At 53.7% G+C, this 56,387-nt stretch carries 61 protein-coding genes (2 of these 61 only partly in view); 27 read left to right on the top strand and 34 right to left on the bottom strand.

Going from position 1 to position 56,387, the window contains the following annotated elements; genetic code table 11:
- The 4 genes from LG200_RS03585 to LG200_RS03570 all read right to left on the bottom strand — a co-directional run.
- Window positions 1-627 carry the 5' portion of an alkene reductase gene (locus LG200_RS03585; protein ID WP_226756225.1) on the bottom strand. The gene continues 453 nt to the left of window position 1, outside the view, so only the first 627 of its 1,080 coding nucleotides appear in the window; its start codon is at window positions 625-627; its stop codon lies off the left edge, out of view.
- Window positions 628-715: 88 nt separating this feature from the next.
- On the bottom strand, window positions 716-1,300 hold the full coding sequence (locus LG200_RS03580; protein ID WP_226756224.1) for a YceI family protein: 585 nt from the start codon (window positions 1,298-1,300) through the stop codon (window positions 716-718).
- Window positions 1,301-1,383: 83 nt separating this feature from the next.
- On the bottom strand, window positions 1,384-1,950 hold the full coding sequence (locus LG200_RS03575) for a flavodoxin family protein (RefSeq protein ID WP_226756223.1): 567 nt from the start codon (window positions 1,948-1,950) through the stop codon (window positions 1,384-1,386).
- A 10-nt stretch (window positions 1,951-1,960) separates the two neighbouring features.
- Window positions 1,961-2,677: a pirin family protein gene (locus tag LG200_RS03570; protein WP_226756222.1), complete on the bottom strand. Its 717-nt coding sequence runs from the start codon at window positions 2,675-2,677 to the stop codon at window positions 1,961-1,963.
- A 186-nt stretch (window positions 2,678-2,863) separates the two neighbouring features.
- Here LG200_RS03570 and cysZ point away from each other — a divergent pair, with 186 nt between their 5' ends.
- From cysZ to LG200_RS03530, 8 genes are all read left to right on the top strand, one after another.
- Window positions 2,864-3,610, top strand: a complete 747-nt coding sequence (gene cysZ / locus LG200_RS03565; protein WP_226756221.1) for a sulfate transporter CysZ — start codon at window positions 2,864-2,866, stop codon at window positions 3,608-3,610.
- Window positions 3,607-4,509 (top strand): LysR family transcriptional regulator, encoded by a 903-nt coding sequence (locus LG200_RS03560; protein WP_226756220.1) that lies wholly within the window; start codon window positions 3,607-3,609, stop codon window positions 4,507-4,509. Before cysZ ends, LG200_RS03560 begins: the two co-directional genes overlap by 4 nt.
- Window positions 4,510-4,621: 112 nt before the next feature.
- Complete coding sequence (locus LG200_RS03555; RefSeq protein WP_226756219.1) at window positions 4,622-5,077, top strand: phosphate-starvation-inducible PsiE family protein; 456 nt, start codon at window positions 4,622-4,624, stop codon at window positions 5,075-5,077.
- Between the two features lie 9 nt (window positions 5,078-5,086).
- Window positions 5,087-5,995: an AAA family ATPase gene (locus tag LG200_RS03550; protein ID WP_226756218.1), complete on the top strand. Its 909-nt coding sequence runs from the start codon at window positions 5,087-5,089 to the stop codon at window positions 5,993-5,995.
- Entirely contained in the window at window positions 5,976-6,950 is a 975-nt protein-coding gene (locus LG200_RS03545) for a DUF58 domain-containing protein (RefSeq protein ID WP_226756217.1), read from the top strand. Before LG200_RS03550 ends, LG200_RS03545 begins: the two co-directional genes overlap by 20 nt.
- On the top strand, window positions 6,947-8,902 hold the full coding sequence (locus LG200_RS03540) for a transglutaminase TgpA family protein (RefSeq protein WP_226756216.1): 1,956 nt from the start codon (window positions 6,947-6,949) through the stop codon (window positions 8,900-8,902). Before LG200_RS03545 ends, LG200_RS03540 begins: the two co-directional genes overlap by 4 nt.
- 38 nt (window positions 8,903-8,940) lie before the next feature.
- On the top strand, window positions 8,941-9,423 hold the full coding sequence (gene tadA, locus LG200_RS03535; RefSeq protein WP_404809795.1) for a tRNA adenosine(34) deaminase TadA: 483 nt from the start codon (window positions 8,941-8,943) through the stop codon (window positions 9,421-9,423).
- A 48-nt stretch (window positions 9,424-9,471) separates the two neighbouring features.
- The gene (locus tag LG200_RS03530; protein ID WP_226756214.1) at window positions 9,472-9,687 is read left to right on the top strand and encodes a hypothetical protein; all 216 of its coding nucleotides are present in this window, start codon (window positions 9,472-9,474) and stop codon (window positions 9,685-9,687) included.
- Here LG200_RS03530 and LG200_RS03525 read toward each other — a convergent pair.
- From LG200_RS03525 to LG200_RS03455, 15 genes are all read right to left on the bottom strand, one after another.
- The gene (locus LG200_RS03525) at window positions 9,674-10,753 is read right to left on the bottom strand and encodes a rhomboid family intramembrane serine protease (RefSeq protein ID WP_226756213.1); all 1,080 of its coding nucleotides are present in this window, start codon (window positions 10,751-10,753) and stop codon (window positions 9,674-9,676) included. The genes LG200_RS03530 and LG200_RS03525 overlap by 14 nt on opposite strands.
- A 97-nt stretch (window positions 10,754-10,850) precedes the next feature.
- Window positions 10,851-11,537, bottom strand: coding sequence for a Bax inhibitor-1/YccA family protein (locus tag LG200_RS03520; protein ID WP_226756212.1), 687 nt, complete (start codon window positions 11,535-11,537; stop codon window positions 10,851-10,853).
- Window positions 11,538-11,636: 99 nt separating this feature from the next.
- A complete protein-coding gene (gene nagZ / locus LG200_RS03515; RefSeq protein WP_226756211.1) occupies window positions 11,637-12,686 on the bottom strand; it encodes a beta-N-acetylhexosaminidase in 1,050 nt (349 codons plus the stop codon).
- Between the two features lie 31 nt (window positions 12,687-12,717).
- On the bottom strand, window positions 12,718-13,437 hold the full coding sequence (locus LG200_RS03510) for a queuosine precursor transporter (RefSeq protein WP_226756210.1): 720 nt from the start codon (window positions 13,435-13,437) through the stop codon (window positions 12,718-12,720).
- A gap of 21 nt (window positions 13,438-13,458) precedes the next feature.
- On the bottom strand, window positions 13,459-14,250 hold the full coding sequence (locus LG200_RS03505) for an ABC transporter permease (RefSeq protein WP_226756209.1): 792 nt from the start codon (window positions 14,248-14,250) through the stop codon (window positions 13,459-13,461).
- Window positions 14,247-15,158 carry a nickel ABC transporter permease gene (gene nikB, locus LG200_RS03500; protein WP_226756208.1) on the bottom strand — a complete coding sequence of 304 codons (912 nt, stop codon included), beginning with the start codon at window positions 15,156-15,158 and terminating at the stop codon, window positions 14,247-14,249. Before nikB ends, LG200_RS03505 begins: the two co-directional genes overlap by 4 nt.
- A 357-nt stretch (window positions 15,159-15,515) precedes the next feature.
- Complete coding sequence (locus tag LG200_RS03495) at window positions 15,516-15,995, bottom strand: L,D-transpeptidase (protein WP_226757291.1); 480 nt, start codon at window positions 15,993-15,995, stop codon at window positions 15,516-15,518.
- Window positions 15,996-16,004: 9 nt separating this feature from the next.
- Window positions 16,005-17,498, bottom strand: coding sequence for an ABC transporter substrate-binding protein (locus tag LG200_RS03490; protein ID WP_226756207.1), 1,494 nt, complete (start codon window positions 17,496-17,498; stop codon window positions 16,005-16,007).
- Window positions 17,498-18,832 carry a 23S rRNA (uracil(1939)-C(5))-methyltransferase RlmD gene (gene rlmD, locus LG200_RS03485; protein WP_226756206.1) on the bottom strand — a complete coding sequence of 445 codons (1,335 nt, stop codon included), beginning with the start codon at window positions 18,830-18,832 and terminating at the stop codon, window positions 17,498-17,500. The genes LG200_RS03490 and rlmD overlap by 1 nt, the downstream gene beginning before the upstream one ends.
- Before the next feature lie 61 nt (window positions 18,833-18,893).
- Complete coding sequence (locus LG200_RS03480; RefSeq protein ID WP_226756205.1) at window positions 18,894-19,670, bottom strand: 3'-5' exonuclease; 777 nt, start codon at window positions 19,668-19,670, stop codon at window positions 18,894-18,896.
- Window positions 19,671-19,702: 32 nt separating this feature from the next.
- Complete coding sequence (locus tag LG200_RS03475; RefSeq protein WP_226756204.1) at window positions 19,703-20,119, bottom strand: YdbL family protein; 417 nt, start codon at window positions 20,117-20,119, stop codon at window positions 19,703-19,705.
- Window positions 20,120-20,314, bottom strand: a complete 195-nt coding sequence (locus LG200_RS03470; RefSeq protein WP_226756203.1) for a hypothetical protein — start codon at window positions 20,312-20,314, stop codon at window positions 20,120-20,122. It lies immediately after the preceding gene.
- A 141-nt stretch (window positions 20,315-20,455) separates the two neighbouring features.
- Entirely contained in the window at window positions 20,456-22,381 is a 1,926-nt protein-coding gene (locus LG200_RS03465) for a translocation/assembly module TamB domain-containing protein (protein ID WP_226756202.1), read from the bottom strand.
- Window positions 22,320-23,207 carry a cysteine synthase CysM gene (cysM, locus tag LG200_RS03460; RefSeq protein WP_226756201.1) on the bottom strand — a complete coding sequence of 296 codons (888 nt, stop codon included), beginning with the start codon at window positions 23,205-23,207 and terminating at the stop codon, window positions 22,320-22,322. The genes LG200_RS03465 and cysM overlap by 62 nt, the downstream gene beginning before the upstream one ends.
- Window positions 23,208-23,268: 61 nt before the next feature.
- Window positions 23,269-23,772 carry a disulfide bond formation protein B gene (locus LG200_RS03455; protein WP_226756200.1) on the bottom strand — a complete coding sequence of 168 codons (504 nt, stop codon included), beginning with the start codon at window positions 23,770-23,772 and terminating at the stop codon, window positions 23,269-23,271.
- Window positions 23,773-23,880: 108 nt separating this feature from the next.
- On the opposite strand from LG200_RS03455, the gene xseA reads away from it, so the two are divergent.
- The 10 genes from xseA (at window position 23,881) to LG200_RS03405 (ending at window position 35,062) form a co-directional block, all read left to right on the top strand.
- Complete coding sequence (gene xseA, locus LG200_RS03450) at window positions 23,881-25,077, top strand: exodeoxyribonuclease VII large subunit (protein WP_226756199.1); 1,197 nt, start codon at window positions 23,881-23,883, stop codon at window positions 25,075-25,077.
- A 41-nt stretch (window positions 25,078-25,118) separates the two neighbouring features.
- Complete coding sequence (locus tag LG200_RS03445) at window positions 25,119-25,451, top strand: TfoX/Sxy family protein (protein ID WP_226756198.1); 333 nt, start codon at window positions 25,119-25,121, stop codon at window positions 25,449-25,451.
- A gap of 72 nt (window positions 25,452-25,523) precedes the next feature.
- Complete coding sequence (locus LG200_RS03440; RefSeq protein WP_226756197.1) at window positions 25,524-27,407, top strand: potassium transporter Kup; 1,884 nt, start codon at window positions 25,524-25,526, stop codon at window positions 27,405-27,407.
- Between the two features lie 49 nt (window positions 27,408-27,456).
- Window positions 27,457-28,287 carry a M48 family metallopeptidase gene (locus LG200_RS03435; RefSeq protein WP_226757290.1) on the top strand — a complete coding sequence of 277 codons (831 nt, stop codon included), beginning with the start codon at window positions 27,457-27,459 and terminating at the stop codon, window positions 28,285-28,287.
- 575 nt (window positions 28,288-28,862) lie between these two features.
- Window positions 28,863-29,687 carry a 2,3,4,5-tetrahydropyridine-2,6-dicarboxylate N-succinyltransferase gene (dapD, locus tag LG200_RS03430; RefSeq protein ID WP_226756196.1) on the top strand — a complete coding sequence of 275 codons (825 nt, stop codon included), beginning with the start codon at window positions 28,863-28,865 and terminating at the stop codon, window positions 29,685-29,687.
- Window positions 29,688-30,135: 448 nt separating this feature from the next.
- Complete coding sequence (locus tag LG200_RS03425) at window positions 30,136-32,259, top strand: putative bifunctional diguanylate cyclase/phosphodiesterase (RefSeq protein ID WP_226756195.1); 2,124 nt, start codon at window positions 30,136-30,138, stop codon at window positions 32,257-32,259.
- Between the two features lie 51 nt (window positions 32,260-32,310).
- Window positions 32,311-32,661, top strand: a complete 351-nt coding sequence (locus LG200_RS03420) for an ArsC family reductase (RefSeq protein WP_226756194.1) — start codon at window positions 32,311-32,313, stop codon at window positions 32,659-32,661.
- Window positions 32,658-33,785, top strand: a complete 1,128-nt coding sequence (dapE, locus tag LG200_RS03415; protein ID WP_226756193.1) for a succinyl-diaminopimelate desuccinylase — start codon at window positions 32,658-32,660, stop codon at window positions 33,783-33,785. Before LG200_RS03420 ends, dapE begins: the two co-directional genes overlap by 4 nt.
- Entirely contained in the window at window positions 33,782-34,681 is a 900-nt protein-coding gene (gene prmB, locus LG200_RS03410; protein WP_226756192.1) for a 50S ribosomal protein L3 N(5)-glutamine methyltransferase, read from the top strand. The genes dapE and prmB overlap by 4 nt, the downstream gene beginning before the upstream one ends.
- A gap of 18 nt (window positions 34,682-34,699) precedes the next feature.
- Window positions 34,700-35,062 (top strand): YidH family protein, encoded by a 363-nt coding sequence (locus LG200_RS03405; RefSeq protein WP_226756191.1) that lies wholly within the window; start codon window positions 34,700-34,702, stop codon window positions 35,060-35,062.
- A gap of 93 nt (window positions 35,063-35,155) precedes the next feature.
- Here LG200_RS03405 and rluB read toward each other — a convergent pair whose 3' ends face one another.
- The 7 genes from rluB to LG200_RS03370 all read right to left on the bottom strand — a co-directional run bounded on the left by rluB (window position 35,156) and on the right by LG200_RS03370 (window position 40,327).
- Window positions 35,156-36,385, bottom strand: coding sequence for a 23S rRNA pseudouridine(2605) synthase RluB (rluB, locus tag LG200_RS03400; protein WP_226756190.1), 1,230 nt, complete (start codon window positions 36,383-36,385; stop codon window positions 35,156-35,158).
- Between the two features lie 92 nt (window positions 36,386-36,477).
- A complete protein-coding gene (gene scpB, locus LG200_RS03395) occupies window positions 36,478-37,041 on the bottom strand; it encodes an SMC-Scp complex subunit ScpB (protein WP_226756189.1) in 564 nt (187 codons plus the stop codon).
- Complete coding sequence (locus LG200_RS03390; protein WP_226756188.1) at window positions 37,034-37,834, bottom strand: segregation and condensation protein A; 801 nt, start codon at window positions 37,832-37,834, stop codon at window positions 37,034-37,036. The genes scpB and LG200_RS03390 overlap by 8 nt, the downstream gene beginning before the upstream one ends.
- 7 nt (window positions 37,835-37,841) lie before the next feature.
- Complete coding sequence (locus LG200_RS03385) at window positions 37,842-38,174, bottom strand: DMT family transporter (RefSeq protein ID WP_226756187.1); 333 nt, start codon at window positions 38,172-38,174, stop codon at window positions 37,842-37,844.
- A 17-nt stretch (window positions 38,175-38,191) separates the two neighbouring features.
- On the bottom strand, window positions 38,192-38,833 hold the full coding sequence (locus tag LG200_RS03380; protein ID WP_226756186.1) for a site-2 protease family protein: 642 nt from the start codon (window positions 38,831-38,833) through the stop codon (window positions 38,192-38,194).
- Window positions 38,833-39,462, bottom strand: coding sequence for an L-threonylcarbamoyladenylate synthase (locus LG200_RS03375; protein WP_226756185.1), 630 nt, complete (start codon window positions 39,460-39,462; stop codon window positions 38,833-38,835). Before LG200_RS03375 ends, LG200_RS03380 begins: the two co-directional genes overlap by 1 nt.
- Before the next feature lies 1 nt (window position 39,463).
- Complete coding sequence (locus LG200_RS03370) at window positions 39,464-40,327, bottom strand: 3',5'-nucleoside bisphosphate phosphatase (RefSeq protein WP_226756184.1); 864 nt, start codon at window positions 40,325-40,327, stop codon at window positions 39,464-39,466.
- 118 nt (window positions 40,328-40,445) lie between these two features.
- On the opposite strand from LG200_RS03370, the gene LG200_RS03365 reads away from it, so the two are divergent.
- From LG200_RS03365 to LG200_RS03340, 6 genes are all read left to right on the top strand, one after another.
- The gene (locus LG200_RS03365) at window positions 40,446-40,985 is read left to right on the top strand and encodes a septation protein A (protein WP_226756183.1); all 540 of its coding nucleotides are present in this window, start codon (window positions 40,446-40,448) and stop codon (window positions 40,983-40,985) included.
- On the top strand, window positions 40,985-41,287 hold the full coding sequence (locus LG200_RS03360) for a YciI family protein (RefSeq protein ID WP_226756182.1): 303 nt from the start codon (window positions 40,985-40,987) through the stop codon (window positions 41,285-41,287). Before LG200_RS03365 ends, LG200_RS03360 begins: the two co-directional genes overlap by 1 nt.
- 13 nt (window positions 41,288-41,300) lie before the next feature.
- Window positions 41,301-41,579, top strand: coding sequence for a BolA family protein (locus tag LG200_RS03355; protein ID WP_226756181.1), 279 nt, complete (start codon window positions 41,301-41,303; stop codon window positions 41,577-41,579).
- Between the two features lie 53 nt (window positions 41,580-41,632).
- Window positions 41,633-42,460, top strand: a complete 828-nt coding sequence (locus LG200_RS03350) for a peptidylprolyl isomerase (protein WP_226756180.1) — start codon at window positions 41,633-41,635, stop codon at window positions 42,458-42,460.
- A gap of 104 nt (window positions 42,461-42,564) precedes the next feature.
- On the top strand, window positions 42,565-44,322 hold the full coding sequence (locus LG200_RS03345; RefSeq protein WP_226756179.1) for a M61 family metallopeptidase: 1,758 nt from the start codon (window positions 42,565-42,567) through the stop codon (window positions 44,320-44,322).
- A gap of 45 nt (window positions 44,323-44,367) precedes the next feature.
- Window positions 44,368-46,320, top strand: a complete 1,953-nt coding sequence (locus tag LG200_RS03340; RefSeq protein WP_226756178.1) for a cytochrome c/FTR1 family iron permease — start codon at window positions 44,368-44,370, stop codon at window positions 46,318-46,320.
- 89 nt (window positions 46,321-46,409) lie between these two features.
- On the opposite strand, the gene LG200_RS03335 is transcribed toward LG200_RS03340, so the two are convergent.
- The 7 genes from LG200_RS03335 to sucC form a co-directional block, all read right to left on the bottom strand.
- Entirely contained in the window at window positions 46,410-46,784 is a 375-nt protein-coding gene (locus LG200_RS03335; protein ID WP_226756177.1) for a VOC family protein, read from the bottom strand.
- A gap of 35 nt (window positions 46,785-46,819) precedes the next feature.
- Window positions 46,820-47,164 carry a DMT family protein gene (locus tag LG200_RS03330; protein WP_226756176.1) on the bottom strand — a complete coding sequence of 115 codons (345 nt, stop codon included), beginning with the start codon at window positions 47,162-47,164 and terminating at the stop codon, window positions 46,820-46,822.
- Between the two features lie 23 nt (window positions 47,165-47,187).
- Window positions 47,188-47,526 (bottom strand): P-II family nitrogen regulator, encoded by a 339-nt coding sequence (locus LG200_RS03325; RefSeq protein ID WP_226756175.1) that lies wholly within the window; start codon window positions 47,524-47,526, stop codon window positions 47,188-47,190.
- 41 nt (window positions 47,527-47,567) lie between these two features.
- Window positions 47,568-49,175 carry an NAD+ synthase gene (locus LG200_RS03320; RefSeq protein WP_226756174.1) on the bottom strand — a complete coding sequence of 536 codons (1,608 nt, stop codon included), beginning with the start codon at window positions 49,173-49,175 and terminating at the stop codon, window positions 47,568-47,570.
- A complete protein-coding gene (locus tag LG200_RS03315; RefSeq protein WP_226756173.1) occupies window positions 49,176-50,129 on the bottom strand; it encodes an ankyrin repeat domain-containing protein in 954 nt (317 codons plus the stop codon).
- A 73-nt stretch (window positions 50,130-50,202) separates the two neighbouring features.
- On the bottom strand, window positions 50,203-51,081 hold the full coding sequence (sucD, locus tag LG200_RS03310; protein ID WP_226756172.1) for a succinate--CoA ligase subunit alpha: 879 nt from the start codon (window positions 51,079-51,081) through the stop codon (window positions 50,203-50,205).
- Between the two features lie 5 nt (window positions 51,082-51,086).
- Window positions 51,087-52,250 carry an ADP-forming succinate--CoA ligase subunit beta gene (gene sucC / locus LG200_RS03305; RefSeq protein WP_226756171.1) on the bottom strand — a complete coding sequence of 388 codons (1,164 nt, stop codon included), beginning with the start codon at window positions 52,248-52,250 and terminating at the stop codon, window positions 51,087-51,089.
- A 160-nt stretch (window positions 52,251-52,410) separates the two neighbouring features.
- On the opposite strand from sucC, the gene serB reads away from it, so the two are divergent.
- Entirely contained in the window at window positions 52,411-53,286 is an 876-nt protein-coding gene (gene serB / locus LG200_RS03300) for a phosphoserine phosphatase SerB (protein ID WP_226756170.1), read from the top strand.
- A gap of 10 nt (window positions 53,287-53,296) precedes the next feature.
- Entirely contained in the window at window positions 53,297-53,857 is a 561-nt protein-coding gene (locus tag LG200_RS03295; protein WP_264193801.1) for a peptidylprolyl isomerase, read from the top strand.
- A gap of 124 nt (window positions 53,858-53,981) precedes the next feature.
- Here the strand turns inward: LG200_RS03295 and LG200_RS03290 are convergent, their stop codons facing one another.
- On the bottom strand, window positions 53,982-55,853 hold the full coding sequence (locus tag LG200_RS03290; RefSeq protein ID WP_226756169.1) for a methanol/ethanol family PQQ-dependent dehydrogenase: 1,872 nt from the start codon (window positions 55,851-55,853) through the stop codon (window positions 53,982-53,984).
- A gap of 278 nt (window positions 55,854-56,131) precedes the next feature.
- On the opposite strand from LG200_RS03290, the gene LG200_RS03285 reads away from it, so the two are divergent.
- Window positions 56,132-56,387, top strand: the beginning of a protein-coding gene (locus LG200_RS03285; protein WP_226756168.1) for a sigma-54-dependent Fis family transcriptional regulator. 1,640 nt of this gene lie beyond the right edge of the window; the window shows 256 of its 1,896 coding nt (coding positions 1-256); the start codon lies at window positions 56,132-56,134; its stop codon lies off the right edge, out of view.

The following is a 56,387-nucleotide window of genomic DNA, read 5'->3' as shown; positions in this document are numbered from 1 at the left end:
CAGCAGCAGGCGTGTACGGTTTTCCTTGCTGCCGCCGTACTGGTCAGTACGCTTATTGGTGCCGTCCCGCAGGAACTGGTCAATCAGGTAGCCGTTTGCAGCATGGATTTCCACGCCATCAAAACCGGCTTCCAGGGCATTCTTGGTGGCATTGACATAATCAGTCACGATACCAGGCAGCTCTTCTATCGCCAGCGCTCGTGGCGTGACAAAATCCTGCAAGCCCTCATAAGTGAATGCCTGGCCTGCCGGCTTGATGGCAGATGGGGCAACCGGCAAAGCATTGCCTGGTTGCAAGGATGGATGGGAAATACGCCCGACATGCCATAGCTGCAGCGCAATCTTGCCACCTTTAGCATGCACGGCGGCAGTTACCTGCTTCCAGCCTTCCACCTGCGCCTTGTCATGGATGCCAGGAGTTGCAGGGTAACCATGTGCTGTGGCAGAAATAGGTGTTGCCTCGGTAATGATCAGGCCGGCGGATGCACGCTGGCCATAATATTCTGCATTGATGGGCTGGGGGACATTGCCCTGCCCGGCGCGATTGCGCGTTAATGGTGCCATGACGATACGATTTTGCAGCTCTATGCTTCCCAGCTTGGCAGGACTGAACAAATCCACTGACATTTGACGCTCCTCATTTGAGAAAATATTAAACGCTCCACCTTGCCCTTAGGGCCGGTGAAGCGTCCTTTAGAAAACTATGGAAGGCTGGTTACTTCTTTACGCCCTCAATCAGCAGCGTGACTTCAATATCATCGCCGACTGGCGCACCGGCCTTTGCTGCCCAGGCATATCCAAAATCAGAGGCCCTGATGATGGTTTTGGCTTCAATCCCTGTACGCAATCCGCCCCATGGGTCCTTGCCGAAACCAAGCACTGCAAAAGGGAAAGTTACTTCCTTGGTCACGCCATTAATGGTGAGCTTGCCGGTAACATTGCCCTGGCTGGCGGTGGTAGCTGCGATTTTGGTGCTGACAAAGTGAATCTCGCCAAATTTCCCGGCATTCAGATACTCTTCCTTCTTGATATGCTCATCGCGCTTCTCATTGCTAGTGTTAACGCTTAGCACGTTGATCTTGGCATCAACACTGGAATTGGCCAAGTTGTCCTTGTCGATCACCAGCTTGCCGGTGATATCGCTGAACGTGCCGGAAGTCTTGGCTACCACATGCCGAATCGCAAAGTTGGCAAAACTGTGCTTATTGTCGATGTCATAGCTTTCCGCGGCTGCAAAAGCCATGCTGCTTACTGCAAACAGGCTGGCAATCGTTGTAAGTTTGGCAATTGATTTATTCATTGCATATCCTCTCTGAAACTAAAATTGTTCTGATGAACAGCGGTCAACCTGGCAACAGCGACATCGCCAGGTTGGGATTCCCGTTAAGCCTTCACCTTCCTGGTAATCGTCGCAACCCGCTCACCCAGGTGCTCTGCGGTAAGCAGGTCACTATTGATTGGCGCAACATCGGCACCCTGATCGCTGTTGGCCTGCGCCAAAGCACCAAGAAAGCCGCCAAGACGGTTCAAGTCATTGACTGAACCTGTGCTGCTATTGTTCCCCGGCAACAGGTCATTTCCTACCCAGATCATGCCGTGCTGGGCGGCAAATATGGTCAACTGAACGATGGTATTCAGTTTATCCCCGCTCTGGCTGGCAGAAGTAGTAAAGCCTGCCGCCACTTTATCCTTCCAGCCGCGGTTGTACCAGATGGATGAACTCGCATCCATAAATGCCTTGAACTGCGCTGAAGCCGAACCCATGTAGGTCGGGCTGCCGAAAATGATCGCATCGGCAGTATTGAGCACATCCCAGTCTTTCTGGGCATCATCGGAGTTCAGCAACACCACTTCCGTACCCGGCACTTTTTCGGCACCCCGCGCAACGGCCTTGGCCTGTGCTTCAGTATGTCCATAGCCACCATGATAAACAACTGCTACCTTGGTCATGATACTTTCCTTAATGTGATGAATGAATGATTGGCAGATCGAACAAGAGCAGCTCTGCCTCTTCTCCTGCCTGGATATCAATTTGCTGAAGGCTGTTAATCTTGACGGCATCGCCCGCTTCCAGTGCTTCGCCATTCAACACCACATTGCCGCGAACCACCTGAATATAAAGACCGCGTCCTTCTGCTATGTTGTATGCGATCTGCTGGCCCTGAGTCAGCACTGTTGCATATAAAGCAATATCCTGATGCACCAGCAACGATCCATCACGGCCGTCCCTTGAAGCAATCAGACACCAACGATTCAGCTTCTCGGCTGCTGCAAACTGCTTTTCCTCATATCCTGGCGTGATTCCATCGCGCTCAGGCAGCAACCATATCTGCAAAAGGTGTGCCGCCTCAGTGCTGGATGCATTGAATTCGCTATGTACAATCCCGGTGCCGGCTGTCATGCGCTGGACGTCCCCGGCCTTGATCACTGAACCGTTACCAAGACTATCCCGATGCTGCAATTGACCTTTCAGCATATAAGTGATGATTTCCATATCACGGTGCGGGTGCATGCCAAACCCCATATCCGGCGCAATAATGTCCTCATTGATGACACGCAGCACGGAATAACCCATATGATCGGGGTCATAGTAGCCAGAGAATGAAAATGAATGATAACTATCCAGCCAGCCATGATTGGCATGGCCACGCTCTTGCGATTTCCTCAATGTCAGCATCACAATCTCCTTTCAGATTGAACATTTCAATATTCTTGAATAATTAAAACCATGGTAGATAATAAGCAGCAGTATTAATAGCAAATAATTTTGTATATATTGTTCAAAAAATATGAACATGACGCATACCATGATTACCATCAATGCCATATCGAATATGTTGGCTCTTATAGAGTGCGACAAACCATGTCCAATCTGACGCCACCTATGCTCTCCGGCCCGCAATACTTGGCCGAAGGCCTGAAACTGTTATTCCAGCCAGGGATGCGCCGCTTTTTATTGTTGCCGCTCACGGCCAACCTGCTGTTGTTCATTGGCATGATCAGCCTTGCCGTGCAGCAGTTCAGCCAGTGGGTACATGCCTTCATGCCCGCGTTGCCGAGCTGGCTGGGCTTTCTGAGTTACATTCTGTGGCCGCTATTCGTCTTGTTGGTATTGATCATGATACTTTTCACCTTCACAATGCTGGCCAATATCATCGCTGCCCCATTCAACGGCCTGCTGGCAGAAAAAGTGGAAATCATGGTACGCGGGCAGGATACCTTCCCTCCCTTTAGCTGGGCGGAGCTGATCGCCATGGTGCCCCGAACCCTAGGCCGGGAATTGCGCAAACTGGCCTATTTTCTGCCACGTGCGGCCGGGCTGTTCATACTTTCGCTGATCCCGGTAGTAAATCTGGCGGCAGCGCCATTGTGGATATTGTTCGGCATATGGATGATGTGCGTGCAGTATCTGGATTACCCTGCCGACAACCATAAGCTCGGCTGGAATGACATGCTGGCATGGCTGCGGACAAAACGCTGGCAAAGCCTTGGCTTTGGCGGCACGGTCTACCTGGCGCTCATGATTCCCGTGCTCAATATCGTCATGATGCCTGCCGCTGTTGCCGGCGCCGCCTTGTTCTGGGTGCGTGAAAGGGATAACGAGTCATGAGCATCAAACTCTCCATCGAGGCGCTGGAAGTCCTGGATGCCATTGACCGAGACGGCAGCTTTTCGGCAGCCGCAGAAAGCCTGCATCGCGTGCCTTCTGCCATTACATATACCATACGCACCCTGGAAGATGACCTGGACATCAAACTGTTTGACCGCAGCGGGCACAAAGCCAGGCTGACGGAAGCCGGCAACGAGCTTTTACGTGAAGGCAGGCATCTGCTCAAGGCCGCTGGCGAGCTGGAATGCCGTGTGCGCAGGGTTGCCACCGGGGTGGAAACCGATATCAGCATTGCTGTCAGCGATATCCTGAGCATGGATCCTATCTACACGATGCTTGAAGAGTTTTATGCGCAGCAATTTGGCACCCGCGTGCGCCTGCTACGCGAGGTTTACGGTGGCAGCTGGGATGCCCTGATCAGCAATCGTGCGGATATCTCCATAGGAGCACCCGGCGATGGACCTCCTGGAGGCGGCTATACCACCAGACTGTTAGGCACATTGGATTTCGTGTTTGCAGTCGCCCCGCATCATCCCCTTGCCAAGGTGCCAGAGCCATTGAAAAATTCTGACATTCAACAGTATCGCTCCATTTCCGCAGCCGACAGCTCTCGCAGCCTGCCGCCAAGAACATCGGGGATACTGGATGGTCAGGATGTACTCTCGGTGCCCGACATTCAGAGCAAGGCATTGGCGCAAATCAAGGGACTGGGCGTTGGATACCTGCCAAAAAAGGTTGCTGAACAATATGCTGCCGATGGTAAGCTTTTGATACGCCAGGTCGCCGAGCCCAAGACGAATGTCGTAGGCTATATAGCCTGGCGCAGCAACGGTGGGAAAGCCCAACAGTGGATACTAAAGAAACTGGAAAAACTGTCGCTAGAGGAACTGCTGGTATGACATAAATTTTAGGTACACTGTCACCAGCAATGACAACGCTGTGCCCTCAGCAAAAGAACCAGGCCCAACCCATAACAACAATGCAGCAAAAGACACAAGGAATGTCTCACTTATGGCACAAAACCACTTTCCCCGTGAATTTAATGTCATCAACCGTTACACCATACGCTCAATGCTCTGGCTCAATGGCTTTGCCCACATCACTATCGGCCTTGCACTTGCAGTGTCAGTCATGATGTTCACCTGGCTGTTTTTTCTTGACGTCCGCACTGCCTTCACCGCTAACAACTTGGTTCATGGCTTCCTCAACGCCTTGGGCACCCTGATGCTCCTATGGTCGATTTCAGCATTGATCTCTGCTGAAATCCGCTACCTCATGGGTGCCTCGCTGGAAGTGGAAACCTTTATTGAGGTTGCCATGGTCATGGTCTTGCGCAAACTCATTATCATGCCGGTGCAGGAAATCGTCCCTGACCCCAAGGAAGTCTTGCTATGGGTAGGCGCCAGCCTGCTGCTGGGCCTCACCTTCATGCTTGTACGCTGGGGCCAGAAACAGCGTCTGGATTAAGAAGCCGATATGCACAGCACCATAGACCAGATTATCAGCAACACCAGTCGCATCATTCTGGGCAAAGAACCTCAGATCAGGCTGGCGCTGGCCTGCATACTGGCACGAGGCCACCTGCTGATAGAAGACCTGCCAGGCATGGGCAAGACCACACTCTCATATACGCTGGCCCAGGTACTGGGCCTGGAATTCAACCGGGTACAGTTCACCAGCGACCTATTGCCTGGTGACATTCTCGGTGTGTCGGTATATGACCGCAATGAAGCCTGTTTCAAGTTCCATGCCGGCCCGGTGTTCACCAATGTCCTACTGGCAGATGAGGTCAACCGGGCCACACCCAAGACACAAAGCGCCTTGCTGGAAGTAATGGAAGAAGGCCAGGTAACCCTGGAAGGCAATACCCGTGCCCTGCCCTTGCCATTTTTTGTGATCGCTACGCAGAATCCCGGCCATCACATCGGCACATTCCCGCTGCCGGAATCACAACTGGATCGTTTCCTCATGTGTATCAACCTGGGTTATCCGGACGCCCGTGCGGAGCGCGCATTGTTACAGAACAACGGCGGCCGCCATGGCATTCATGTCCCGGAAGCCTGTATAGACAGCCAAGGCCTGCTGGCATTGCAGCAAGCAGTCGGTGACATCCACATTTCCGATGCACTGCTTGATTACCTGCAGGCATTGCTTACCTACAGCCGCCAATCCAGCCACTTCGTAGCCGGGCTATCTCCCCGGGCCGGGCTCGCCCTCAGGCAATGCGCCCAGGCTTGGGCACTGATGCAGGGTCGCGACTTTGCCATCCCCGAGGATATACAGGCGGTATTGCCAGGAGTCGCTGGCCACCGCCTTCAAACCATATCAGGTAGCAGCATAGAAGATGCTGCCAGCCATTTGCTGAATGCAGTCGCCATTCCCTGATTCCATCGCTGCAAACCAAGCCGGCTGGAAAGGGAAGCTAAGGCTGGGGCGCCCTTTCCATATCCCATTGCTGCTGACCAGGCGCCAGCTTTACATCCTGCCCAGCCGGGCTGGCTGGGGGTTTGCCATCGTGTTGCTTGCCATGCTCACCGGTTCCATCAATTACACACTAAGCCTGGGATTTGTCCTGACCTTCCTGCTTGCAGGCATGGGGCTGGTTGCCATGCTGCACACCTGGCGCAACCTGGCATGGCTGCAGATTGAAATATACAATCCTCCCGCCACCTTTGCCGGACATGATGCCATATTCCCATTGAGCATCACGGATACCCACCAGCGTGAACGACATGCCATTGCCGCCAGACTGCAAGACTCAGAAACCCTGTATGGGGACATTCCGGCCAATGGCACACTGACACTTGCACTCAAGCTGCCTGCAAAAAAGCGCGGCTGGCTGGTTCCTGGTGCAATTAAACTGCACACCGGCTTTCCTCTCGGCCTGTTCCAGGTCTGGAGCCCGCTTGCAACTTCCAGCCGTTGCCTGGTTTATCCCAAACCAACTGATACCGACTTGCCCATTCCCCTCGACAGCAATCCAGGCAATGGCGGTAAAACAGACCAACGCAGTGGCGATGAAGACTTTGCCGGACTACGCATTTATCAACAGGGTGACTCACCCAGGCGCATAGACTGGAAAGCATCATCCCGCGAGCAGGGCATGTTCACCAAGCAATTCCAGGCAGAGTCTCAACAACTGTTATGGCTGGATTTACGCACTACCCCTGGGACAGACCTTGAACACCGCCTGAGCCAACTGACGCGATGGATCATGACCGCCCATGCCCAGCATCAGCGTTATGGTTTGCGCCTGCCCGGACAGGTATTTCCCCCGGACAATAGTGAAGCCCACTACCACCAATGCCTACAGGCGCTTGCCTTGATGGAGCCAAATTGAGCCTCGCTATCAAACCGGGCATGACAGATTTGCACTGGCTCTTGATATCCATGGGCCTGGCCATGGCTTTGCATATCAGCCATTTCCCGGCTTGGGTGAGCGCGTTGATTTTCCTCTTCATGGGCTGGCGTTACCTGTTGGAGAAAAACAGCCGGGCCATGCCCAGGCTGTGGATACTGGTGCCCATCACGCTATTTGGCATCATGGGGATTCTAATCACTTATCGCAGCCTGTTTGGCCGTGATGCCAGCGTGGCCCTGCTCGCCCTGATGCTGGCACTCAAACTAATGGAATCGACTACCCGCCGGGATTACGTCATCCTTGGCTTTGCCGGCTATTTCCTCACCATTACCGCGTTTCTCTTCAATCAATCATTGCTGGCAGGCGCTTTCCTGCTATTGCCCGTTGCCGGCATTACTGCCACCCTGGTAGGCATCAGTTATCCGCACGGCAGCATGTCCCAGCGGTTGCGCAGTCGTATCGCCGGAAACCTTTTGCTGCAGGGCATTCCCATCATGCTCATCCTGTTCATCCTGTTCCCGCGCATTCCAGGCCCGCTGTGGGGAGTGCCACAGGATGCCTACAGCAGCATGAGCGGCCTCTCGGACAATATGGAACCGGGCAATATCAGCGACCTCAGCCTGTCTGCCGCCATTGCATTCCGGGTACAGTTCAAAGGCGATATCCCAGCCACCCAACAGCTCTATTGGCGCGGCCCGGTGTTATGGCATTTTGATGGCCGCGGCTGGCACATGGACAACAACCGCACGCGCTTTGCCCCTGAAAACCTGCTCGTCACAGGCAACGCAGTTGACTATACCGTCACGCTGGAACCACACAATCGGCAGTGGCTCCTCATGCTGGATATTCCTCAAGCCTTGCCGGCCGGTGCTTATCCCAGCCGTGAATGGCAAATACTGGCGCGCAACCCTGTACGCACCCGCATGCGCTATGCAGGCAGCTCCCATCCCAATTACACGCTCGGCCTGGATCTGGATGACCGGGCCAGGCAACTGGCCCTGTCCATCCCTTCCACTGGCAACCCGCGTAGCCGCGAGCTAGCCAGGCAATGGCAGGACCAACTGAAAGATCCCGAACAGATCGTCAATGCCGCGCTACAGCTGTTCAGGCAGCAGGCTTTTATCTATACCCTCGCTCCCCCGCGCCTGGGCAATGATTCTATCGATGACTTTATCTTCAACACCAAACGCGGTTTCTGTGAGCACTATGCCAGCAGTTTCGCCTACCTCATGCGTGCTGCAGGCGTGCCTGCACGCATAGTAACCGGCTATCAAGGAGGCGAAGTCAACCCGGTCGGGCAATACCTCATCGTGCGCCAGTCCGATGCGCACGCCTGGGCCGAGGTATGGCTGCCCGAGCGCGGCTGGGTCAGGGTAGACCCCACCGCCGCGGTTTCTCCAAGCCGGGTAGAAAGCGGCATCAGCTCTGCCTTGCCAGATAGCACGTTGTTACCCATCATGGCCAGGCCGGATTATCCCTGGCTACGCAAACTCTACCTGAACTGGGATGCAGTCAATAACGGATGGAACCAGTGGGTGCTGGGCTATAACCAACAGCGCCAGCTGGAACTGCTATCCAGGCTATCCGGCACCCGGGTGAATTGGCAGGATTTAGTCCTGTGGCTGATGGGTAGCCTCGCCGCTTTCATCTTGCTGCTATGCTTGTTCCTGTTCCGCCGCGGTAAACAAACACTGGATCCCATACAAACAATATATCGCCGTTACCTGCGCAAGTTGGCGCGGCATGGCATCAAGGCCATGCCGCATGAAGGAGCCCAGGATGTCCAACGTCGTGCCAGCCAGCAGTTTCCGCAACATGCTGCTGCCTTTGCCAGGATTGCCTATCTTTATCAGTCTTTACGCTACGGGGCTGATGCTGATGGCAAAACCATGGCAGAATTGCGGATATCCATTCAAAAACTCAAACTGTAATGCCAGCTTCAATTGCCTCTACCATTGATTCGCCACAAATGACAGACCAGGCCTTCATGCAAGCCGCGCTAGTGCTTGCAGCAGAAGCAGCGCGTGCCGGAGAAGTGCCGGTAGGCGCTGTAGTGGTCAAGGATGGCATCATCATAGGTCGTGGCAGCAATGCGCCGATTGCCCATCATGACCCCAGCGCCCATGCAGAAATCCGCGCCTTGCGCGATGCTGCACAGGCAATAGGCAACTACCGCCTGGTGGGCTGTACCCTCTATGTCACGCTGGAACCTTGTGCCATGTGCGCAGGCGCCATTCAGCATGCGCGCATAGAGCGGCTGGTGTTTGGTGCGCGCGACTATAAAACCGGCGCCTGTGGCAGCGTCATCAATTTGATGGCGGAAGATAAGCTCAATCACCACACCGCGGTGGAAAGCGGCTTGATGGAAGAAGAATGTGGCGCCACCCTGACGCAATTTTTCTCAGAGCGCCGCCAATTGCTCAAACAAGCCAAACAGGAAAAACAACAATAATCCAGACACTGGTCAATGTGGCTGGCTCATTAACCTAGGGAGATAAGCATGATTCCTGCTGAATACATTGTGATTTACTTCGTATCGCTCGGGCTATGCCTGCTTTCCACCATCTATAAAACGGCCTGTTTCAAATCCATGCTGTGCAGGCAGATCCTGGGCAGCGTGTTCTGGAGCCTGATTCCGGTAATGAACACCTTCAAGGCCTTGCTGTGGCTGCTTTCATTGCTGGTCACGGGCATGGACAAACTCAAGGCACGCTAGACGGCTTGGCTCTATCTGGCAGCGGCTTTCCCTGCTTTAACTGGTCAGCCAGCACCTTGGAGGCATCACGCCGCTGCTTGGTATATTGCAGGATGTTTTCCAGCTTGGCTGCAGAAGGTAATGCCGGATCGTAAGGCAGTTGTGACAACTGTTCGTAACGCTCCTCATAACGATCAGTAATGGCGTTTTCAACCTGCTGCCCCAGCTCATAATAAGTCACATTGCCTTGCTTGCTTTCATGCATGATATTGAGCCAGGAGCGGTTGATGGCCTGGTCTTCGCGGATAAAGTCATCAATTTCCTTGCGCAGTATCAACTCGTCCCCCCAACGATAGGTAGGTGCAGGAATGCGGGCAACCATTACCGCAACCGCAGTCACCAACAGGAGGCCGCCTAGCATCCTGCCAATCCGTGATACCTGCTCACCTACCCGTAAGCCCCGCATCAGCAGCATGCCGGACAGGATGCCGGCGACAAAGCCGCCTATGTGGGCTGCATTGTCTATGGCCGGGATCATGAAGCCCAATACAATGGTGGCCACCGCAAATACGCAGGCACCGCCAAACAGCCAGCGGAATTCGTGATTATCCAGTTGTTCACGCTCCTGCCAGAGGAAAACAATCAAGGCGCCGTAAATACCGAATATAGCTCCCGAGGCACCGCCGGACACGGCATGATTGCCCTGCCAGACCAGCGACAGCAGGTTCCCGGTCAGGCCGCTGATGAGGTAAATTGCCAGGTACCTGGCATGCCCGTACATGCGTTCAACCAGTTGACCGCCATCCCAGAACGCCACCATGTTCAAGGTCAGGTGTATTGCGCCAAAATGCAGGAACAAGGCTGTTGCCAGCCGCCACCACTCGCCATTCTGGGTCGCCGGTCCAAAGTTCGCTCCCCAGGCAAGTTGTACATCATTGGGCGAATGCCAGAAACCAGCCCCATTGAACAGCATCAAGACGAACACCAGCAGGTTGGCAGCAATCAGCAGCTTGGTCACAGGCACGCTGGGTGTGCGCTGCTTGATTGCAGCGCCAAGGGAAGGCCAGTTGGAAGCGACGTCAGTCATGGGCACCTGAAGGATTTAGCTCAATAAGTGAAGTTGAAATCATGCGCTGCAACAAAAAACCCGTCACAAGGACGGGTTTTGCAACACCATTTAGTGTTTAATCACGTTCACCCATTAATGCCATCAGCAATTGCAGCAAGTTGACAAACAGGTTGTAGATATTGATGTAAAGCGCCAGGGTAGCCATCACGTAATTGGTCTCGCCGCCGCGCACGATGCGGTTCACATCAAACAGGATAAAACCGGAGAACAGCAACACGGCCACTGCAGAGATTGCCAGCGATGCAGCAGGCACCTGGAAGAACATATTGGCAATGGATGCCACAATCAGCAGAATCAGGCCCACGAGCAGGAAATTGCCCATGAAGCTGAAATCCTTCTTGGTGGTAGCGCCAATAGTGGCCAGCGTCATGAAAATCAGGCCGGTACCGCCCGCAGCCAGGCCAACCAATTGGCCGCCGTTGCGCAGGTTAAGCGCCACTTGCAGGATAGGGCCCAGCATCACGCCCATAAAGAAAGTCAGGCCCAGCAACAGCACGACGCCGAAGGCGTTGTTGCGGTTGGCAGAAATTGCGAAGAACAGCCCGAACATCACTGCCAGCATGATGACAGTGGACAGGATGGGGCTGGATGCCATCCAGGCAAAATTCATGGACATGCCGACCAGTGCGCCAATGACCGTTGGGATCATGGTGAGTCCCAACATCATGTAGGTATTACGCAATACCTTGTGCGCGCCGGCAGGCAACGTTTGTGTATTTGCGACTTGATAGTTCGTTTGCATGTGTTACATCCCCTATGAAAAAACTCGAATCAACCCTAAGACTAGCCAATTGGCAACAAAGTTTCAACCATGCTGACCTAATTGAAGCAAATAAATAATTTAGACAAAAGGCAAGTCACCATCCGCCTTACCCACTTCACCAACTTGGTGTACGGCCTGCATGAAGTCAGGGTCCTCATGCAAGGCCACCATGTCTGCCGGATGACGGCGGCCATGCATGCGCGCCAAGCGTGCTAGGCTCTGTGCTGAGATGTCCCACTTCAGGTTGGCAAGCAACTCATCCGCCTTTTCCGGCTGGTTACACAACAGCACCATGTCGCAGCCAGCATTGAGGGCCGCCAGCGCACGCTGGGTGACATCGCCCGCTACCCCTGCTCCTTCCATCGATAGGTCATCGCTGAAAATCACGCCGTTGAACTCCAGGCGCTGGCGCAGGACTTTCTGCAGCCAGCGCTCGGAGAAACCAGCTGGCTTGTCATCCACCTTGGGATAAATCACGTGTGCCGGCATGATAGCCTGTATGCCGTCATCAATGAGCTGTCTGAACGTCTGCATGTCGGACTGGGCAATCTGGTCGAACTCGCGATCATCCACCGGGATGGCCACATGGGAGTCTGCCACCACATAGCCGTGACCGGGAAAATGCTTGCCTACCGCCGCCATGCCGCCGCGCTTGAGGCCCTGCAGCAATGAAAATGCCAGTTCATTGATTGCCTGCACATTGCCATGGAAAGCGCGGTCGCCTATTACCTGGCTTTCGCCGTAATCCATGTCCAGTACCGGCGTGAAGCTGAAATCCACGCCATGCGCGCGCAATTCAGCAGCAATGATCCAACCGGCTTCTTCTGCCAGTTGCCTGGCCTTGCGGGGATGCTGGTCCCATATCTTGCCGAATTCGCGCATGGGCGGGATTTTGGTAAAGCCGTCGCGGAAACGCTGCACCCTGCCCCCTTCGTGATCAACCGCAATCAGCAAGGGCGGCTGCCGCACGGCATGAATACTATCAGTTAACGCTTTCAGCTGTGCCGGGGATTGGAAGTTGCGCGCAAACAGGATCACCCCGCCCACCAGCGGATGCTGGATGCGGCGGATATCATCCTCAGAAAGCTCAGTGCCAACCACATCGAGCATGACGGGTCCCAGGGACATAGGCAAAATCCTTTCGTGTTATTGGTAAACCCTAATGGGTTTTCAGGGAAAACGGGGTGAAGTTGGTATCGCGGTCGTAGTAGTCTTCGTTCTCGGCTTTCTTGAGCAGGGCCACGACCTTGTAAGTCACCGGCGTCAATACTACCTCAACGCCCACCTTGGCGAGAAACTGTGCACCCATGACCAGCAATAGCTTGTCATCCGGAATGATCCCGCTGCCATAAAAAGCCAACGGATAAAATATCAGCGAATCAATACCTTCGCCGAAAATGGTGGAGCCTATGGTGCGCGTCCATAGCCAGCGCCCGCTGGTCCAGACTTTCATCTTGGCAAGCACCACCGAATTGACAAACTCGCCGCAGGCAAATGCAATCAATCCAGCCAAGGAGATACGCCAGGCCGAACCGAAAGCAATCTCATACACCCGCTGGTTCTCCCAGAACGGTGCCGGTGGCAAGGCGACAATCACCCAAGCCATCAAGGAAGCAAAAGCCAGCGCCGCAAACCCGGTCCAGATCACGCGGCGCGAACGCGCGTAACCATACACCTCGGTGAGCACATCGCCGAACACATAGGAAATCGGGAAAAACAGCACCCCGGCCCCAAACGTCAAGGTCCCGATCAGGGGCAAATCAATCTGCGAAATCTTGGCCGGACCGATAAGGTTGGAACACACCAGCACAGTCACGAAAGCCACCATGACAAAGTCATAATACTTATAGCTGCGCGGCGCCTGGCCCTGGATGCTCATGACGATCTCCCTTTGCAATGACTATTCTGCACGTGCGATATCCCAGGCATCGCGCAGCTGATCACCCAATACATTGATCGCCAATACCAGGGACATCAGGCTGAATCCCACTGCCAGCACATAATGCGGTGCCACCAGCAGGTAACGCACGCCATCCTTCAGCATGGACCCCCAGGATGCATGCGGTGCCTGGATACCCAAACCAAGAAACGACAGGCTGGCCTCCGCAATCACCAGTCCGGCAATGCTATAAGTCGCTTCTACCACCAGAGGCGCAGCCAGCAAGGGCAGAATGTGCTTGCGCATGATACGTCCCACCGGAGCGCCAAGAGACTCTGCTGCCAGCACATGCTGGCGATGGCGCAAACTCAATGCCTGCGCACGCGTCAGGCGCGCATATCCTACCCATGAAGTCATGCACAATGCCAGCAAGAGGTTATCCAGTCCCGGCCCCAGGACAGCGGCAAACGCAATCGCAAGCAGGATGCCAGGAAAGGCGAGAAAAACGTCGGTCACCTGCATCAGCACACGGTCTATCCAGCCACCAAAATAACCGGCAACCAACCCGATTAAGGTTCCAACGGTCAGGCTGACAGAAGTCACCAGCAGTGCCACAAACATGGAAACCCCGGCACCCGCCAACAATCTCGCTACTATGTTGCGCCCCAGGTCATCATTTCCCAACCATGCGTCAGCACGCGGCAGGGCCAGCACATTTTCCAGGTTGATATGGTCAGGCTGCAGGTCCATGGCATAGGACAGCATCACAGCCGCCAGCCAGAAGATCAATATAAAATAAGGCCAGCGCTTCATCCGGCAAACCTGATACGTGGGTCCAGCCTGGCATACAGCAAATCGGTCAGCAGGTTGACCATCACATAGGTCAATGCAATCACCAGCACACAAGCCTGGGTGACGGGATAATCCCGCTTTTCTATGGACTCGACCAGTAACCTGCCTACCCCTTCCCATCCAAACACGGTTTCCGTGATTACCGCGCCAGCAAGCAAGCCGCCCAATTGCAAGCCCAGCACAGTGACTATCGGCAGCAAGGCTGCACGCAAGGCATGACGGAGGATAACCTGTTGTTCATTCATGCCCTTGGCACGCGCAGTACGGACAAAGTCCTCATGCAATACTTCCAGCAGGCTGGTTCGCGTCATGCGGGTGAGAATGGCTGCCAGGCCAAAGCCCAGTGTCATGGCTGGGAGCAAAATGGAAAGGTTGTCGCTCATACCGCTCACTGGAAGCACGCCCAGCCACAAGCCAAATAACAGCATCAATAACGGCCCCAGCCAGAAATGTGGCATCGCGGATAAAGAAAGACTGAGTATGGTAGCGAAGTTGTCAGGCCATTTGCCTGCTCGTAATGCCGCTGCGATACCTAGTGGCAAGCCAATTATCACAGCAATCAGCAAGGACAGCAGCGCCAGCGCAGCCGTGGCGGGAATACGCTCCTTCAGGGACTCGGCAATCGGTTTACGGGTATGGATGGAACGGCCAAAATCGCCTTGCGCCAGATTTTGCAGATAATGCCCAAACTGGGCAACCAGGGGCTGGTCAAGGCCAAGCTCGGCACGCAGCTTGGCACGGTCCGCCATGGGTGCAGACTCGCCCAGCATGACTTCCACCGGGTCACCCGGCACCAGGTGCACCAGCAGGAAGGTCAGCAGCAAGACGCCAAAGACCACAGGCACCACACCTAATAACCGCTTAATCACTGATCACGCAATCCATAAAATTAGCCTCGAAGGCAGCGGGCATGTCTGCTCGAATTGCCCCCCGGCAAGCTCATCAGGCAATCACCATGCAGGCCAATCGCCCGGCAATAGCACCTCTGTGCGAATGACATTCTGGAATGGAAACTGGTCAATGCTCTGGATTCGCTGAGAATGATTTTAGGTATCCCTTGAGCATTTCAAGCTCATAGGTAAGCTCCAAACGTTGGATCAGACCATCGCTGATTTGATATCGGCCGCCTCTTTTGAATAACACTTCACCCTCCCTTTGATTCAAGCTACACCACCGCATTGCATATGACCAAGACACATTGGATCCCGTCAACTGCCAGTCCACGATTAACCTGTAATATCCACCTGAATGCCAACTTCAACCATGTCAAACAACTCTGCCACATCCCGGTTACGCATACGTATGCAGCCATGGGATTGGGGTTCACCCATGGGCTCGGTATCCGGTGTGCCGTGGATATAGATATAGCGCTGCATGCTGTCTACATTGCCCAGCCGGTTGTAACCTGGTTCGCACCCAGAAAGCCAGAGTATGCGGGTCAGTATCCAGTCGCGTCCGGGATGTTGCTCAGCGAGCGTCCTGGTCCAGATTTCACCTGTAGGCCTGCGTGCCCGGAAAACCATACCCAGGGGCATACCGGCCCCGATCTTGGCACGAACAAGGTGAAGGCCACGCGGGGTGCAATAGCTGTTCTTCTGCTCCCCTGCTCCATTGAGGGCGGTAGATACCGCAAACTCACGCAGCAATTCGTCCTGCTGGTTCAGCAATCGCAAACGCTGTTGAGGGATAGATATCTCAATATGCAGAGTCATGATTTACAGCGTGTTCTTACCCGGAAAGACTGACTTCATCCTGCTGCGCTTGACTTGGGTCAGGCCATCCCAGCCTCCATCAGGCCGGAGATCATAGCCGACAATATTTTTTCGCACAGCGGCAAACTGGCCCTCATACCAGAGCGGGATATAGGGCAGTTGTTCATGTACCCGGCTCGCAACGTTAGCCCAGTCGCTGACAGCAATCATTTCGTCCACCTTGCGGTCCGCAAAATGACCGCGGTTTGCCCCCTTGGGAGGTATTGAGCTGGAGTGAAATGCCAGGTGGTAAATTTCGGGCGTCTTGATGCCGACCCACATCAAACCATAAAGCTGGAAATTACCGCGCTTGATATCCTCAAAAAACGTGCCCCAATCCAGGCTGCGAATTTCAAGGTCAATCCCGGCTAATTTCATCTGTGCCTGCATCATGGTGGCTAAACGCACACGCTGAGCGTCAGTTGAGGTCTTGTATACCAATTTCAAGGGAAGCTTGATACCAGCCTGCGCCAGCAGGTCACGTGCCAAAAGCGGATCGTAGGCATAGGCTTCCAGGTCGGGATTGCCAGCCCAGTGCTCAGGCGGCAGGATAGTTTCAGCCAGGCGGCTACCGCCGACCAGGGCGTGCCGGATAATGGTTTCGCGGTCGATGGCATGAGCAAGCGCTTGTCGCACCAGCGGATTCTGCAATTGCGGATCGGTAAAATTGACCCCCAAGTAGGAAAAATTGGAGCCGCGGGACTCAGTCACCTTAATAGCTGGCTGTTTTTTCAGGTAGCCGACAAGCTCCGGCGGCAAGTCTCCCTGCAGCATGTCGGTTTCACCGCGTACCAGCTTGAGTACCCGCACAGTAGGATCCCGGATTTCCTCAAAAGAAAAGCGCTGCCGGTCGCTCAGGCGCTCCAGCTTGAGATCGCGCCGCCAGGAAACAAACTTCAAGGGGCCGCTGCCAACAGGCTCACGGGAAAAATCATGTTCGCGGGCAATCAGTTCAGCCGGCATGATGCCGATCACCAGGCGCGAAGGGAAATTGCTATCGGCATCTTGCAGAAAGAAATCCAGGGTGCTTTCATCACGCACCTCGATCTTGTTGATATTGGCAAACTCAGCCGCATGGGGAGAGTCGGCAAGTTCTTTTACTGATTGATAGGTTGCTGCCACATCCTCGGCAGTGAGGTGGCGGCCGTCATGGAAATTGCGGCCTTCCTGCCTCAGGGTAAACCGGAACAGGCGTGGTGATAATACCCGCCAGGTGGCAAGGTCGGGCTTGGGCCTGTAATGTCCATCAAAATCAACCAGTGATCGATACAACAAGCGGTTGACCCGCGCAGAGGATGCATCCGTCGCATATCGTGGATCGAGCGTCTGCGGTAACTGGCTGACTGCACTGCGGATATCATCATGACTGCCTGTACGGCTGCATGCATCAAGCATGAGCAGCAAAACCACTGCAAGAGCGGTCAATGCCAGCAGGCGAGCCACCAGGCCGATTTTCATTATGCGGTTTTCTCAAAAATCGCAATAGACTCTACATGCGACGTATGCGGGAACATATTGATGACACCACCCGCCAGCATACGGTATCCCTTTGCATGCACCAGCATGCCAGCATCCCGCGCCAGGGTGGCAGGATTGCAGGATACATAGACAATGCGTTGCGGCGCATGAGCAGTTTCAGCGGCAGGATCATCCACATCCGGCAGGGATTTCACCAGCTCCAGGGCGCCATCGCGCGGCGGGTCTATCAGCCATTTGTCGAAATGCCCCAGCGATTGCAGGGCCTCCGGCGTCATTTTGAACAAGTCTGCCTCCTGGAAATCCACCTGCTCCTGCAAGCCATTCAGGGCGGCACTCTCATGGGCGCGTGCCACCAGCGCAGCCGAGCCTTCCATGCCAAACACCGAAGCGCCGCTACGCGCAATCGGCAAGGTGAAGTTGCCTAGGCCACAGAAGAAATCGGCGATCCGCTCTCCAGCCTGTGGTGCCAGCAGTTGCATGGCACGCCGCAGCATGACGCGGTTGATATGCGGGTTCACCTGGGTGAACTCGGTGGGCTTGAACGGATAGACCAGGTCAAACTCGGGCAATGAATAACTCAGGCCAGGGCCATCCGGGGGATAGAACGGCTGCACGGTATCCGGTCCCTTGCTCTGGGTCCATATCTGGACTTCATACTTGTCGGCAAATGCCCTGATGACAGGCGTGTCCTGAGGTTGCAACGGCTCAAGTATGCGCAGCACCAACACCGTTGCCTGCTCGCCCACCGCCACCTCGATCTGTGGAATACGCTCGCGGATACTGAGCTGTCCTACCAAGTGCTGCAAGGGCACAATCAGGTCGGAAATTTTCTGTGGCAGCACCTTGCAGCTGTCCATATCTGCGACAAAGCTGCTGTTTTTCTCGTTGAACCCGACCAGTACCCCGCCCTTTTTGGCGACATAACGCACGCGCAGCCTGGCCTTGTGCCGATATCCCCAGGCAGGACCATAAATGGCGGGCAACATACGTTCCGCATTAGTCTTGCCTATATGCCAGAGATTATCCTCAAGCATGCGTTGCTTGGCCGCCACCTGTCCGGACAATTCAAGATGCTGGATGGCACATCCGCCACAGACGCCAAAATGCGAACAAGCCGGTGTAAGCCGCAAATGGGAGGCCTGCAGGATATCGACCGCATCTGCCACTTCATAGCTGGATTTACGTCGATGGGACTTGAAGGTGACACGTTCCCCCGGCAGGGCGCCGTCAATGAAGATAGTCTTGCCGTCCACATGGGCGACACCGCGACCCTCCTGGTCCAGGGATTCAATAAGAGCAATAGGATTGTTCATGCGTTGATTCGAGAAAACTTTAAGATATCAATACAGCAGGTACATCACGTACGCTGCTGGTTCAGTGGTTCCAGTGTTGTAAGAATTCCTGCCAATGGCGGCCTGGGTAGCCTGCCAGGGTATCGCGCACTAGCTGGATTTCACTGGCATAAGCGGCCTGATCCAATGCGCCGCGCATTAACTGGAAGCGCAGAAACACCAGATAGGTGTTTGCCACATCAGTTTCGCAATAGTCACGGATTGCGTTAATTTCACCATTCACATAAGCATCCCAGACCTTGCTGCCATCCATGCCCAACTTGCCGGGGAAACCGCATAGCTGCGCCAGGTCATCCAGGGGCGCGTTCGCACGGCCATTGAACATTGCCAACAAGTCCATCAGGTCCAGATGGCGTGTATGGTAGCGGCTGATGTAATTATTCCATTTGAATTCACGGTCATCGTCGCCCATATCCCAGTAGCGTGGTGCCGCAATGCCATGCACCAGGCCACGGTAATGCAATACCGGCAGGTCAAATCCACTGCCATTCCAGGACACCAGGTTCGGTGTGTACTTCTCTATGCCGTCATAAAAACGCTGGATGATCTCATGTTCGGGAGCATCTGCAGCTCCCAATGTCCATACGCGAAAACTATCGCCCTCCCGCAATGCACAGGAAATGGCCACCACCCGATGCTGGTGCAGGGGCAGAAACTCGCTGCCATTCTGCTGGCGGCGCTTGTGAAATGCCACGCGCGCCACATCCTCATCCGTGGTCTCTGGCGGCAGGCTGTATAGCTTGCGCAAGCCATCGGTATCAGGGATGGTTTCAATATCGAATATAAGCGTAGGCGTCATGTCGTTGCGTCGTTTAACTAAGTCTTAAATTGTTACTTCTTCACCCAACCGCCACCATCCTGATAATACCAACCGCCTTGGGCTTTCTGGATCCAGCGCTGGGCGAAAGTACTGCGCACCTCTGACTCCCATTCGGGATGGCCGTTGCCGCTGGCAATTTCCTTGTACAGCGCATTGCGGTCATTGTTTTCCGCAGCGACCAGCGAATTGAGGCTCTGGCGCTGTGCCAACGGTACTGCATTGGCATCACGGACTGCCACTAGGCCATCTCGCGTGAAACCAACCGCTCCGCTGGCATAAAACCCGGCCAGCTGCCCATGCCGCGCCTGCATACTGTTCTTGATGGTGGAAATAGCCGGGGTGTTTATCTCAAGATCAGCCGCCGCATTTACCAGGGGCGCAATCATCAGGCCGGCCATCAACATGCTGAATACAATTAATTTTTTCATTTACCTTACCTCTTGTTGGCTGTCGGAGGGTGCAGCCTTGCCATCCGTTTTTTCCTTGAGCTGCCAGACATCGTCAATAATCCGGTCGGCAGCTTTTTCCGCAGCGGCAGCGGGAAAATAGATATTGATGGTGACACAGGCCGATAGTGTTAACAGCAGCGCCAGCGGTGCTGCCCAGAACCATGTTCTCAGCATTCAATTGCCCTTTAATATTTAGCGTGATTGTGGCCCGCAAACAGTTTTTCCATATGAGGAAGTGATTGTAACTCAGGATGGGGCAGGCAGGCAGGCTACAAAACAGCCTGGCAATTATGCTGCAAGGCGCTGGCTGGATCATTATTGAATAACAGGTGTACTGTTGCCCTCGGTCACGCGCTTGAGACGTGCAAGCAGGTCACTCCAGCCCACATTGTGGTTATAGCCCATGACCGTAATCGCCGGAATACCGCTTCCCTTCACGATCACATAACCTTGTGGCGTGTATTCCACCCCGCTCATCTGGCAGACATCGTTGCGTAATTGGCAATTCCAGCCGATTTCCTTGTAATTAAACTCACTGAAAAAACGCAACACGCTACGCTGTATGGCAGCGGCAGCCCCTGCTCCGCCCAGCGCCGTAATATTCTCCACCGCGCGTTGCGAGATTTTCTTGCGATAACTGCCGGGACTGCTGCGCAAGCTGGCATCAAACTTTACCGGTTGCCAATTGGATAGCTCCAGGTTTCTTACATCGCCATCCAGCTTGCCTTCGATCGCGCCAAAAGAGAAAGTTCGGGTAATGTCCCCCAGGTCAAGATGGCGCATGGCCACGTGGGCATTGAGCCTGGGAGCCAGCCCCAGAGGGGTTTGCATGTTCAGCCCGCTCACAGAAATGTCGCCGTTGAACAGCTGGAACAGCAGATCACCATCCGCGACCAGGTTGCCTCCACTATAAGTCACCATAGGGATGGCAGCTGCCACCTTCCCCTCCATGCGCGGCCAGCCAAGTGCCTGGCTCAGTTCAGGCATGGAGATAGGCACCAGGTTGGCACGCAAATGCCAGTGCCAACTGCCACCAACACGGGCTGCGGACACATCAGTCAGGCTGAGTGCTCCATCCAAGATGGGCAGATAGAGCTGGGAAGTAGTCACTGAATAACGGTTGATATCCGCCATGATACTGGCCTGTCCCAGCGGAATTTTCAGCAAATGGCCGCTTTCATATGAAAACTGCATCACCTGTGGGTCCTCATAAGACCACGGAATACGGGTATTGATTTGATACAAGGCAAAGCGGCCATCCTGGTCCTCGATATCAGCATTCTTCAAATCCAGCAGAAAAGAACGCACTTCCCCATGCTCCACCTTGAGTTTCAGTCTGGCACGCCCTTCGAGCTCCAGCTTATCCAATGACGTACCCTGCAGCATTGGCTGCAACAACAATGGATAGAGCGTCGCAATATCCAGGTCCGCAGCATCCAGATGCAAGCCATCCAGACTGCCATTGACCCATTGCCCGCCTATACTGGCCTGGCCGACTTTGTCCAAGAGCAAATCAGCCTGGCTGACGGTCAGCGTGCCATTACCCCAACTCCCACTGGCCACCAGCCGGTGCCCCCCTTCGGCAAAATACAACGGCTGCCAAAAGAGCTCCCCGCTTTTCCAATCCAGCCTGGCCTGCCACTGCCATCCCCGATGATTCTGTACCGCCTCCAGCGCCAGAGTGGCTGTAAGCTTTTCTCCGGCACGCAGTCCTGCAGCGTCACTGAAGGATGCTTCCTTCAGATCCAGTTGCACAGCATAGCGCTGACCGCTGCCTGTATTGGTTTGTGTCAGATCAAGCGAAAACGGCAGTTGCATGTTATGACCAACAAGCTTTCCCTCCTGGCAGCGCCAGTGCCCACGTTGAGGATTGATCAGCCGGGCACATTCCAGGCTTGTATCACTCCACTGGAGATCATCCCTGGCCTTGAGCTGGCCTTGCACACTGACTTTCCCATCAAGATCGAACTGGGCTTTAAGCTGCCGCATACTGCCTACCTCCGACTCTATGCTATCGGCTTCGATACTGATGGAGCTGATGGCATGAGCCGAGGTAGCCTGCAATGCTGATACCCAGCAAACAATGATCAGGACCAAGAGGTGGAAGAAGGGGTTCTTGCTGCGGCAGGCTGGAAAGGCCTGGTGAAACACCAGACCGGATATATCATGAATGACTGGACTACCCAGGGAAAACCCCGGTGGAAAGATAGCGGTCGCCACGATCGCACACAATGGAAACAATCACGGCATTCTCCAGCTTCTTGGATAACTGCAGGGCGGCATATAACGCGCCCCCAGAAGAAATACCGGCAAAAATGCCTTCCTGCTGGGCCAGCTTGCGTGTGGTTTTCTCGGCGTCCTGCTGACTGACATAGATCAATTCATCCACACGGCTTGCATCATAAATGGTAGGCAAATATTCCTCTGGCCATTTACGGATGCCAGGAATTTGTGCACCTTCTTCAGGCTGTACCCCTACGATACGGATATCAGGATTTTGCTCCTTGAGATAGCGCGACGTGCCCATGATGGTACCGGTCGTACCCATGCTTGAAACAAAATGAGTGACCTTGCCTGCTGTATCCCTCCAGATTTCGGGGCCGGTACCCTCATAGTGCGCCAATGGATTATCCTGGTTGCCGAACTGGTCCAGCACTATGCCCTCCCCTTCGGCCTGCAGCTTGAGGGCAACATCACGCGCCAGCTCCATGCTGCCATCCCGTGGTGTCAGCACCAGCTCGGCGCCAAAAGCTTTCATGGCCTGGCGTCGCTCAACACTCTGGTTGTCAGGCATGACCAGCACCATTTTGTACCCACGCATGGCGGCGGCCATGGCCAGGGCAATACCGGTATTGCCCGAAGTCGCCTCAATCAGGGTGTCGCCAGGCTGGATATCGCCCCGCTCTTCTGCACGCCTGATCATGGAAAGCGCAGGCCTGTCCTTGACCGATCCAGCCGGATTATTGCCTTCCAGTTTGAGCAGTATGGTATTGCTGCTAGTGCCGCCCATGCGCTGCAGTTTGACCAGGGGGGTGTTGCCTACAAAATCATCCAGTGTCTTATACATTCAATTCTCATTCATGTTCTATAGGGCGATCGCATCAAAGAAACCATGCGAGGCCAATCATTCAAGCCTTGCTTTTAAGGAAGGCCAAGAGGATGGCAAACAAAGCGAGGCCAGCAAATGCAATCAGCGAAAGCTGGGGAATGGTTAAACCAAACAGTGTCCAGTCTATGGCAGAACACTCGCCAGTCCCCTTGAAAATCAGGTCCAGCGCCTTTTTCAGTGGGAAAGTCTCCATGATGTAGTCAAAGCCAGCCCCGCATTCAGCCATCACTTTGTCTGGGTTGGCCTGGATCCAGGCATGGCGCGCTGCAATACCGATGCCTGTGACAGCTGCAAGCACATGTAACAGGCCATAGACCTTACGCCCGGTTGCGCCAGGATTATGCAAGGCGGCAATCAGGAACAAGATGCCCAGCCCCATAAAGGCTATACGCTGGGAAATGCACAGGGGACATGGCTCAAGGTTGTGCTTCTGTTGAATAAAAAGAGCAAAGCCGACCAGGCCGAAGCTGATGAGGAAGCCCAGCAAATAGCCGCTTCTGCCGGCAAACAGTTTATTGAACATGGTAATAGTCCCAGCGCTTATAATTAAACACTCGCAATTGTAACGGATAGCGCCTGATCACACTATTTTGCAGACCTTAATAATCAGTGAGCAGGCAAAAATACAGGCATGACAGACCCCCAACGCGTATTGAGCGTCAGCGAACTGAACCGCATGGCGCGAGAATTACTGGAACGCAGCTTCCCCTTGTTCTGGATCAGTGGAGAAATATCCAACCTGACCCGCGCCGCCTCTGGCCACTGGTACTTCTCCCTGAAAGACCAGGGAGCACAAGTGCGTTGCGTCATGTTTCGGGGTCGCAATAGCTATCTGGACTGGATACCTAAAGAAGGAGACAAGGTAGAAGCACGCGCCGTCGTCACCTTGTATGAAGCCCGCGGTGATTTTCAGCTCACGATAGAGTTTCTTCAACGTGCCGGACTAGGCTCCCTGTATGAAGCCTATGAAAAACTCAAGGCCAAGTTGGAGGCGGAAGGGCTGTTTGCCGCCCAGTTTAAACAGCCTATCCCGCTGCACCCACGCCAAATCGGTATAGTGACTTCGGCAGATGCCGCCGCCTTGCGCGATGTGCTCACGACGCTCAAGCGCCGCATGCCTGTGGTCAATGTGGTGATCTACCCCACCCCGGTGCAAGGCAAAGGGGCGGCGGAACTGATTGCCAATGCCATCCGCACTGCCAATGCCAGGGCCGAATGCGATGTGCTGATTGTCTGCCGCGGCGGCGGTAGCATAGAAGACCTGTGGCAATTCAATGAAGAAGTGGTTGCACGTGCCATCCATGCTTGCCGCCTGCCTGTGATCAGTGCCGTTGGCCATGAAACCGATTTCACGATTGCCGACTTTGTGGCTGACCATAGGGCGGCCACGCCCACTGCCGCCGCTGAACTCACCACGCCAGACCGCATATCACTCCTGCAAGGCGTAGGGCAACTATCACAAAGGTTGGAACGCACGCTACGCAACCTACTGAATCAGCGTGCCCAGCACCTGGACTATTTAAGCCGGCGGCTCCTGTCCCCCATGCAGCAGGTGGAACATCGCCGTCACCATCTGCAGCAACTTCATCTGCGCCTGCAACACGGGATAGAACGCCAATTGCAGAGACAGCATCAACAATGGCTACGCTTGCAGCAAAACCTCTCCCATCTCAATCCCAATGCAGTACTGCAGCGTGGTTATGCCTTGGTGGAAAAAGCCAGCGGCGAACTTGTCTATGACAGCAAGCAACTGTCATCAGGAGACAGTGTCAGGCTCAAGCTGGGCTCTGGCAGCGCAGATGCTGAAATCAAAGCCGTCAAATCCTGAACGGTAGCTGTCCGGTACCAGGCTTATGGAAGAGAGCACCCATGAATGAATTTATAGAGTATCTAGGAGAAATGCTGCGGGATTTCGGCAGCATTCAGGCCAAGCGCATGTTCGGCGGCTATGGGCTCTATCATGACGGCCTCATGTTCGGCCTGGTGGCTGAGGATACGCTATACCTGAAGGCAGACGATGAAAGTCGTCCCCATTTCGAAGCTTTGGATCTGCCCTGCTTTGAATATCTCAAGCAGGGACGCAAGATTAAAATGTCTTACTATCAGGCGCCTGCAGACATGCTGGAAGACCGTGAGCAGGCATCCATCTGGGCAAAACGCGCATATGCAGCCGCCCTGCGTGCCAAGGCACATCCACATTAATACTATCCCGTACGCTATCGCTTCTACCCTAACACTTGTAAAATGACGTCAACTTTCCCCTGAGCCCATTTAATGGATTCAACCCGCATCGGCAAAACCCGCACTCCCATTCTGGCATTAGCCGCCCTCGGTGTAGTTTTTGGCGATATAGGCACCAGCCCGCTCTACACCATGAAAGAAGTGTTCGCCGTGAGCCCTCATCCGGTGCCGCTCACACATGACAATGTATTCGGCATACTGGCGCTCATCCTCTGGTCTTTGGTCATGGTGGTATCAGTTAAATACGCGGCCTTCGTCATGCGTGCAGACAACAACGGCGAGGGAGGCATAATGGCCCTGCTCGCACTGGCGGGACGCAATCTTGCTGGCAACCCTTCCCGGCAACGCATGGTCATGTATGCAGGCATCATAGGCGCCTGCATGTTCTATGCCGACGGCATGATCACCCCGGCAATCTCAGTACTGTCAGCAATAGAAGGCCTGCAAGTGGCGGCCCCTGCACTGGATGACCTCATAGTGCCTGTCACCCTGTTCGTGCTGGTGATCCTGTTCTGGATGCAAAGCAAGGGCACTGCGGTTGCCGGGACCCTGTTCGGCCCAATCATGCTGCTCTGGTTCTTTACGCTGGGCGCGCTGGGTGTGGTCAACATCCTGCATGAGCCACTTGTCCTGAATGCCATCAACCCCGTTTATGCCGTCCAGTTCTTCCTGCACTCGCCCTGGATTGCTTTTGTGGCATTGGGTTCGGTCGTGCTTGCAGTCACCGGTGTGGAGGCCCTGTATGCAGATATGGGACACTTTGGCCGCAAGCCAATACGCTATGCTTGGTTCTTTTTTGTGTTGCCTGCACTGGTGCTTAACTACTTTGGCCAGGGTGCACTGGTGCTGCATGATGCAGAATCCATCAAGAATCCCTTTTATCTCATGGCGCCCGGGTGGATGCTGTACCCCTTGATAGGCCTCGCAACACTCGCCACTGTGATTGCCTCCCAGGCCGTGATCTCAGGTGCCTTTTCAATTTCCGCCCAGGCATTGCAGTTAGGCTATCTTCCGCGTATGCGCGTGCTGCACACCTCAGACCAGCAAAAAGGCCAGATTTACATGCCTTACATCAACTGGAGCCTGATGCTTGCAGTCATGGCATTGGTGATCGGCTTCGGCTCATCTGGCGACTTGGCCGCAGCCTATGGCATTGCGGTCACAGGCAACATGCTCTTCACAACATTGCTAGCCGGCATTGTGTTCCATGGTATCTGGCGCTGGAGCTGGACGCGTACAGTGTTACTAGTCAGCCTGTTCCTCATTATTGATATTGCATTCTTCAGTGCCAATATCCTGAAAATCCCTGATGGCGGCTGGGTACCGATCTTGATCGGCATTGTTATTTTCACGCTCATGGCCACCTGGAAACGGGGGCGCAGCCTGCTGCTTGAACGCCTCAAAAATGAGTCCATGCTCCTTGAACCATTCATCGATGCCATCGGAAGCCATCCGCCAACCCGTGTGGCAGGCACAGGCATATTCATGACACCCAATCCCCATGGCGTACCTCATGCCATGTTGCATAACCTCAAGCACAACAAGATACTCCATGAACGCATTGTGCTGCTGACAGTGAATATTGCCGACGTACCCTATATTGCGGAACGCAGCAGGCTGGGACTGGAATCACTAAAGCACGGCTTCTACCGCATTACCGTCAATTACGGGTTCAAGGACGATCCTGACTTGCCACGCGATCTCAAGCTCTGCAAGAATCTCGGGCTGGAACTGGATACCATGGAAACTTCATTTTTTATCGGTAAGGAAACATTGCTTGCCACCCGCCAATCCGGCATGGCCTATTGGCGCAGTAAGCTGTTTGTCGGCATGTTCCGTAATGCGGATAGTGTTACCAACCAGTTTAAACTTCCACCTAATCGCGTGGTCGAGCTCGGTGCACAGATCGCGCTCTAATGTCATGATGATTTAAGTGCTCATCACATCGCTTGAAGGAAACAAAATGATGAAAAAAACATTCACACTCGCAATGGCCCTGGCCCTGATTCAGGTTGCTGGTTGTGCCACGACTACCAACTCCAGCGTCTCAGGAGTGCAGCGCAAACAATTCCTGATGCTGTCGGAACAACAGGTGGAAAGCATGTCGGCTGAAAGCTATGTCGCCACATTGAAGGAAGCCAAGGATAAAAAGAAGCTCAATACCGATAGCAAGGAGTTGAACCGCGTACGTACTATCTCCAACCGGCTGATCGCGCAGGCGGGCATTTTCCGCAGTGATACCACCAGCTGGAAATGGGAAGTCAATGTAGAGGAAAGCGACCAGATTAATGCCTATTGCATGCCAGGCGGCAAAATCATGGTCTATACCGGCCTGATCGACAAACTAAAAGCCACCGATGACGAACTGGCTGCCGTCATTGGCCACGAAATTGCCCATGCACTGCGCGAGCATGGCCGTGAGCGCATGTCGATTGCCGCGGTACAGAATGGCCTGCTGACCGGGCTGGGAATTTTTGCCGCCACATCCAAGAACAGCAATACTGCAGCCATGGGTGTGGGTGCCGCAGCCATGGGGGCCAACCTGTTCTTTTCCCTGCCCAATGGCCGCGAGCAGGAGCGCGAGGCGGACCGTATAGGCCTGGAGCTGGCAGCCCGTGCGGGCTATAACCCTAATGCAGCCGTTACCCTGTGGCAAAAGATGAGTGCACAGAATGACGGGGCACCTCCCGAATTCCTCAGCACTCACCCTTCCAACGAAAACCGCATCACCGACCTGAAGGCATTGATCCCGAGCGTGATGCCTTTGTACCAGCAGGCGAAGGCAAGCAACAAATAAAAATCTAAAATTGGCCCTGCCTTTCTGTGACAAATGACTGGCAGGGATGAGTCATCACTCTCTCCCTGCCCCTCTTTTCATCTCCATTAACCTAAATAAATGCGAAATGGGTTTTTCGCCTTGCTGGGCGAGTCCATTTTTTTGCTTCGCCAAAAGAAACAGGACGAAAGAAAAGCTGACCCTCTACCTGCGTCCCGGAGCAATGCTCCTGGCAACCTGTACTGCTCAATTTATCGGGGTCTTGCAGAACTCGCCAACGCTCAAACAGCTGCAAGCCCTGATCCGATAAAAGCTCCACTGCTCGGCGCAGTCAGGACGGGAAATAGCCTCGTGCCATCGCTGCGCTCGGTACTCACGCCAATGTGCGAATGTCGCCGATCAAGCTTTTGAATTCATGCCATATCCCTGATGGAACAAGGTTGGATAAAAATAAAAAATCCTATCTTTTAAAAATATCGCTACCTCATCTCGTCTCAATCTGCTGTAAATGCCAACGCTCCTTGGCACCAAAAAGTCAATCCGCCGCACTTTCGGGTAAAATAGCGTTTTTTTAGCTATCACATTCGGAAACTGTTATGAGTCAATTGCAAACCATTATCGAAGACGCTTTCGAGCGTCGTGCCGAGATCACACCTTCTACTGTCAGCGCTGAAATCAAGGATGCTGTATTCAGCGTGATCGCTGATCTGGACAGCGGCAAGCTGCGCGTTGCCGAACGTACCGATGGCCAGAACTGGGTGACGCATCAGTGGATCAAGAAAGCCGTGCTGCTTTCCTTCCGCCTGGAAGATAATGTGCTGCTGGATGACGGAGTGACCCGCTATTTCGACAAGGTGCCCCCCAAGTTCGCCAATTACACTGAAGCCGACTTCAAGGCTGGCGGTTTTCGCGTAGTCCCTAACGCCATCGTGCGTCGCGGCTCCTTCATTGCCAAGAATGCAGTGTTGATGCCTTCTTACGTCAACATCGGCGCTTACGTTGGTGAAGGCACCATGGTAGACACATGGGCCACCGTCGGCTCCTGCGCCCAGATTGGCAAGAACGTGCACCTGTCCGGCGGCGTAGGCATTGGCGGCGTGCTGGAGCCGGTTCAGGCCGGCCCTACCATCATTGGCGACAACTGCTTCATTGGTGCACGTTCTGAAGTGGTGGAAGGCGTGGTTGTCGAAGACAACTGCGTGATTTCCATGGGCGTGTACATTGGCCAATCCACCAAGATTTATGACCGTGAAACTGGGGAAGTTACCTATGGCCGCGTGCCATCAGGCTCTGTCGTGGTGTCAGGCAACCTGCCTTCCAAGGATGGCAGCTACAGCTTGTATTGTGCCGTCATCGTGAAAAAGGTGGATGAAAAGACCTTGGGCAAAGTTGGCATCAACGAGCTGCTGCGCGGCATTTAACCAACGGCTGGCACACCCACGTTCTCAAGATCTTTCGGTGCAGGCTAATCCGGGCAACTGCCCGGGTTAAGGCGCCAGCCGGCGCCAGAGCCAAACATCTTAGGTAAAAAGTCGATATTAACGAACTCTTGCGTGGTATTTAATTCACCTTGCAATCACTCTTGCGATTGTAAAACCAGCCACTGTCATAATTATGACAGTGGCGTCAAAAGACCAACAGGCTCTCACAACCGGGAGCCTGTTTTTTTCTGCCAGATCATGCTCGCCTGATTAAGTACACCTACAAAAATACCCAGAATATTTCACATATCCTATTGTTTTATAAATAACACTTACACTACCCCATCTCTATCTATCGAGTTAAAAACTCATGATTGATCTACTCGGCATAAAAGTTGCGCCTTAAGGGTCATGGCACAAGTTATCGGTGCAGAGTCAAGGAAAAATCATGGTGGGAAGTTACGATTATCGGCTGGTATTACTCTCAATCTTTATTGCGTTCATTTCCTCGCTGACCGCATTCATGTTTGCTGCCCGTGTTGCCCGTAATCAAGCCATGATCGCAAAGGCATGGCTGGTGCTTGGCGCCATTGCAATGGGTTCCGGCATATGGGCAACGCACTTTATCAATATGCTCGCCCTGTCACTGCCGACTCCCATGGGTTATTCACTGGACGATACCGTGCTTTCATGGCTGATCGCCGTCAGTATTTCATGGCTTGCACTGGATATTGCCAGCCGCCCCCACATCAGTCAGCAGATGTTATATGCTGCTGGCGGCATCATGGGCCTAGGCATTACCGGCATGCATTACACTGGCATGCATGCCATGCACATGTTCCCCGAGATTACCTACGACCCTTCTTTACTCGTTTTGTCGATAGCGATCTCGATTGGTGCCTCCATACTGGCTTTATTGATCATTTTCCAGCTACGCACGCACTATGGAAAAAACAGAATGGCAGTACAACTGCTGGCGGCCGCTGTCATGACAGCAGGGATTATTGGTACGCATTTTTCCGGCATGGCGGCTGCCAAATTTCATCCTCACGCTGTCTATACAACAACATCCTCGCTGCCACCCACGCTGCTTGCCATCATTATTGCACTAAGTGCCACCGCCCTGATTTTGCTTGCAGCAATCCTGGCGCTGATGGATAGCCGCAATGATGATCGTGCCAACATCCTGCTGAGCGATACCGCTAACAAGCTCAGCAGGATGGCAATGCTTGATTCTCTTACCCAACTACCTAACAAACGTTATTTCCAGAAACATCTGGATATCGGCATTCGCCGTACCACCCGCTTGGGGAACGCCTTGGCCGTTGCCCTGATCAAGCTGGACGACATCAAGAAAATAAATGAATCGCTTGGGCAACATATAGGCAATGAAATTATCCATTTAAGCGCCAAACAGCTCCAGGCTGCGATCCGTGGCTGTGATCTGGTCGCGTATAACGGAAGCGAGGAGTTTCTGGTGTTGTTTGAAGACATCAAAAATGAGGCAGACATTACACCGCTCATGCAACGCATCATGCATGTATTGAGCCGCCCCTTCACCATAGGCCATCATGAGCTTTCCCTTTCAGCATCGGCCGGGATTGCGCTCTATCCCAAGCATGGTGACCCAGAACGCCTCCTGGTATATGCCGAGGCGGCCATGCATCGTGCAAAAACAGAAAGCCGCCATCACTTCCGGTTCTTTGATGAGCGCTTGGAGTCCAATTCATATGACATCCTGGAACTCCAGCAAGAATTGCATCACGCCATTGAACGCAATGAATTCGCGCTATATTTTGAGCCAAGAATGGATACTTTGAGCCGCAGGATTGCCAGTCTTGAAGTGTTGGTGAAATGGCAGCATCCTGACAAAGGCATCATCCCTCCTGCTACATTTCTTCCCATTGCGGAAAGCCTGGGGCTAGTGGATGTCATCAGCATCTGGATGCTTGAAGAAAGCTGCCGTATTGCCCATGAACTTCGCAGCAAAGACACCCATCTGTATCTGTGCCTCCCCCTGGCAGCAGCCCAGCTACGTAATCCGGAACTGCAAACCATCCTTGATGGCTTGCGCAAAAAATTTGACCTTCCCACAGACGCATTGGTATTGGAAGTTCCTGAAACAATCTTCATGCAACAGCCTGAACACTATGGAGATTTGCTCAGATCCTTGCAGTCGGTCAGCATGAAGATTTCGCAAAGTAACTTCGGCACCAGCTTCTCCAGCCTGCCTTATCTGCAAAACCTCAATCTGAAGGAGCTAAAACTGGATCAAAGCTTTACAGATGACCTGGCCAACAACCAGAAATCACGTGCGATTGCTGGTGCCATCATTGAACTGACCCAGGCCCACGGCCTGAAGGTGATTGCCGAAAATGTCAGAACTGAAGAGCAACGCCAGATACTGATCAGTCTGCATTGCAATCAGATACAGGGGTTTCTGTTGGCCAATCCAGTACCTGAGAACAAGCTGGCAAGCCTGCTTAAACAACCCCTGGGCCCAGAGGCAGACCTGGAGTCCAGTCATATACTATGGCCGGGAGAACAATCCGTATACAGCACCGCTCAATGATTGGCTTCCAGTGATAAAATGGTAAGTTATGAATAAGACGAGATTGACGTCATGATGCTCTATGGCATTCCAAACTGCAGTACAGTCAAAAAAGCCAGGACATGGCTGGATCAACAAAATATTACCTACGAATTCCATGACTTCAAGAAGCAAGGTATCAGTGAAGCAACGCTGAACCAATGGCTGGGCCAGGTAGAGTGGGAGAAACTTGTCAACCGCGCAGGAATGACCTGGCGTGGGCTGGAGGACTCCGAAAAAGCTGCTGTCACTGATGCAGTATCAGCAGCCAGGCTCATGCAGGAAAAAACTTCCGTGATCAAACGCCCTGTGCTGGTTGATAACGGGAAAATCCTCAGCCTTGGTTTTACAGAGGCAGCGTACACCAAGCTGTTCGGCCAATGAGCAAAACGCTTGAACTGGCCCAGGCCCTGATCGCAAACCGTTCAGTCACTCCAGATGATGCAGGCTGCCAGGAACTGCTTATCTCAAGGCTTGTACCGCTGGGCTTCAAAATTGAACGTATGCGCTTTGGCAACGTTGACAACTTTTACGCACGCCGTGGCAACACAAGTCCCCTGCTGGTATTTGCCGGCCACACCGATGTAGTGCCGACAGGACCAGTAGACCAATGGCACACTCCGCCATTTGAGCCCACCATCAAGGATGGCATGCTGTATGGTCGAGGGGCTGCTGACATGAAAACATCGCTGGCAGCATTCATCACCTCCATTGAGGCATTTGTAGCAGAACATCCTGACCACAAAGGCTCTATCGGCCTGTTGATCACCGCTGATGAAGAAGGCGTGGCCGCGGACGGCACCGTCAAGGTGGTAGAAACATTGAAAGCCCGTCATGAACTGATTGATTACTGTATCGTCGGAGAGCCCACTTCGAGCAAGGTGGCGGGTGACATGATCAAGAATGGCCGGCGTGGTTCCCTTTCCGGCAAGCTCACAGTAAAGGGCGTGCAAGGCCATATTGCCTATCCGCACCTGGTGAAGAATCCCATCCATATGGTGGCCCCTGTCATCAAGGAGATGGTTGAGACCATATGGGATGAGGGCAACGAGTATTTCCCCCCTACATCCTGGCAGATCTCCAATATGAACGGCGGCACCGGCGCCACCAACGTTGTGCCTGGCGAGGTAGAAATCCTGTTCAATTTCAGGTTCTCCACCGCAAGTACCGCTGAAAGTCTAAAACAGCGTGTACATGCCATACTCGACAAACACGAACTCGACTACGACCTGTTGTGGGAGCTTTCCGGCAACCCCTTCCTCACTGAGAAAGGGACCTTGGTCAGTGCAATTTCATCGGCAATCCAGCAGGCTTTTGGAGTGACGCCAGAACTCTCTACCAGTGGTGGTACTTCAGATGGCCGCTTTATTGCGGACATTGCCGGGCAGATTGTTGAATTTGGCCTACTCAATGCCACCATCCACAAACTTAATGAGTGCGTTGCAGTTGCAGATATAGAACCTTTACAAGCAGCGTACAACCTCACAATGAAAGAGCTGCTGACATGATTAAATTCCCCAGCGTCAATGAAGAGCTGCACACCATCCGCGACTGGCTACGCTTTGCTGTCAGCCGTTTTGAAGAATCCAGCGTTTTTTTTGGTCACGGCACCGACAATGCCTACGATGAAGCAGTCTGGCTAATTCTTTCCGCATTGCACCTGCCCCATGACACGCTGGACAACTTTATCGATGCGCGCCTGCTGCCTCCTGAGCGCACCCGCCTGGCAGAACTGATACGCCGCCGCATCATTGACCGCACTCCCACGGCTTACCTGGTCAACGAAGCCTGGCTCAAGGGTTTTAAGTTTTATGTGGATGAGCGCGTGATCGTGCCCCGCTCCTTCATTGCAGAACTGCTGGAAGACGGCCTCAGCCCATGGATTGAATACCCGGAAATGATTGAAAGTGCCGCTGACATCTGCACTGGAAGTGGCTGTCTGGGCGTGCTGCTGGCACACTCGTTCCCCAATGCACAAGTGGACGTCGTGGACATTTCTCCGGATGCACTGGCTGTGGCGAATATCAACATTCGTAATTACGGCCTGGAAGACCAGGTCACCGCCATCGAGTCGGACATGTTCAACAACTTGCAGGGCAAAACCTACGACCTGATTATCAGCAACCCGCCTTATGTGGATGCACCATCAATGGCAGTGCTGCCACAGGAATACCGCAATGAACCGCAAATTGCCCTCGGCAGCGGATTAGCGGGCCTAGACCATACGCATACCCTGCTAAAGGAAGCGGCTGGCTACCTCAATGAGGGTGGCTTGCTGGTGGTGGAAATCGGCCACAATCGCGATGCATTGCTGGAAATTTATCCAGAGATACCCTTTACCTGGCTGGAAGTGGACTCAGGGAATGAATTCGTCTTCCTGTTGACCAAAGAACAACTCCCTTAACAAAGACGGCCATCCATCATGTCAGATCCCAGAGTATTTTTTGCTGCTGAACGTACCATGCTTGCCTGGGTACGTTCAGGCATCACACTGATGGCACTGGGCTTTGTGGTTGCCAAGTTTGGCCTGTTCCTGACCCTGCTGGCCCCAGGAGCAACACATGACCTGATTACCCACCAATGGCTATCTGACATGCTGGGCATGCTGCTGGTGGTCAGTGGCGCAGTTGTCATTCTCTGCGCCCAGTATAACCACCACCTGTATATCCGTACCCTGCCAACAGTGGATATCCCGCCTATGGCACTGCCATGGCTGACGTCAGTACTTTCCATCTCGGTCGCACTGGCCGGCTTGCTACTGGCGATAGACCTGATGATGTTCTGAACTTGAACTTCCTGCCCTCATGGATTGCAGGTAGAAAAAAAGCAGCCCTATCAAGTGGCTGCTTCTTAATGCCCCAGAATTCGCACTAACACACTAACGCGAACCCCGTTTTGGCTTGGGGGCTGGTAAATCAGACCCTTGACGTATACGGCGGGTAGCCGGTTTTCTTGGCTTGGGAGCGCTAGTCATGGCTCTGCCCTGCCCCTCCGGCCTTCTCCTCCCGGCTACCCTGGCATTTTCATCACGCTTGTTTTCACCAGGCTTGGCATATCCCTCGCCTTTATCCCTGCCCGGGCTATCTATATTGCGTTCTGTTCGACCAACACTCCGGGCCGGCTTCTCCCTGTTGCCACGGATGGACTCTTCACGCGTCTTGGTCACGCGTCTCGGGCCGCGACTTTCAAGCGGTGCTCCCTCCGCAGATTCAAACTTGGACTTACGTGCCTTGGGAGTGAACACCTTGCCGATTTTTTCTTTCTCGCGTGGGCTAAGTTGCTTGAGTGGGGTTTTGGGGACTTCAAGCTCCGCCCATTCCATCAACCCCACCACCTCCTTGGCTTCCAGATGCAGCATCTGCCCACGCTTGACGCGCGGCGGCAGGTTGACCGGGCCAAAACGTACACGGATCAGGCGGCTGACAGGCTTCTGGAACGCCTCGAACAGGCGGCGCACCTCACGGTTGCGTCCTTCGCGCAGGATCACCTCATACCAGTGATTGGCGCCCTCCCCACCTTGTGGACGTATACTATCGAAGTTGGCCGGCCCATCATCAAGCTCAATGCCCTGGGTGAGTTGCAGCATTTCACCTTCGCTCAGCTCACCAAAAATACGTACTGCATACTCGCGCTCGACCTCATAGCGCGGGTGCATGAAACGGTTGGCCAATTCACCAGAAGTGGTAAATATCAATAGGCCGGAAGTGTTCATGTCAAGACGCCCAACGGCAATCCACTTGGCTCCGCGCACCGGGGGCAGCTTGTCAAATACGGTTGCCCGCTTTTCCGGGTCATCCTGGGTCACAATCTCGCCTTCAGGCTTGTGATAGAGCAACACTTGCGGCAACTCGGCCTCAAAAGGCAAATGCAAGGGACGGCTGTCGAGACGGACAACATCCCCAGGCACCACCGCTGCACCAATTTCTGCCACCTTGCCATTGATGGTAATGCGGCCGCTTTCTATCAAGGCTTCCATTTCGCGGCGCGAACCCAGGCCAGCCAATGCCAATAGCTTGTGTAGACGCTGCGGTACAGCATCAGGATCAACCACAACAGGCTTGAAACTGGTATTGCGCGGATTGCGTTGCTGCTTGAAGGGACGTGCCATAAATTCAACCTCTCAGATTAGCTGCACATTATAAGCCACGGTAGCCAAAAGCCCCAGAGACTTAGGACAGCAATCTGCCTGCTAGAAACGGCTTAATCAGCTTGAGTGGGCTCCAATGGTATTTCCTGCTGGGTAAAATGCTGGATAGGGGGAAGCTCAGAGAGTGACCGCAAACCAAGGTCATCGAGAAAAGTCCTGGTCGTGGCATAGAGCGAAGGACGGCCTGGGACATCCCGCTGGCCGACAATATCAATCCAGTTGCGCTCGATAAACTGCCGCATGATATTGGGGTTGACTGCCACGCCGCGGATTTCCTCAATATCGCCCCGCGTTACCGGCTGGCGATAGGCAATGATCGCCAGAGTCTCCAGGGCGGCACGGGAATATCTGGCCTGACGTTCCGGATTGATGCGGGCAATAAATGTGGCAAATTCAGCGCGCGCCTGAAACCGCCAGCCGCTGGCCACCTGCAACAGCTCCATGCTGCGCCCTTGCCAGTCGGCCTTTATTTCGTCGAGCAACATCCTTAAAGTAGCACGTTCCATGCGCCCGGCAAATGGCCGCAATAATTCATCCAGGGAAAGCGGCTGACCTGCTGTCAGCAAGACAGCCTCCAGCACCAGCTTCATTTCTTCTATGGTCTGCGGCTCATTCATGGCTTGTTACCATCATATCTGCGGCTTGCAGGTAAATGGGGCTGAAAGCCTCCTGCTGGGTAATGCGCACCAGTCCTTCGCGGGCCAGCTCAAGGATGGCCAAGAAGTAGACGACCAGTCTGGGCAATCCTTCATTCATCACGTCAAACAGTTGGGTAAACTCCAGCAATGATTCCTGCTGCAAACGTCGTAATACCAGGCTCATATGTTCACGCACAGAGAGCTCTGCGCGTCCCACCTTGTGGTGCTGGAAATGACTGGCACGCTTGAGTACGGACTGCCAGGCAGTCATCAGTTCTTCGAAGCTGACCTCTGGCCATTGCACTTGTGAAATCTGCTCGTAATAGGCCTGGGCTACCTGTATCTCTTGACCAAGCTGCGGCATATCATCCAGCCGTTGTGCGGCCAGCTTGATCGCTTCGTATTCCATCAGGCGCCTGACCAGCTCGGCACGCGGGTCCTCCTCCTGCTCGATCGCTTCTGGCTTGGGCAGCAGCATGCGAGATTTGATCTCGATCAACATGGCGGACATCAATAAATAATCTGCGGCCAACTCCAGCTTTTCCTCACGCATTTTCTCCACATAATCCATATATTGCCGCGTAAGCTCGGCCATGGGGATATCGAGAATATCCAGGTTATGCTTGCGTATGAGGTAAAGCAGCAGGTCCAGCGGCCCTTCAAAGGCATCGAGGTAGATCTCTAGTGCATCTGGCGGGATATATAAATCATGCGGGATGCTATCAAGCTGTTCACCGTAGATCCTGGCATCAATCGCAAGCTGGGCAGACATGCCTGGCCTAATGCTTGATCGAATGCGAAAACAGGTTGATCACCAGCACCCCGGCAATAATCAATGCTATGCCAGCGATAGCCGCCCAATCCAGTGCCTGCCGGTAAAACAGCCATGCCAGCAGGGACACCAGAACGATCCCCAGACCCGACCAGATGGCATACATGATGCCAATCGGAAATACCCGCAGGCTGATCGTCATGAAATAGAAAGCAGTGCCATATCCCAGTACAACCAGTACTGATGGCCAGAAGCGGGTAAACTCGTTCGAGGCTTTCAATGCCGTGGTGGCAACGACTTCTGCACCTATTGCCACTGCAATTGCCAGCCAATGATTCATATCCCGTGATACCCCAGCTAGCCAAAAATACCGGCGAAAAACGCCAGGAACAGGCTGATAAAAGGCATCAGGATCTTGGACAAGATGCCGGTAAACATCAGTACAAGCAGGATAATAAAACCGTAGCGCTCAACCTGGGCAAACTTATAGGCCATCTGGTTGGGCATGAGGCTGACCGCAATGCGCCCGCCATCCAGTGGTGGCAGCGGCAACAGGTTAAGCACCATCAGCACCACATTCACGAGAATACCAGCCTGTCCCATATAGGCCATGGGAACAGTCAACTCGGTGGGTAACAGGCTTGAAAACTTGAACACCAGCGCCCAGAAAATCGCCATGACAAAGTTCGAAGCAGGACCAGCCGCAGCCACCCAACGCATATCGCGCTTGGGGTTATGCAGGCGTGAATAATCAACCGGCACCGGTTTGGCCCAGCCGAACAGGAAGCCGGTACCGGAAAACACCAGCAATGCCGGCACAAGGATGGTGCCAACGGGATCTATATGCTTGATCGGATTCAGCGTAATGCGGCCCAGGCTTTGTGCAGTGGTGTCGCCAAAATACTTGGCGACATAACCATGCGCAGCCTCATGCACGGTAATTGCAAAAATCACCGGCAAGGCATAAATCGTAATTTGTTGTATCAGGGTTAATTCCATTACTCATCCAGCCCAAAAGGTTTAGGGTCGCCTGCACCCAGCCTGACCAGGCTTGGTGTTTCAGCTGTCAGGTCTATGACTGTTGTCGGCTCTATGGAACATGCGCCGGCATCAATGACCAGGTCGGCCTGATGCTCCAGACGATCCCGAATTTCCCAGGCTTCATTGAGCGGAGCATTATCATCCGGCAGTTGCAGGGTCATGCTCAACATCGGCTCGTTCAGCTCCTCCAGCAAAGCCTGGGTCACGGCATGCTCGGGCACACGCAAACCCACCGTGCTCCGTTTTGGATGCTGTAAGCGGCGCGGCACCTCACGCGTCGCCTTGAGAATGAAAGTGTACTGCCCCGGGGTATTGGCCTTGAGCAGTCGGAACTGGCTGTTGTCCACCTGGGCATAGGTAGCCAATTCAGCAAGATTGCGACAAACCAGGGTGAAATGATGGCTGTCATCCACACCGCGAATTTCGCGTATCCGGTCTTGTGCCTCCTTGTTGCCAAGCATGCAGCCCAGTGCATAACTGGAATCAGTGGGATAAGCAATCACGCCGCCATTACGCAGTATGGCCACTGCCTGGTGGATCAGGCGTGCCTGCGGATTTTCTGGATGAATTACAAAATATTGCGCCAAATCAATGCACCTCTGTGTTTAATATTTCAGCCTCATGCCATCCCTGCCACACCGGCACACAACCGCGAGGCAGGTCTGGCAAGCGACCCATTTCTATATAGGCATGACCAGGGCCATGATAATCAGATCCCATCGAAGCCTGCAGGCCGAACATATTGGCCAGTCTGGCATACTCCTGGTACTGGTCGACGGTATGGCTACCGGTCACGACCTCAATCGCCGCACCACCCAGATTGCGAAACTCTTCCAGCAATAAGAGCATATTGGTACGACCTATGTCATAGCGCCCCGGGTGGGCCAGCACTGCGACACCGCCACTACCGTTGATCCAGCCAATCACTGCTTCAAGCTCGGCCCATTGATGCTCAAAATAGCCCGGCTTCCCTTTCACCAGATAACGCTTGAAAACGCCCTTGATACTGGAGGCATGGCCCTTTTCCATCAAGAACCGGGCAAAGTGCGCGCGGCTGATGATGCCTTGTTTGGCATAGGCATATGCTCCCTCCAGGCTGCCATGGATCCCGAACTTGTCCAGACTCGCAGCCATCCCTGCTGCACGCAGATGGCGGCCCTCACGTATTTTTGCAAGGCCTTCGCTCAAGGGAGGGTAGTCTGGATCAACTTTCAGGCCCACCACATGAATAGTGCGACGACGCCAGGTCACAGAAATTTCCACGCCGTTGATGAACTGCATGCCCTGCCCTGCCGCAACCTTGCGAGCAAGCACCAGTCCACCAGTATCGTCATGGTCAGTCAGGGCCAGCACCTTGACACCTTTTTCAGCCGCATGCATCACCAGATCCTCAGGCGCCAGCAAGCCGTCAGAAATGGTGGAGTGGCTGTGAAGATCAATCAGGGAAGGCATATGGAGTGGCTGGTAGAGGGACTGCTTGTTAGTCTTGACGAATCATAGCAAAATACACCCTCAACTTAAACTTAATCATGCGTCATGCTTCTGCTGCGCCCCACCTTCGGATAACACAATGAAGTTCCTTTTCGACTTGTTCCCAGTCATTCTGTTTTTTATCGTTTACAAATTTTTCGGGATTTATGAAGCCACAGCTGCCGCGATTGTCGCCACCATTGCCCAGATCGCCTGGGCAAAATTACGCACGGGCAAGGTAGACGGGGCGCTGATCGTCAGCGGCGTCATTATCATCGTGTTCGGCGGTGCCACACTCTGGCTGCATGACGAAAGCTTTATCAAATGGAAGCCAACCATACTCTACTGGTTCTTTACGATCGGCCTACTGGGCAGCAATTGGCTGTTCAGAAAAAACCTGATCCGCAGCATGATGGAAAAGCAGATCGCCATGCCTGACCCAATCTGGAACAAGCTCAACGCTGCCTGGGCCATTTTCTTTCTGGCATTGGGCTTTATCAATCTTTATGTCGCCTTCAACTACTCCACCGACTTGTGGGTCGACTTCAAACTGTTCGGCACAATGGGGTTGATGCTGGTCTTCGTCATCGGGCAAAGCCTGCTGTTGAACAAATACATTAGCGAACAGGATACAAAATAATGTGGTATGCAATCATTGCCGATGACACGCCCAACAGCCTGGAAAAACGCCTGGCAGCCCGCCCTGCCCACCTGGAAAGATTGCAGCAGTTGCAAAACGAAGGCCGCTTGCTGCTGGCGGGGCCCTTCCCGGCTATCGACAGTCACGATCCGGGCCCTGCCGGCTTCTCCGGAAGCCTCATCGTTGCTGAGTTTTCCAGTCTGGAAGCAGCCCAGCAATGGGCAAATGATGATCCTTTTGTGAACGCTGGCGTTTATTCTGCTGTCACAGTCAAACCTTTTCGCAAAACATTGCCAGCCTGAACCCAATTTATTAATGACTTTGATTGAAGAAATTCGCAGCAAACTGGCTGTACTTGACCCGGTACAACTTGATATACACGATGACAGCGCCCTGCATGCAGGACACGCGGGCAACAACGGTGGTAGCCATTTCACCTTGACGATTACCAGCTCGCAATTTTGCGGCAAATCTCACATAATCCGTCATCGCCATATCTACCAGGCGCTGGGCAACCTTATCCCGGGGAGGATACATGCGCTAAGTATCAAGGCTTTTGCGACGGACGAACCACGCTCTGTCACAATCACTTGATAAGTTTGCTCATGGTTGAGACACTAAACTTTAAAACAGACTAAGGAACCCACATGAAACTCACAACCAGCGCCCTGATTGCTACGGTCGCTTTCGGCTTTATGCAACCGCTTTATGCTGCCGGCACCAATGGCAGCATCGCTACTGTCAATGGCAAGCCAATCAAGCAATCGCTGTATGACTTCATAGCCAAGGATGCAACTGCCCGTGGTCAGACTATTGATGACAACGTCAAGAATGTCATCATCAACAAGCTGATTGGCAGTGAGCTGGTATACCAGGAAGCGCAACGTACCGGCCTGGACAAGCAACCTGACTATATCGCCAAGGAAGAACTGACCCGCCGTGAATTATTGGTCAACACCTTCATCCAGGACTACATCAAGAAACATCCTGTGAGCGAAGCCGATACCAAACTGGCTTACGAAAAATACAAGCAGGAACTGGGCGACAAGGAATACAACGCACGCCATATCCTGGTCCCTACAGAAGCAGAAGCTAAAGATGTGATTGCCCAGTTGGGCAAGGGTGGTGACTTTGCCAAACTGGCAAAAGAAAAGTCCAAGGATCCAGGATCACAGGAAAAAGGTGGTGATCTGGGCTGGTTTGCACCGGCAGGCATGGTCAAGCCATTCAGCGATGCGGTAGCCAAGCTGCAAAAAGGCAAATACACTGCCGCCCCAGTGCAAACCCAGTTTGGCTGGCACGTCATCAAGCTGGAAGATACCCGTACCACACAGCCCCCAGCATATGACGATGTCAAGGACGGCCTGCAAAAGCAACTGCAACAACGCAACCTGGAAAAACTGTTGAGCGAACTGCGCAGCAAAGCCAAGATTGAAACATCTTCTGGCACCCCTGCACCTGCTGCTGCCAAGTAATTAATGACTGCCTGAAGGGCACACAAAAAAGCCTGCCCTTATGGCAGGCTTTTTATTTGCACAGCCAAGCACTCTCTGTTCCATGTTTAATCCGGGTTTCAACCATGCACAATATCCAATACGACATTCAGCTAGACAATCCACAGACCCACCTGTTCCAGCTGAAATGCACCATTACCCAGCCTGACAGCCATGGCCAGCAGGTTTCCTTACCGGCATGGCTGCCGGGCAGTTATCTGGTGCGGGATTTTGCCCGTCATATTGTCAGCATTGCAGCCCAGGCCAATGGCAAGGAGGTTGCATTGGAGAAACTGGATAAAAGCACCTGGCGTGCCGCCCCCTGTGATGGAACACTGGTGATCGAATATCAGGTATACGCTTACGATCTTTCAGTCCGTACCGCCTATCTTGATACGGAACGCGCCTATTTCAACGGCAGCAGCCTGTTCCTGCAAGTTGACGGCCAGGAGGAAAAGCCATGCAGCGTGGTATTGCACAAGCCCGGCAAGGCTTATCAGCACTGGCAGGTCGCTACCACCATGCCTGCTGTCATAACCGATAAATCGGGATTTGGCGAATACCAGGCTGACCATTATCTGGACCTGATCGATTACCCGGTTGAAATAGGCACTCTCGCAATTGCCAGCTTCAAGGCTGGCGGCGTTCCACACCGTATCATTGTATCCGGCAGGCACCAGGCCGATCTCAAGACCATAGTCCGCGACCTGAAGATCCTATGTGACTACCACATCCGCTTCTTCGGCAAGGCTCCATTCAGGCAATATGATTTCTTGCTTTATGCAGCGGCAGACAATCAATACGGCGGCCTGGAACATAGCAACTCCACCAGTCTTATATGCCCTCGCAGCTGGCTGCCAGCCAAGGGCGAACAGCATGACCAGAAAAATTACCAGGATTTCCTGGGTTTATGTAGCCATGAATATTTTCATGCCTGGCACGTCAAGCGCATCCGTCCTGTCATTTTCGGCAAACCGGATCTCAGCCGTGAAGCCTACACCAGGTTATTATGGGTATTTGAAGGATTTACCGCCTATTACGACACACTTGCACTGGTCCGTTGCGGACTCATGACCGAGCAGGAATACCTGGCTGCACTCAGCAAGGACATTACCCGCTTTCTGCGCACGCCAGGGCGCCAGGTACAAGCACTGGAAGAGTCCAGCTTTGATGCCTGGATCAAGCTCTACAGGCCTGATGAAAACAGTCCCAACAGCCAAATCAGCTATTACCTCAAGGGATCACTGATTGCGCTGGCAATAGACCTGAGTCTGCGGCTGGAAGGCCGCTCGCTGGATGACATCATGCATGCCCTGTGGCAGCGTTACCAGACAGCGCAACAACTTGTAGATGAAGGCAGCATGGAAACCCTGATCCAGCAAGTTTGCGGCAAAAAACTGGGCAAATTGTTCAGCAACTGCATACGTGGCACCGATGATCCGCCCCTGGAAAAACTGCTGGCAAAATTCGGCATCGCATTCACACCACAGGCCGATAGCGAAAATGATTTGCTACGCAACATGTTGGGGCTGCAGCTGGCTGGCGAGGAAACCCGTATTGCCCATGTCTTTAGTGGCAGCGCCGCAGAAGAGGCAGGACTGGCCGCAGGTGACGTAATCATTGCTCACGACCAGCTCAAGGCCACAGCAAAGAGCCTGCAGGTCCAAGTCAGTCGCAGGCAGGCAAAAAGCCGCATGCTGTTGCACTATTTCCGCCGGGACGAACTGGGCAGCACCGAGATTCAACTGCGCGACCATGCGCTTGCCTCTTGCAGACTCAGACTTAAAGAGAAAAACACAAAGGAACAGAGACAATTGCGCCGGGACTGGCTAATGGCATCTTGATATAATCATGCATCCCATTTGAGCAACTCTCACAAGCACGAACCCATGAGCAAACAGACATCACACCCAGGCAGTCTTCTCTCCCGTTTCCTAAATGCAGGTGTGGCTGGCTTGATATGGCTCGGTATTGCAGGCAATGCCGCAGCCGTCACCAATGACGAAAAGGCACAAACTGCAGTCCACATGCTGGACTATGTCAGCGTGGATTACCCGGAATTTGTCCAGGATGGCAAAGTGCTCAATCCGGAGGAATATGAGGAACAGCTGGAGTTCGCGACACAATCAGCCGCCCTGCTGGGCGAACTGCCTGCCACACCGCAACAACCTGAATTGCTCAAGCAAGCTACGCAGCTTCGTGAGCTGATCATTGCCAAGAAAGCAGGGACTGAGGTTTCGGCTGCAGCCAATAACCTGCGCCTGGCCGTTATCCAGGCTTACAAATTGACGGTCACCCCCAAGGACACACCCGATCTCAACCGCGGCGCTCAACTATTTGGGGAAACCTGTGCCGCCTGCCATGGTGCCACAGGCCATGGTGATGGCCCTTTGGCAAAAGGCCTGGAGCCTGAACCAAGTAATTTCCATGATGAAGAACGCATGCGCATGCGCAGTATTTATGGCCTTTACAATACCATTACCCTGGGCGTAGGCGGCACACCAATGCAGGCGTATGGTAGCCAGTTATCCGAAACCGATCGTTGGAGCCTGGCATTTTACGTTAGCACCTTGCGTGCAACGGCTGAACAACATGCGCAAGGCGAAAGCCAGTGGCAGCAGGGAAAAGGAAAAAATGAGTTCTCCACCCTGAAAGACCTCGTCATGCACGCGCCTGCCGAGATTGAAGCACGCGGCGCAGAACTTGCCGTCACCCAGATCTACCTGACAGCCCACCCGGAAGCCATCAAAAGCGCCGCCCCAAGCCCGCTAGCGGTAACACGCGGCAAGCTGGATGAGGCACTGCTGGCTTACGAAAAAGGCGATCGTGACAACGCACGCCAATTGGCCATCAGTGCCTATCTTGAAGGATTCGAGCTGGTTGAAAACAGTCTCAACAATGTAGACAAGGCACTGCGGGCCGAGGTCGAGCGTGAAATGATGGACCTGCGGGCAGCCATTGCCAAAGGTGTCAGCCCTGAAGCCCTGTCAGGACAGATCGGCACCATCAAGAAATTGTTGGATGAAGCTGATGAAAAGCTGGGTTCCGGCAGCCTGAGTGAAACCACCGCTTTTATCAGCTCACTTCTGATCCTGTTGCGAGAAGGCCTGGAAGCCATTCTGGTGCTTGCCGCGCTCAGTGCTTTCATCAGCAAAACGGGAAGGCGCGATGCCCTGCCTTTCTTCCATCTCGGCTGGATATTTGCCCTCGTACTCGGCGGTGTCACTTGGTATGTGGCCAGCTATCTGCTGACGATTTCCGGCGCAGGACGTGAGATGACAGAAGGAGTGACTGCCCTCGTGGCTTCCGCTATGTTGCTATATGTGGGCTACTGGCTGCATAGCAAGTCGCACGCTCACGCTTGGCAGAACTTCATCAACACCCAGGTCACCGCTGCGCTCGACAAGCGTACCTGGTGGGCGATTGCAGGTCTTTCCTTCCTGGCTGTTTACCGCGAACTGTTTGAGGTCATCCTGTTCTACGAAGCGTTATGGGCCCAGACAGGAAGCGACGGGCAGAGTGCCGTCATTGCCGGCATTGTTGCCGCGGCCGTACTTCTGGCCATCCTCACCTGGGCCATTCTGAAATACAGTGTACGCTTGCCATTGGGCAAATTCTTCGCCGCCACAGCTGGCTTGCTGGCCTTGCTGGCCGTGATTTTTGCCGGTAACGGGATTGCCGCCCTGCAGGAAGCTGGCGTATTGACCGCTGACCGCATCAACTTCATCACCGTACCGTTGCTGGGCATATTCCCGACCATACAAACCCTGGCTGCCCAAGGGATTGCACTGGGATTGGTAATCGCGGGCATGCTGGCTACCCGTATACAGGAAAAACACTGAAATCTGCGTGATTCCACCCATTGACTCATGACAATAAAAGAGCCCGGCATTGCCGGGCTCTTTTACCACGATGGAACTATAATCCGCTGTTACCTTACCGCGGAAAACTCCAGTGCATTTCCATCAGGGTCACGGCAGAACAAGGCAGCTCGGCCGGACATGCTCATGCTGTATTCAACCCCGGCTTGATCAAGCGCTTCCTTGATCTGCATCACGTCATCTACGGCAAATGCCACATGGTGATCACGCCCACCATGTTTGGGATGCACCACTTCTGCATAGGGATTGGGAACCACCATCAAATGCAGTTGGTTGGCGCCGATATCATACCAAACACCCTCGAAACTCAGCTCCGGGCGCGCATTGCTCGGCACCAGGCCAAGTAGCCCCTCATAAAATTCACGGGATTTCCTGATATCCGACACGATCAGGCCGGTATGCAGCATTTGATTGATTTTGATCATATTCTGCCCCTGAAAACCTCTGGATAATAGCCGCACTAAACCGTGCGGAACATAAAATACACAGCGCCTACCAGGCACAAGCCGGCCCAGAGGAAATCCAGCTTGACCGGTTGATGCATATAAAATATGGCAAATGGCAGGAATACCGACAGCGAAATCACTTCCTGCAGTATCTTGAGCTGTGCCAATGACATGGCGGTATAGCCGATCCGGTTGGCTGGCACCTGGAACATATACTCCAGCAGGGCGATACCCCAGCTAAGGAATGCCGCGATGTACCAAGGCTTGTCATTGAGGTTGCGCAGGTGAGCATACCAGGCAAACGTCATGAAAACGTTGGATACGCTCAACAACAAGACTGTCTTCAAAAAGACCGGCATGGCAATGGTTCGCCTGGCCGGAGTTAAATAGCCGCCTCACCTGTTTCACCAGTACGGATACGGATAATCTGCTCAATAGGCGTGACAAATATCTTGCCATCCCCAATCTTGCCGGTACGGGCTGCCTTGATGATGGACTCAACGGCAGCATCTACCATGTTGTCTGCCACCACCAGCTCAACCTTGATCTTGGGCAAGAAGTCCACAACATATTCAGCCCCGCGATAAAGCTCGGTATGACCCTTTTGGCGACCAAAACCCTTGACCTCTGTGACGGTAAGGCCGTTGGCGCCAATCTCTGAAAGGGCTTCGCGCACTTCATCCAGTTTGAATGGTTTGATGACTGCTTCGATTTTCTTCATGGCTTATTCCCTTCTCCTGTCAATTCTATAAAGCTTGCTGGCTATCCGTTAAATACAAACTTGCTGGTCAACGGATAGCGCCTGTCTTTGCCAAACCCGCGCTGGGTAATCCTCACCCCTACTGGTGCCTGGCGTCTCTTGTATTCATTACGGTCTATCAATGTAGTGACCCGCACCACATCCTGCTCACGATATCCCATGGCAATAATTTCGGACCGGCTGCAGTCATGTTCCACATAGGCTTCCATGATCGCATCCAGCACCGCATATTCCGGCAGGCTATCCTGGTCCGTCTGCCCATGCCTCAGTTCTGCGGATGGGGGCCGAACGATAATACGCTCCGGAACCACCGGAGAGATAGTATTACGATAATGTGCCAGGCGGTAGACCAGTGTTTTAGGAATATCCTTCAGTAAGGCAAAACCACCTGCCATATCCCCATACAAGGTGGAATATCCCACCGCCGTTTCGCTTTTATTGCCAGTGGTCAGCACGATACTGCCGAACTTGTTGGAAAGCGCCATCAACAGGGTGCCACGAATCCGTGCCTGCAGGTTTTCCTCAGTCGTATCAAACTGCCGGCCAGCAAACTCATCTGCCAGTGTGGCACAAAACTGTTCAAACAATGGCGCTATCGCCATTTCACTGTACTGCACCTGCAAACCTGCCGCCATTTTGCGTGCGTCGTCCACGCTCATCGAGGCGGTAAACTCGGAAGGCATCATGATGGCATGCACTTTGTCCGCACCCAGCGCATCAACAGCAATCGCCATGGTCAAGGCAGAATCTATCCCGCCAGACAAGCCCAACACAACGCCGGGAAAACCGTTCTTCTGCACATAATCACGCAAGCCCAGGCTCAGCGCCTGATAAACCGCTTGCTCCAGATTCGGGAAAGCCTGTATATCAGCAGGGCGCGGCGCTCCCTGCTCCACATCCACCAATGCAAAAGTCTCTTCAAATGCTGGAAGCTGCTGGGTAACCTTGCCTTCATCGCTCATCACAAAGGAGGCGCCATCAAACACCAGCTCATCCTGCCCGCCTACCATATTGGCGTAAATAATCGGCAAGCCGTTTTCCTTGATGCGATCGCGTACCACCTGATAACGCTCATCCTGTTTGCTGATATGGTAAGGCGAGGCATTGAGTGCCAGCAGCAGGTCAGCACCGGCATCCCGCGCAAGTTTTGCCGGTTTGGGACCCCATATATCTGCACAGATCACCACACCGATATTGAGCCCTTCATGCTCAAACACCAGCGGCTGATCTCCCTCACTGAAATAGCGCACCTCATCAAACACGCTATGATTGGGAAGCAACTGCTTGTGATAGGTGGACACGACCTGCTTGTGACGGAGAACGGATGCCGCGTTATAGCAGTTTCCCAGGTGTCTGCTGGGATGGCCGACCAGCACCGTCATCCCTTGCGGGATACCCTCGGCCAACTGATGCAGCGCCTGCTCACAGGCACGGTTGAAATCATCACGAAGCAGCAGGTCTTCAGGCGAATAACCACTCAAGCCAAGCTCAGGCGTCAGCAGCAATCCTGCTCCCTCAGACTGGGCACGCACTGCATATTCAAGAATTTTTGCGCTGTTGCCTGACAGGTCACCTACTGTACAGTTGATTTGCGCAATGGCAATTTTCATTTAATAGCTACCGCCAGCATCCTTGATCATCTGCACAATTTCCGGACGCTTGCCCTTCAAGGCATAGACAAGTGCTGTCAGGCCATACTGGTCCTTGGCTTTGACGTTGGCACCACTATCAAGCAACAGCCTGACCATCTCCACATTGCCATTGCTCACGGCATATTGCAGGATAGGCGTGCCCTCTGAGTCCTGATGGTTCACATCGGCGCCTTTTTCGATTAATGCCTTGGCAGCCTCTGTGTTTGACTTCTTGACCGCCCAGGTAAGCGCTGTCCATTTGGTTTTGTCTTTTACATCTGTTTTGGCACCCCTATCCATCAGCAACTTGAGCGCATCAGTATTTCCTTCACGCGCAGCGTACATCAGCGGAGTCAGGCCAAAACGGTCACGTGCCGCAATATCCGCACCATTATCAAGCAGGGTGGCAATGGTAGGTAGGTCACCATTCTTGGCGGCGTACATCAGGATACTCTTGCCATCATCACTCTTGCTGCTGGGGTCTATACCATGCTGTACCAACAGAGCCACCATGTCACTGTAACCAGAAGTAGCGGCCATCCCCAGCGCGCTCCAACCAGATTCGTCACGCACCTTGGCATCTGCACCTTTTTCCAGCAATACCTTGGCCGTGGCCACAAAGTTTTTCTTGGCGGCAAACATCAGGGCGGTCCAGCCGCCGGCATCAGTAGCATTGACGTTCGCTCCCGTCTCCAGCAATACCCTCGCCACATCCGCCTTGTCCTTGCGTGCTGCATACATCAATGCGGTAATGCCTTCACTGTCCTTGGCATTGGCATCCGCCCCACTATTGAGTAATGAAGTAACTGTAGCCACATCCCCTTTGGAGGCCACTGTAAGTAGATAGGGCACCTGCTCCCGGGCAACAGCAGGCAGTGACAATACAGTCAGCAAGCTTGCACATAGCGTCAGGGCCTTGATATTACGCAACATAGAGAATCCCGTAGTCGTGATTTTAAGTATCCAACTTCCAATTACCCTGCCTACAGCCATGCTGAAGGACAAGTTACTGCTTGGCCTTGATGGCGGCCTGCACCGCTTCACCCAGTCCAGCCGGGGAGCTGGCCACAATCACGCCTGCCTGCTCCAAGGCCCTGATCTTGTCTTCGGCCTTGCCGCTGCCACCGGAAATAATCGCGCCAGCGTGCCCCATGCGCTTGCCTGCAGGAGCTGTCTGGCCTGCAATGTAGCCAGCCACCGGCTTGGTCACATGATGACGGATATAATCCGCTGCCGCCTCTTCATCGCTACCGCCGATTTCACCTACCATGATGATGGCTTCGGTTTCAGGATCTGCCTCAAACAGTTCCAGGCAGTCTATGAAGTTCATGCCCCGAACCGGGTCGCCGCCTATACCTACACAAGTGGACTGCCCCAGGCCCAACGCTGTTGTCTGGTGCACCGCCTCATAGGTCAAGGTGCCGGAACGCGAGACTATGCCCACCTTGCCGCGCAAATGAATACTGCCCGGCATGATGCCTATCTTGCACTCATCCGGTGTAATGACGCCTGGGCAATTTGGCCCCACCAGACGTGTGCCATTGGCCTTGAGCGCCGCCTTGACATTCAGCATATCAAGCACCGGGATGCCTTCCGTGATACAGACAATCAAGTCTATGCCTGCATCACATGCCTCAAGGATGGAGTCAGCAGCAAATGGCGGAGGCACGTAAATGACGGAGGCATTAGCGCCGGTTTCAGCAACTGCATCGCGCATGGTATTAAAAACGGGCAAGTCCAGATGGCGTTGACCGCCCTTGCCGGGAGTTACTCCACCGACCATCTTGGTACCGTATGCCAGCGCCTGTTCCGAGTGGAATGTCCCCTGCTTGCCGGTAAAACCCTGGCATAGCACCTTTGTATTCTTGTTGACTAGAATTGCCATGTTATTTAAGCCTTTACTGCTGCAACTGCCTGCTGGGCAGCGTCAGTCAGACCTGCGGCAGAGATAATCGATAAACCGCTTTCGCTCAGCATCTTGCGGCCAAGCTCAACATTGGTGCCTTCCAGGCGCACGACCACAGGAATCTGGATACCGACTTCCTTTACCGCGGTAATAATGCCCTCGGCAATGATGTCGCAGCGCATGATGCCGCCGAAGATATTGACCAGAATGGCCTTGACGTTAGGATCGGCCAGGATGATCTTGAAGGCACGCGCAACAGTGCTGGCCGTTGCACCGCCACCGACATCAAGAAAATTGGCAGGCGCGCCACCATGCAGCTTGATCAAGTCCATGGTCGCCATGGCCAGGCCGGCACCATTTACCATACAGCCAATATTGCCATTGAGGGCGATATAGTTCAGCCCTGCATTGTGGGCTTCAGCTTCCTTGGCGTCGTCCTGGCTCCAGTCGCGCAGTTCTGCGAGGTCACGGCGGCGGTAGAGGGCGTTGTCATCCACACTGATCTTGCAATCCAGGGCCACCAGGCCGCCTTCGGCCGTCACCACCAACGGATTGATTTCGAGCAAGGCGAGGTCGTTTTCCTTAAAGAGGCGATACAAGCCCTTGGCCAGCTTGGTAAAAGCCGCCACCTGCTCACCCACAAGGCCCAAGGCAAACGCAATATTGCGAGCCTGGTAATCCACCAGGCCATTCAAGGGATCACAGACTTCCTGCAGAATCTTCTCCGGGCTGTGCCGGGCAATTTCTTCGATATCCATGCCACCGGCTTCGGATGCCACCAGCACCACCCTTTCCAGGGAACGATCCACCAGCATGGAAAGATACAGTTCGCGTGCGATAGGCAGGGTTTCCTCAACCAGCACCTTTTCCACAGGCTGGCCATCGGGCGCGTTCTGATAGGTTACCAGGCGCTTGCCCAGCAGGCTGACCGCAACGTCCTGGATTTCATCCAGGCTACGCACCAGCTTGACGCCGCCTGCCTTGCCACGTCCACCCGCATGCACCTGCGCCTTGACGACCCATGCACTGCCTTCCAAGGCTCTGGCTGCCTCGACTGCCGCCTGCGCTGTTTCCGCAACCTGGCTACGCGGCACAGGCACGCCGTAACGCTGCAACAATTGCTTGGCCTGATACTCATGCAAATTCATGTCTGTACTTTTTTAGTTATTGGCTAATGGCGTATTTTCTCGCAAAACCGTCCAATACGCCAGAGAATAGGCCTGCCGCCTTCATTGCATCACATAAATAATGAGGCAAAGCCACGTGTATAATTTGCTTTCGCCAAATTCTCATAGATGAAATTGATTTATGCGCCTCGTTATCCAGGGTTTGTCCATCAGCTACCAGCAGCTTGCCCATATACACCAGCTCAGCACCAGCAACCATCACCAGCAGTTCATGCAGACTGCCGAGCACGCCTATTACCTGCCCAACCAGCAGGAAATCCCGCTGGAGGTTCGCGCATTCTGTGAACAGCAACAGATAGACGTAGCCTTGGTCGATGACCGGCACACCCTGCACAATCTTGGCCTGGCGGTAATGGACATGGACTCCACTCTGATTACCATAGAGTGCATAGACGAAATTGCCGATATGCAGGGCCTCAAGCCTCAAGTCGCAGCCATCACGGAAAGCTCCATGCGGGGTGAAATAGAATTTGTCGAAAGCCTGCGCCGCCGGGTTGCACTGCTGCAGGGGCTGGATGCAGCCGCACTGCAGCAGGTACTGGATGAGCGCTTGCAATTAACCTCCGGAGCACAGGCATGGATCAAGGCCTGCAAGGAAAACAACATCAAGACCATGCTGGTTTCCGGCGGGTTTGACTTCTTTGCTGACCGGGTCAAGGCAATGCTGGGGCTGGATGTTGCCAAGGCCAATACGCTGGAAATTGTAGACGGTAAATTGACCGGGCGCCTGCTCGGCGAAATTGTCGATGCACAATCCAAGGCAGATTATCTGGAACGCTTTCGCCAAGAGCTGGGTCTCAGGCAAGACCAGGTGGTGGCGATTGGCGACGGTGCCAATGATTTGCGCATGATGACAGCTGCTGGCTCAGGCGTGGCCTATCACGCCAAGCCTGTCGTACAACAACAGGCCACTTATGCGCTCAACCATGTCAACCTGGAAGGATTGGTCAACCTGTTCACACCGGTGGCAGCCTCTTCCGCACACTCTTGTCATTAAGGAATAGCATATGTTATCCAAGCGTTTTATTCACCTTCCGGCCCTGGCACTATTGATGCTGGGCTCACTCAACGCAATGGCGCAACCACTGGCCGAGATCAAGACCAACCAGGGTCTGATCGTGGTGGATCTCAATAGTGAAAAAGCCCCCAACACTGTCGCCAATTTCGTGCGATACGCCAAGGAAGGCCATTATGCAGGCACCATATTCCATCGTGTCATTGCCGGCTTCATGATCCAGGGCGGCGGCATGGATGCCAACCTCGAGCTCAAACCCACGCATCCGCCTATCAAGAATGAAGCCGACAATGGCCTCACCAACATGACGGGCACTATCGCCATGGCACGTACAGGCGACCCTCATTCAGCCAGCGACCAATTCTTTATCAATGTAGCAAATAATACTTCGCTCAATTTTTCTGAACGCTCCGATACTGGCTGGGGCTACACCGTATTTGGCCGGGTGATCCATGGCATGGACGTGGTACAACGCATTGCCCTCATGCCGACAGATGGTGGTGATATCCCTTTCCAGAATATCGTCATAGAGTCTGTCACCATCAAGGAATAAAAATCCAGGCAAAAAAATGCCCGGCATATGGAAAGCATGCCGGGCAAAAAGACTCAGACATTACTCAGCGGAGATGAGCCAGAATGAGTCGAGGAGATGATTAGTCGATAAACCCTTGCTGCCACTACAGACTGAACACGTTCATGGCGCCCCCGCCAGGCGCTGCATTCCAGTCCTTCAATTCCTTGTAACCGCCCGCAGCGCCCAGGCCGTCGGTATCATTGGTCAGGCCAAGGTTCATGGCCACACCAGCCCAGCCACCAATCCCCGACAACACGCCAACATACTGCTTGCCCTTGAAGCTATAAGTAATCGCATTGCCTACCACGCCAGAGCCGACCTGCATCTTCCACAATTCCTTGCCAGTCTTGGCGTCCAGTGCCTTGAACCATCGATCCAACGTACCGTAAAAGACCAGGTCTGAACCGGTTGCCAGGGCACCGCCCCAGGCAGAGAACTTTTCCTTGTTGTACCAACGCGCCTTGCCCTTGAGACCATCCCATGCCATGAAACCGCCCATGACCCCATCAGGACCCGCGAACATGGTCAATGTCGCGCCCACCCAAGGCTGGCCGGCAATGTACTTGGACTCGGTCGGTTCGTACGTCATGCATACATGGTTAAGCGGCACATAGAACAACTGTGTCCTGGGTGAATAAGCCGCCGGCTGCTCATCCTTCACGCCCAGCGCAGAAGGACAAATTCCCTGTGCGTTGTAATCCTGGTGTGTAGAGAACCTGGGATCCTTCTGAGGAATACCCGTCTTCAGGTCTATCGATTTCGCCCAGTTCACAAACGGATGCATTTTCTCGGCTGCCACCAGACTGCCATTGGTCCGGTCAAAGGTGTAACCGAAACCGTTGCGGTCAAAATGGGTTGCCAGCTTCTTGCCTTGCGCATCCCACAATATGGTTTCGTTCATGCCGTCATAATCCCACTCGTCATGCGGTGTCATCTGGTAGCCCCATTTGGCCATGCCAGTATCCACATCCCGCGCAAAAATGGTCATGGACCACTTGTTGTCGCCCGGGCGTACGTCAGGATTCCAGGTGCCTGGATTACCAGTACCGTAATACATCAGGTTGAGTGCAGGGTCATACGAGTACCAGCCCCATGTAGGGCCGCCGCCATGCTCCCAGCCATTCTTGACTGCCTGGGGCTTGAGCCAGGTTTTTACACCCAGATCCGTTTCCGGAAACTTAAGCTTTTCCTTTGCAAGCGGCTTGAAGGAGCCGCCCTCCTTGTTGCCGCCATTCACATCTTCATAGAGTGACAGGGCGCTGTAATGAGGGTTTTCCTTGTTGAAATCCTTGCCGATCAAGGCGTCAGCATCAGAACCGGTGCTATAGGCGCGCCAGGCCAGGCTGCCATCCTTGATGTTGTAGGCGGTAATGTAGCAACGCACGCCATATTCACCGCCCGAACAGCCGGTAACAACCTTGTCTTTGATTACATGGGGCGCATTGGTAGTGGAAGCGCCTTCCTTGTTATCCACTACCTTGACATCCCATTTCTTGGCACCTGTTTTGGCATCCAGTGCCACCAGAATGCCGTCGTTCTGCTGAAGGAAAATCTTGCCATCACCGTAACCCAGGCCGCGATTGACGTTATCGCAGCACAACAGCGCCTGTACCGCTGGATCCTGCTTGGGGAAATAGGACCAGATAATTTTCTGGTTGTTATTCAAGTCAAGCGCATACACATTGTTAGGGAAAGCCGTGTGGATATACATCACGCCATTGATAACCAGGGGCGCGCCTTCATGCCCACGATTCACCCCAGTAGCAAATGTCCAACTGTACTTGAGGTTTTTAACGTTGTTCTTGTTGATCTGCGCAAGGGCACTGTAACCAGTGTTGCTGAAATCCTTGCGTGGATGCGCCCATTGAGTGTCATCCTTGATCAGCTTGTCCAACTCTTCGTCTGCCCACGCCTGCGAAACCAGCAGGCTCAGCAATCCGGCACCCAGTGCCAGTGTGATTGGTTTTGCTTTCATGCCATTCTCCATAGTCGATTACATAGTCGAATTAATTTTTATAAATTGCATACCTTTCCAGGAATTTTTCCTGGCGCTATCTCTATGGCAATCCTTGTGCCAAGTCATGGGAAATACACCTGAATTCCTTTGAAACCCAGCATTGACAATGTCATCGGAGATGGTGATAAAAGGCCTGAATCATGGATTTACTTAGCTCCCAAACGATAAGTTGTGTCAGGATTGAACAGGTGCTACATTGGCTGGCACAGAGTTCACTTTTATATTCAGGTCTTGATATGCAGAACCCCGCCAGCGAATACTCCCAGCTATTGGATGCAAGGAACGAGTTTCTTGCGCGTGGCGTGGTGGAAAGCGGCCAGGTAGCCGAGGAAATAGAGCGCTCCTGGCGCCGCTGCGTGGAAAATGGCATGGATGCCGGGTCGCAGGTCCGTACGGAAATCCTGACCCGGCAGGAACTCCGCCTGAAACAGGAAGCCAACCATTTGCTGCTATCACAGGCACAGCCGGAAATGGAAAGCCTCAACGAGCAGA

The sequence above is a fragment of the Methylobacillus caricis genome (genome assembly GCF_020532705.1).
GTDB classification, from domain to species: domain Bacteria; phylum Pseudomonadota; class Gammaproteobacteria; order Burkholderiales; family Methylophilaceae; genus Methylobacillus; species Methylobacillus caricis.
Note: the sequence above shows the minus strand (reverse complement) of the source record. Positions and strands in the feature narration are given on the sequence as shown.

Excerpts from the sequence above, each read along its gene's own strand:
- dapE (WP_226756193.1), top strand. The coding sequence starts at position 32,658 with ATGAGCAAAACGCTTGAACTGGCCCAGGCCCTGATCGCAAACCGTTCA.
- cysZ (WP_226756221.1), top strand. The coding sequence starts at position 2,864 with ATGTCCAATCTGACGCCACCTATGCTCTCCGGCCCGCAATACTTGGCC.
- LG200_RS03390 (WP_226756188.1), bottom strand. The coding sequence starts at position 37,834 with ATGTCTGCCCAGCTTGCGATTGATGCCAGGATCTACGGTGAACAGCTT.
- LG200_RS03340 (WP_226756178.1), top strand. The coding sequence starts at position 44,368 with ATGAGCAAACAGACATCACACCCAGGCAGTCTTCTCTCCCGTTTCCTA.
- LG200_RS03455 (WP_226756200.1), bottom strand. The coding sequence starts at position 23,772 with ATGTTCAATAAACTGTTTGCCGGCAGAAGCGGCTATTTGCTGGGCTTC.
- LG200_RS03345 (WP_226756179.1), top strand. The coding sequence starts at position 42,565 with ATGCACAATATCCAATACGACATTCAGCTAGACAATCCACAGACCCAC.
- LG200_RS03510 (WP_226756210.1), bottom strand. The coding sequence starts at position 13,437 with ATGAGCATCCAGGGCCAGGCGCCGCGCAGCTATAAGTATTATGACTTT.
- LG200_RS03330 (WP_226756176.1), bottom strand. The coding sequence starts at position 47,164 with ATGCCGGTCTTTTTGAAGACAGTCTTGTTGTTGAGCGTATCCAACGTT.
- LG200_RS03480 (WP_226756205.1), bottom strand. The coding sequence starts at position 19,670 with ATGACGCCTACGCTTATATTCGATATTGAAACCATCCCTGATACCGAT.
- LG200_RS03570 (WP_226756222.1), bottom strand. The coding sequence starts at position 2,677 with ATGCTGACATTGAGGAAATCGCAAGAGCGTGGCCATGCCAATCATGGC.
- LG200_RS03475 (WP_226756204.1), bottom strand. The coding sequence starts at position 20,119 with ATGAAAAAATTAATTGTATTCAGCATGTTGATGGCCGGCCTGATGATT.
- LG200_RS03520 (WP_226756212.1), bottom strand. The coding sequence starts at position 11,537 with ATGCAAACGAACTATCAAGTCGCAAATACACAAACGTTGCCTGCCGGC.
- LG200_RS03490 (WP_226756207.1), bottom strand. The coding sequence starts at position 17,498 with ATGAAAATCGGCCTGGTGGCTCGCCTGCTGGCATTGACCGCTCTTGCA.
- sucD (WP_226756172.1), bottom strand. The coding sequence starts at position 51,081 with ATGGCAATTCTAGTCAACAAGAATACAAAGGTGCTATGCCAGGGTTTT.
- LG200_RS03405 (WP_226756191.1), top strand. The coding sequence starts at position 34,700 with ATGTCAGATCCCAGAGTATTTTTTGCTGCTGAACGTACCATGCTTGCC.
- LG200_RS03470 (WP_226756203.1), bottom strand. The coding sequence starts at position 20,314 with ATGCTGAGAACATGGTTCTGGGCAGCACCGCTGGCGCTGCTGTTAACA.
- LG200_RS03380 (WP_226756186.1), bottom strand. The coding sequence starts at position 38,833 with ATGGAATTAACCCTGATACAACAAATTACGATTTATGCCTTGCCGGTG.
- nagZ (WP_226756211.1), bottom strand. The coding sequence starts at position 12,686 with ATGTCCCTGGGACCCGTCATGCTCGATGTGGTTGGCACTGAGCTTTCT.
- LG200_RS03325 (WP_226756175.1), bottom strand. The coding sequence starts at position 47,526 with ATGAAGAAAATCGAAGCAGTCATCAAACCATTCAAACTGGATGAAGTG.
- LG200_RS03315 (WP_226756173.1), bottom strand. The coding sequence starts at position 50,129 with ATGTTGCGTAATATCAAGGCCCTGACGCTATGTGCAAGCTTGCTGACT.
- rluB (WP_226756190.1), bottom strand. The coding sequence starts at position 36,385 with ATGGCACGTCCCTTCAAGCAGCAACGCAATCCGCGCAATACCAGTTTC.
- LG200_RS03560 (WP_226756220.1), top strand. The coding sequence starts at position 3,607 with ATGAGCATCAAACTCTCCATCGAGGCGCTGGAAGTCCTGGATGCCATT.
- LG200_RS03335 (WP_226756177.1), bottom strand. The coding sequence starts at position 46,784 with ATGATCAAAATCAATCAAATGCTGCATACCGGCCTGATCGTGTCGGAT.
- LG200_RS03580 (WP_226756224.1), bottom strand. The coding sequence starts at position 1,300 with ATGAATAAATCAATTGCCAAACTTACAACGATTGCCAGCCTGTTTGCA.
- LG200_RS03440 (WP_226756197.1), top strand. The coding sequence starts at position 25,524 with ATGGATTCAACCCGCATCGGCAAAACCCGCACTCCCATTCTGGCATTA.
- LG200_RS03545 (WP_226756217.1), top strand. The coding sequence starts at position 5,976 with ATGCAGTCGCCATTCCCTGATTCCATCGCTGCAAACCAAGCCGGCTGG.
- LG200_RS03435 (WP_226757290.1), top strand. The coding sequence starts at position 27,457 with ATGAAAAAAACATTCACACTCGCAATGGCCCTGGCCCTGATTCAGGTT.
- prmB (WP_226756192.1), top strand. The coding sequence starts at position 33,782 with ATGATTAAATTCCCCAGCGTCAATGAAGAGCTGCACACCATCCGCGAC.
- LG200_RS03370 (WP_226756184.1), bottom strand. The coding sequence starts at position 40,327 with ATGCCTTCCCTGATTGATCTTCACAGCCACTCCACCATTTCTGACGGC.
- LG200_RS03525 (WP_226756213.1), bottom strand. The coding sequence starts at position 10,753 with ATGACTGACGTCGCTTCCAACTGGCCTTCCCTTGGCGCTGCAATCAAG.
- cysM (WP_226756201.1), bottom strand. The coding sequence starts at position 23,207 with ATGTATAAGACACTGGATGATTTTGTAGGCAACACCCCCCTGGTCAAA.
- rlmD (WP_226756206.1), bottom strand. The coding sequence starts at position 18,832 with ATGAACAATCCTATTGCTCTTATTGAATCCCTGGACCAGGAGGGTCGC.
- LG200_RS03320 (WP_226756174.1), bottom strand. The coding sequence starts at position 49,175 with ATGAAAATTGCCATTGCGCAAATCAACTGTACAGTAGGTGACCTGTCA.
- LG200_RS03365 (WP_226756183.1), top strand. The coding sequence starts at position 40,446 with ATGAAGTTCCTTTTCGACTTGTTCCCAGTCATTCTGTTTTTTATCGTT.
- LG200_RS03290 (WP_226756169.1), bottom strand. The coding sequence starts at position 55,853 with ATGAAAGCAAAACCAATCACACTGGCACTGGGTGCCGGATTGCTGAGC.
- scpB (WP_226756189.1), bottom strand. The coding sequence starts at position 37,041 with ATGAATGAGCCGCAGACCATAGAAGAAATGAAGCTGGTGCTGGAGGCT.
- LG200_RS03355 (WP_226756181.1), top strand. The coding sequence starts at position 41,301 with ATGACTTTGATTGAAGAAATTCGCAGCAAACTGGCTGTACTTGACCCG.
- LG200_RS03420 (WP_226756194.1), top strand. The coding sequence starts at position 32,311 with ATGATGCTCTATGGCATTCCAAACTGCAGTACAGTCAAAAAAGCCAGG.
- LG200_RS03575 (WP_226756223.1), bottom strand. The coding sequence starts at position 1,950 with ATGACCAAGGTAGCAGTTGTTTATCATGGTGGCTATGGACATACTGAA.
- LG200_RS03505 (WP_226756209.1), bottom strand. The coding sequence starts at position 14,250 with ATGAAGCGCTGGCCTTATTTTATATTGATCTTCTGGCTGGCGGCTGTG.
- sucC (WP_226756171.1), bottom strand. The coding sequence starts at position 52,250 with ATGAATTTGCATGAGTATCAGGCCAAGCAATTGTTGCAGCGTTACGGC.
- tadA (WP_404809795.1), top strand. The coding sequence starts at position 8,941 with ATGACAGACCAGGCCTTCATGCAAGCCGCGCTAGTGCTTGCAGCAGAA.
- LG200_RS03295 (WP_264193801.1), top strand. The coding sequence starts at position 53,297 with ATGTTATCCAAGCGTTTTATTCACCTTCCGGCCCTGGCACTATTGATG.
- LG200_RS03385 (WP_226756187.1), bottom strand. The coding sequence starts at position 38,174 with ATGAATCATTGGCTGGCAATTGCAGTGGCAATAGGTGCAGAAGTCGTT.
- LG200_RS03555 (WP_226756219.1), top strand. The coding sequence starts at position 4,622 with ATGGCACAAAACCACTTTCCCCGTGAATTTAATGTCATCAACCGTTAC.
- LG200_RS03445 (WP_226756198.1), top strand. The coding sequence starts at position 25,119 with ATGAATGAATTTATAGAGTATCTAGGAGAAATGCTGCGGGATTTCGGC.
- LG200_RS03530 (WP_226756214.1), top strand. The coding sequence starts at position 9,472 with ATGATTCCTGCTGAATACATTGTGATTTACTTCGTATCGCTCGGGCTA.
- LG200_RS03350 (WP_226756180.1), top strand. The coding sequence starts at position 41,633 with ATGAAACTCACAACCAGCGCCCTGATTGCTACGGTCGCTTTCGGCTTT.
- dapD (WP_226756196.1), top strand. The coding sequence starts at position 28,863 with ATGAGTCAATTGCAAACCATTATCGAAGACGCTTTCGAGCGTCGTGCC.
- LG200_RS03360 (WP_226756182.1), top strand. The coding sequence starts at position 40,985 with ATGTGGTATGCAATCATTGCCGATGACACGCCCAACAGCCTGGAAAAA.
- LG200_RS03550 (WP_226756218.1), top strand. The coding sequence starts at position 5,087 with ATGCACAGCACCATAGACCAGATTATCAGCAACACCAGTCGCATCATT.
- serB (WP_226756170.1), top strand. The coding sequence starts at position 52,411 with ATGCGCCTCGTTATCCAGGGTTTGTCCATCAGCTACCAGCAGCTTGCC.
- xseA (WP_226756199.1), top strand. The coding sequence starts at position 23,881 with ATGACAGACCCCCAACGCGTATTGAGCGTCAGCGAACTGAACCGCATG.
- LG200_RS03425 (WP_226756195.1), top strand. The coding sequence starts at position 30,136 with ATGGTGGGAAGTTACGATTATCGGCTGGTATTACTCTCAATCTTTATT.